Source organism: Paraburkholderia sp. GAS33 (genome assembly GCF_050436645.1).
In the GTDB taxonomy this organism is placed as follows: Bacteria; Pseudomonadota; Gammaproteobacteria; order Burkholderiales; family Burkholderiaceae; genus Paraburkholderia; species Paraburkholderia phenazinium_B.
The window spans coordinates 113,647-171,317 of the sequence record NZ_JBNDMP010000013.1; the positions used below are offsets into that span (position 1 = coordinate 113,647).

Annotated in this window: 47 protein-coding genes, 1 tRNA gene and 2 pseudogenes (2 of these 50 only partly in view); 19 read left to right on the forward strand and 31 right to left on the reverse strand. The window is 59.0% G+C overall.

Translation table 11 applies throughout. The features are described from left to right. Positions 1-451: the start of a KAP family P-loop NTPase fold protein gene (locus P3T24_RS31200; RefSeq protein ID WP_429440557.1), read on the reverse strand. The gene continues 1,733 nt to the left of window position 1, outside the view; the window shows 451 of its 2,184 coding nt (coding positions 1-451); its start codon is at positions 449-451; its stop codon lies off the left edge, out of view. A gap of 45 nt (positions 452-496) precedes the next feature. Beyond that, a complete protein-coding gene (locus P3T24_RS31205) occupies positions 497-715 on the reverse strand; it encodes a hypothetical protein (protein WP_429440559.1) in 219 nt (72 codons plus the stop codon). A gap of 718 nt (positions 716-1,433) precedes the next feature. Between P3T24_RS31205 and imuA the strand changes: the two genes are divergently transcribed. The 5 genes from imuA (at position 1,434) to P3T24_RS31230 (ending at position 7,605) form a co-directional block, all read left to right on the forward strand. After that, positions 1,434-2,141: a translesion DNA synthesis-associated protein ImuA gene (gene imuA / locus P3T24_RS31210; protein WP_429287630.1), complete on the forward strand. Its 708-nt coding sequence runs from the start codon at positions 1,434-1,436 to the stop codon at positions 2,139-2,141. 76 nt (positions 2,142-2,217) lie between these two features. Further along, positions 2,218-5,367 carry an error-prone DNA polymerase gene (locus tag P3T24_RS31215; protein ID WP_429287631.1) on the forward strand — a complete coding sequence of 1,050 codons (3,150 nt, stop codon included), beginning with the start codon at positions 2,218-2,220 and terminating at the stop codon, positions 5,365-5,367. Between the two features lie 179 nt (positions 5,368-5,546). Then, complete coding sequence (locus P3T24_RS31220) at positions 5,547-6,506, forward strand: SOS response-associated peptidase family protein (protein WP_429440561.1); 960 nt, start codon at positions 5,547-5,549, stop codon at positions 6,504-6,506. Between the two features lie 576 nt (positions 6,507-7,082). Beyond that, complete coding sequence (locus P3T24_RS31225; protein WP_429287633.1) at positions 7,083-7,271, forward strand: hypothetical protein; 189 nt, start codon at positions 7,083-7,085, stop codon at positions 7,269-7,271. A 154-nt stretch (positions 7,272-7,425) separates the two neighbouring features. Next, entirely contained in the window at positions 7,426-7,605 is a 180-nt protein-coding gene (locus P3T24_RS31230; protein ID WP_429287634.1) for a beta-lactoglobulin I, read from the forward strand. A gap of 22 nt (positions 7,606-7,627) precedes the next feature. Here P3T24_RS31230 and P3T24_RS31235 read toward each other — a convergent pair whose 3' ends face one another. Both P3T24_RS31235 and P3T24_RS31240 read right to left on the reverse strand, forming a co-directional pair. Next, positions 7,628-7,849: a hypothetical protein gene (locus tag P3T24_RS31235; protein WP_429440563.1), complete on the reverse strand. Its 222-nt coding sequence runs from the start codon at positions 7,847-7,849 to the stop codon at positions 7,628-7,630. A 128-nt stretch (positions 7,850-7,977) separates the two neighbouring features. After that, positions 7,978-8,325: a helix-turn-helix domain-containing protein gene (locus P3T24_RS31240; RefSeq protein ID WP_429440565.1), complete on the reverse strand. Its 348-nt coding sequence runs from the start codon at positions 8,323-8,325 to the stop codon at positions 7,978-7,980. Positions 8,326-8,628: 303 nt separating this feature from the next. Between P3T24_RS31240 and P3T24_RS31245 the strand changes: the two genes are divergently transcribed. Continuing rightward, entirely contained in the window at positions 8,629-10,530 is a 1,902-nt protein-coding gene (locus P3T24_RS31245; RefSeq protein ID WP_429440567.1) for a hypothetical protein, read from the forward strand. 356 nt (positions 10,531-10,886) lie between these two features. Here the strand turns inward: P3T24_RS31245 and P3T24_RS31250 are convergent, their stop codons facing one another. Further along, on the reverse strand, positions 10,887-11,132 hold the full coding sequence (locus P3T24_RS31250; protein WP_429440569.1) for a helix-turn-helix domain-containing protein: 246 nt from the start codon (positions 11,130-11,132) through the stop codon (positions 10,887-10,889). A gap of 304 nt (positions 11,133-11,436) precedes the next feature. Here P3T24_RS31250 and P3T24_RS31255 point away from each other — a divergent pair, with 304 nt between their 5' ends. Both P3T24_RS31255 and P3T24_RS31260 read left to right on the forward strand, forming a co-directional pair. Further along, the gene (locus P3T24_RS31255) at positions 11,437-12,759 is read left to right on the forward strand and encodes a hypothetical protein (protein ID WP_429440571.1); all 1,323 of its coding nucleotides are present in this window, start codon (positions 11,437-11,439) and stop codon (positions 12,757-12,759) included. Positions 12,760-12,965: 206 nt separating this feature from the next. Then, positions 12,966-13,502 (forward strand): hypothetical protein, encoded by a 537-nt coding sequence (locus tag P3T24_RS31260; protein ID WP_429440573.1) that lies wholly within the window; start codon positions 12,966-12,968, stop codon positions 13,500-13,502. 890 nt (positions 13,503-14,392) lie between these two features. On the opposite strand, the gene P3T24_RS31265 is transcribed toward P3T24_RS31260, so the two are convergent. From P3T24_RS31265 to P3T24_RS31320, 12 genes are all read right to left on the reverse strand, one after another. Then, on the reverse strand, positions 14,393-14,653 hold the full coding sequence (locus P3T24_RS31265; RefSeq protein WP_429440575.1) for a PAAR domain-containing protein: 261 nt from the start codon (positions 14,651-14,653) through the stop codon (positions 14,393-14,395). A 48-nt stretch (positions 14,654-14,701) separates the two neighbouring features. After that, positions 14,702-15,112, reverse strand: coding sequence for a hypothetical protein (locus tag P3T24_RS31270; protein WP_429440577.1), 411 nt, complete (start codon positions 15,110-15,112; stop codon positions 14,702-14,704). Between the two features lie 28 nt (positions 15,113-15,140). Continuing rightward, positions 15,141-16,703 carry a type VI lipase adapter Tla3 domain-containing protein gene (locus tag P3T24_RS31275; protein ID WP_429440715.1) on the reverse strand — a complete coding sequence of 521 codons (1,563 nt, stop codon included), beginning with the start codon at positions 16,701-16,703 and terminating at the stop codon, positions 15,141-15,143. A 66-nt stretch (positions 16,704-16,769) separates the two neighbouring features. After that, positions 16,770-18,926 (reverse strand): T6SS effector phospholipase Tle3 domain-containing protein, encoded by a 2,157-nt coding sequence (locus tag P3T24_RS31280; protein WP_429440579.1) that lies wholly within the window; start codon positions 18,924-18,926, stop codon positions 16,770-16,772. Positions 18,927-18,952: 26 nt separating this feature from the next. Further along, positions 18,953-21,736 (reverse strand): type VI secretion system Vgr family protein, encoded by a 2,784-nt coding sequence (locus P3T24_RS31285; protein WP_429440581.1) that lies wholly within the window; start codon positions 21,734-21,736, stop codon positions 18,953-18,955. Positions 21,737-22,975: 1,239 nt separating this feature from the next. Beyond that, positions 22,976-24,355, reverse strand: coding sequence for a YagK/YfjJ domain-containing protein (locus P3T24_RS31290; RefSeq protein ID WP_429440583.1), 1,380 nt, complete (start codon positions 24,353-24,355; stop codon positions 22,976-22,978). A 1,163-nt stretch (positions 24,356-25,518) separates the two neighbouring features. Next, positions 25,519-27,159 (reverse strand): AAA family ATPase, encoded by a 1,641-nt coding sequence (locus P3T24_RS31295; protein WP_429440585.1) that lies wholly within the window; start codon positions 27,157-27,159, stop codon positions 25,519-25,521. 144 nt (positions 27,160-27,303) lie between these two features. Continuing rightward, the gene (locus P3T24_RS31300; protein WP_429440586.1) at positions 27,304-27,585 is read right to left on the reverse strand and encodes a helix-turn-helix transcriptional regulator; all 282 of its coding nucleotides are present in this window, start codon (positions 27,583-27,585) and stop codon (positions 27,304-27,306) included. A gap of 292 nt (positions 27,586-27,877) precedes the next feature. Beyond that, a complete protein-coding gene (locus P3T24_RS31305) occupies positions 27,878-28,687 on the reverse strand; it encodes a hypothetical protein (RefSeq protein ID WP_429440588.1) in 810 nt (269 codons plus the stop codon). A gap of 248 nt (positions 28,688-28,935) precedes the next feature. Further along, a tRNA-Ser gene (locus P3T24_RS31310) sits at positions 28,936-29,025 on the reverse strand. Positions 29,026-29,179: 154 nt separating this feature from the next. Further along, positions 29,180-30,475 carry a serine--tRNA ligase gene (gene serS, locus P3T24_RS31315; RefSeq protein WP_074263640.1) on the reverse strand — a complete coding sequence of 432 codons (1,296 nt, stop codon included), beginning with the start codon at positions 30,473-30,475 and terminating at the stop codon, positions 29,180-29,182. Positions 30,476-30,550: 75 nt separating this feature from the next. Further along, positions 30,551-31,864, reverse strand: a complete 1,314-nt coding sequence (locus P3T24_RS31320) for a replication-associated recombination protein A (protein ID WP_074263639.1) — start codon at positions 31,862-31,864, stop codon at positions 30,551-30,553. Between the two features lie 208 nt (positions 31,865-32,072). Between P3T24_RS31320 and cytX the strand changes: the two genes are divergently transcribed. From cytX to P3T24_RS31335, 3 genes are all read left to right on the forward strand, one after another. Continuing rightward, the gene (gene cytX, locus P3T24_RS31325; RefSeq protein ID WP_429440590.1) at positions 32,073-33,389 is read left to right on the forward strand and encodes a putative hydroxymethylpyrimidine transporter CytX; all 1,317 of its coding nucleotides are present in this window, start codon (positions 32,073-32,075) and stop codon (positions 33,387-33,389) included. Between the two features lie 316 nt (positions 33,390-33,705). Further along, entirely contained in the window at positions 33,706-33,999 is a 294-nt protein-coding gene (locus P3T24_RS31330; protein ID WP_074265949.1) for a hypothetical protein, read from the forward strand. Between the two features lie 3 nt (positions 34,000-34,002). Continuing rightward, positions 34,003-34,527, forward strand: a complete 525-nt coding sequence (locus P3T24_RS31335; protein WP_429440592.1) for a helix-turn-helix transcriptional regulator — start codon at positions 34,003-34,005, stop codon at positions 34,525-34,527. Between the two features lie 125 nt (positions 34,528-34,652). On the opposite strand, the gene lolA is transcribed toward P3T24_RS31335, so the two are convergent. Both lolA and P3T24_RS31345 read right to left on the reverse strand, forming a co-directional pair. Then, the gene (gene lolA / locus P3T24_RS31340) at positions 34,653-35,369 is read right to left on the reverse strand and encodes an outer membrane lipoprotein chaperone LolA (protein ID WP_429440593.1); all 717 of its coding nucleotides are present in this window, start codon (positions 35,367-35,369) and stop codon (positions 34,653-34,655) included. Positions 35,370-35,510: 141 nt separating this feature from the next. Then, on the reverse strand, positions 35,511-37,826 hold the full coding sequence (locus P3T24_RS31345) for a DNA translocase FtsK (protein WP_074263635.1): 2,316 nt from the start codon (positions 37,824-37,826) through the stop codon (positions 35,511-35,513). A 327-nt stretch (positions 37,827-38,153) separates the two neighbouring features. Here P3T24_RS31345 and trxB point away from each other — a divergent pair, with 327 nt between their 5' ends. The 3 genes from trxB (at position 38,154) to P3T24_RS31360 (ending at position 40,802) form a co-directional block, all read left to right on the forward strand. Beyond that, positions 38,154-39,155, forward strand: coding sequence for a thioredoxin-disulfide reductase (gene trxB / locus P3T24_RS31350; RefSeq protein ID WP_074263634.1), 1,002 nt, complete (start codon positions 38,154-38,156; stop codon positions 39,153-39,155). A 254-nt stretch (positions 39,156-39,409) separates the two neighbouring features. Next, positions 39,410-40,168 (forward strand): Smr/MutS family protein, encoded by a 759-nt coding sequence (locus P3T24_RS31355; protein ID WP_429409212.1) that lies wholly within the window; start codon positions 39,410-39,412, stop codon positions 40,166-40,168. A gap of 13 nt (positions 40,169-40,181) precedes the next feature. Beyond that, a complete protein-coding gene (locus tag P3T24_RS31360; protein ID WP_074263633.1) occupies positions 40,182-40,802 on the forward strand; it encodes a trimeric intracellular cation channel family protein in 621 nt (206 codons plus the stop codon). A 32-nt stretch (positions 40,803-40,834) separates the two neighbouring features. Here P3T24_RS31360 and P3T24_RS31365 read toward each other — a convergent pair whose 3' ends face one another. Genes P3T24_RS31365 through P3T24_RS31385 form a run of 5 tightly spaced genes read right to left on the reverse strand, consistent with a single transcriptional unit; the run spans position 40,835 to position 44,689 of the window. Then, positions 40,835-41,596, reverse strand: a complete 762-nt coding sequence (locus tag P3T24_RS31365) for an IclR family transcriptional regulator (protein WP_429440595.1) — start codon at positions 41,594-41,596, stop codon at positions 40,835-40,837. 51 nt (positions 41,597-41,647) lie between these two features. Next, a complete protein-coding gene (locus P3T24_RS31370) occupies positions 41,648-42,418 on the reverse strand; it encodes an amino acid ABC transporter ATP-binding protein (protein WP_429440597.1) in 771 nt (256 codons plus the stop codon). Then, positions 42,415-43,065, reverse strand: coding sequence for an amino acid ABC transporter permease (locus tag P3T24_RS31375; protein ID WP_429440598.1), 651 nt, complete (start codon positions 43,063-43,065; stop codon positions 42,415-42,417). The genes P3T24_RS31370 and P3T24_RS31375 overlap by 4 nt, the downstream gene beginning before the upstream one ends. 22 nt (positions 43,066-43,087) lie before the next feature. After that, positions 43,088-43,804, reverse strand: coding sequence for an amino acid ABC transporter permease (locus P3T24_RS31380; RefSeq protein ID WP_074263630.1), 717 nt, complete (start codon positions 43,802-43,804; stop codon positions 43,088-43,090). A 51-nt stretch (positions 43,805-43,855) separates the two neighbouring features. After that, positions 43,856-44,689, reverse strand: a complete 834-nt coding sequence (locus P3T24_RS31385; RefSeq protein ID WP_074263629.1) for a transporter substrate-binding domain-containing protein — start codon at positions 44,687-44,689, stop codon at positions 43,856-43,858. A 399-nt stretch (positions 44,690-45,088) separates the two neighbouring features. Here P3T24_RS31385 and zwf (P3T24_RS31390) point away from each other — a divergent pair, with 399 nt between their 5' ends. Further along, the gene (gene zwf / locus P3T24_RS31390) at positions 45,089-46,552 is read left to right on the forward strand and encodes a glucose-6-phosphate dehydrogenase (RefSeq protein ID WP_217272799.1); all 1,464 of its coding nucleotides are present in this window, start codon (positions 45,089-45,091) and stop codon (positions 46,550-46,552) included. Positions 46,553-46,635: 83 nt separating this feature from the next. Here zwf (P3T24_RS31390) and P3T24_RS31395 read toward each other — a convergent pair whose 3' ends face one another. From P3T24_RS31395 to P3T24_RS31405, 3 genes and pseudogenes are all read right to left on the reverse strand, one after another. Then, the gene (locus P3T24_RS31395; RefSeq protein WP_074263627.1) at positions 46,636-46,986 is read right to left on the reverse strand and encodes a BON domain-containing protein; all 351 of its coding nucleotides are present in this window, start codon (positions 46,984-46,986) and stop codon (positions 46,636-46,638) included. Positions 46,987-47,050: 64 nt separating this feature from the next. Beyond that, positions 47,051-48,166 carry a porin gene (locus P3T24_RS31400; RefSeq protein WP_074263626.1) on the reverse strand — a complete coding sequence of 372 codons (1,116 nt, stop codon included), beginning with the start codon at positions 48,164-48,166 and terminating at the stop codon, positions 47,051-47,053. 1,033 nt (positions 48,167-49,199) lie between these two features. Then, positions 49,200-49,595, reverse strand: a pseudogene (locus P3T24_RS31405) (IS3 family transposase); the annotation flags it as partial. 44 nt (positions 49,596-49,639) lie between these two features. Between P3T24_RS31405 and P3T24_RS31410 the strand changes: the two are divergent. The 3 genes and pseudogenes from P3T24_RS31410 to P3T24_RS31420 all read left to right on the forward strand — a co-directional run. Beyond that, positions 49,640-49,879, forward strand: a pseudogene (locus tag P3T24_RS31410) (6-phosphogluconolactonase); the annotation flags it as partial. Continuing rightward, positions 49,857-51,833 (forward strand): bifunctional transcriptional regulator/glucokinase, encoded by a 1,977-nt coding sequence (locus P3T24_RS31415; protein ID WP_429440599.1) that lies wholly within the window; start codon positions 49,857-49,859, stop codon positions 51,831-51,833. The pseudogene P3T24_RS31410 and the gene P3T24_RS31415, both read left to right, overlap by 23 nt. Positions 51,834-52,111: 278 nt before the next feature. After that, a complete protein-coding gene (locus P3T24_RS31420; RefSeq protein WP_074263623.1) occupies positions 52,112-52,372 on the forward strand; it encodes a hypothetical protein in 261 nt (86 codons plus the stop codon). 209 nt (positions 52,373-52,581) lie between these two features. Here P3T24_RS31420 and P3T24_RS31425 read toward each other — a convergent pair whose 3' ends face one another. The 4 genes from P3T24_RS31425 to P3T24_RS31440 all read right to left on the reverse strand — a co-directional run bounded on the left by P3T24_RS31425 (position 52,582) and on the right by P3T24_RS31440 (position 57,012). Further along, entirely contained in the window at positions 52,582-53,700 is a 1,119-nt protein-coding gene (locus P3T24_RS31425) for an ABC transporter ATP-binding protein (RefSeq protein ID WP_429440601.1), read from the reverse strand. 116 nt (positions 53,701-53,816) lie between these two features. Further along, positions 53,817-54,674: a carbohydrate ABC transporter permease gene (locus tag P3T24_RS31430; RefSeq protein WP_143787468.1), complete on the reverse strand. Its 858-nt coding sequence runs from the start codon at positions 54,672-54,674 to the stop codon at positions 53,817-53,819. After that, on the reverse strand, positions 54,664-55,605 hold the full coding sequence (locus P3T24_RS31435) for a carbohydrate ABC transporter permease (RefSeq protein ID WP_429409217.1): 942 nt from the start codon (positions 55,603-55,605) through the stop codon (positions 54,664-54,666). The genes P3T24_RS31430 and P3T24_RS31435 overlap by 11 nt, the downstream gene beginning before the upstream one ends. Positions 55,606-55,764: 159 nt before the next feature. Next, positions 55,765-57,012 carry an ABC transporter substrate-binding protein gene (locus P3T24_RS31440; protein WP_074263619.1) on the reverse strand — a complete coding sequence of 416 codons (1,248 nt, stop codon included), beginning with the start codon at positions 57,010-57,012 and terminating at the stop codon, positions 55,765-55,767. 507 nt (positions 57,013-57,519) lie between these two features. Between P3T24_RS31440 and zwf (P3T24_RS31445) the strand changes: the two genes are divergently transcribed. Continuing rightward, positions 57,520-57,671 carry the 5' portion of a glucose-6-phosphate dehydrogenase gene (gene zwf, locus P3T24_RS31445; protein ID WP_074263618.1) on the forward strand. The gene runs 1,309 nt beyond the window's last position, so the window shows 152 of its 1,461 coding nt (coding positions 1-152); the start codon lies at positions 57,520-57,522; its stop codon lies off the right edge, out of view.

The following is a 57,671-nucleotide window of genomic DNA, read 5'->3' on the forward strand; positions in this document are numbered from 1 at the left end:
CAACCGTATCTGCAGCGACTCCAACGAGACTTACACCGGGCACATACTTGAGATATTTCAGGTGACGTAGTAATCCAGCGTATCCCAGTATTTTTCCTGCCGCCTCCAACGATTTTTTCGCACGCTTTTTGCCTGCGTCCATTCCAATGCCGGAGGCGAGTTCGGTCAGCAGGGCTTCGACCAGAGCATCCGCTCCAGCGAGCATCCATGGGTTGAACTCGACAACGATTGGAACGTCGTCAGTCGATGACTTAAGCGACTCGACGATATAGCGCACCACGGTTGTCTTGCCCGAGCCCCATGCCCCTTCGATACCTATGACCACTCCGGGGCTCTTTGGCGGTAGCACCAATAAGCGAGCGAGCTGCTCTGCAAACGGCTTTCGACTGTAGAGGTCATTTGCAATTTGCGGCTGGTCATGCTGGAACGCGGCAGATTGAGCAGAGGGCATTTGCGCAACTTCTGAGGAAAAGTTCCGTGTGAGGAAAGCACGATGCTAACCGTGAATGTCTATCCATGCACGCGCCCAGGCGAGTCCGGCCTGCTGCGCATCGTCCGCTGTATCGAAGTGACCCAGCACGCCGGATGCCTCAACAAGCTTGCCATTCTGAAAGATGGTCCCGCTTGCGGCATAGCGTTCCTGCATCAGGATGTCTTCCTGCTGCAGGATGGCATGTCCCCAGACCTTATAGCCGTTGTACCTCTCTGGCTCCATCAGCGCGTGACCTCAGCAGCCGTGTTGCGGGAATCAACCCGAAGCACATTTCCCTCGGGCGTTATCTGGCGCGGAATGTCAGAGAAGTGAGGCGCGCTGCCGGGCTTCATTGCGAGCTTTGGCGCCGGCGCCCGGTGAGCCCGCGCCTTCGCGATGTGTCGTACGCCACCTGAATGCTTCGCGGACCTGTGCGCGGTCGCCGGGTGCTCAAGCGAAGCGCCCCTTGCTTCCGGCGGATTCCAGATTTCCTTGTACTCCTGAGTTGCAAATGCAGAGGACGTGAAGCCGAGCAGCAACAAAACACATCCAGAAAATCTCACCGTTCCTTCTCCCTGTTGCCTCGCTTTAACCAGTCACTGCACCGGACGCCTAGACCGACGCATTCGCCGTCGCAACCATGACAGTAATGTCGGTCGCGAACAGCGTCATCGACCTGCCAGGCTTTGTCGCTCGCGGACATTGCTGTCCCAACGGCGTGGCCATTTTCGCATGCGAAAAAGACAGGCTCACCGTTTTTCCCACGCCTCACCGCGTCGTCAATGGCCTCGTCGCCGAAGGCTGAGCGTAGTTTTGCCACGAAGGCGGCCAGCTCGGGCATCGGATGGCCGGCCTGCCGAACGCGTGCATCCATGAGTCAGACCTCGATTAAAAGTGCCAGTTCGCTGCCGCAAGATTGCGTGTACGATACTGTATAAATATACAGGTTTTTTACCTCCCCATGTCCACCGCTACCGTTCCCGCCGAGGAGATTCACCCGTCCCTGTGGCGAGCGTCCCAGCTCGCGCGCGGGCGTGGGCGGTTTCTGGAAACCGGGTATCCCGCGCTGTCGGCGGAGCTGCCTGGCGGCGGATGGCCCGTAGGGGCGCTGGTCGACCTGCTGGTCCAGCAAGCCGGTACGGGTGAATTGCGGTTGCTGCAGCCAGGGCTCTGCAAGGCCGGTATCCGTCCGGTCGCATTTGTGCAGCCACCCCATGCCCTCAACGGACTGGGGCTGCGCCACATCGGCCTTCCTGTCGAGCGGGTGTTTCGCGTGGATGCGGCGAAGACGGGAGACGCGTTGTGGTCGGTTGAGCAGATTCTCCGCGCAGGCAGTTGCGCCGCGATGGTTTTCTGGACGGAGTACGCGAAAGCGTCGTCGCTCCGACGACTGCACTTGGCCGCGCAGTCGTCTGAAACGCTTTTCGTGATGGTCAGGCCGCTCGCCACCGCGCAGGATTCGTCGCCAGCGCTCCTGCGATTGACATTGAGACCATCAGCCGACGGCCTGAGCGTCGATATTGTGAAACGACGAGGGCCGACCAGCGCAGCGCCTCTATCGATTTCCCTTCAACCCAGTCCAGTTCTGTTTTCCTCACATGCGCGCCTTCCTCGCCGTTCACTTGCCGACGTTGCCTCTCGCGATATCGCGACCGATACGCTCGTGTGAACTGGCAGATGGCAGCGGTGTACGGGGGGAAGAGAAATGGAGCGGGTTCCTTCATGGCCTGTCGGGATGACACGCCATGGACGCAACCTTCACCGCTCTGCCGGCGTATGCCGAGCTGTTTTGCCTCTCCAATTTCTCATTCCTGCATGGTGCTTCGCATGCGGAGGAGCTGGCCCAGCGTGCAGCGCAACTGGGCTACTCGGGTCTGGCGATAACTGACGAGTGCTCGCTTGCGGGAATCGTGCGGGCGCATGTAGCGGCGAAGGAGGCGAACCTTCCCTTCGTCGTCGGCTCGTACTTCCGGCTCGTCAATGCCGACGGCTCGCCGGCGTTCGGTCTCATCCTCCTCGCCCAGAACCGTGAGGGATACGGAAACCTTTCCGAACTCATTACGCTTGCCCGCACGCGCGGACCGAAAGGCACGTACCGGCTCACACCTCATGACCTGTCGCGTCCAGACCCGGAGAGCAGCCACCTTCGCGGTGTGCCGGACTGTCTCGCGATACTGATACCGCATTTCCCGGCGAAGGAGGACGTGCTCGACGTCCAGCTCGAGTGGCTCGAACAGACATTTCCCGGTCGCGCATGGTGCGGCCTTGTGCTGCATCAACGCGCGATGGACGATATTCACCGGGGAGCGGTCGAATACATCGCCGACTGCCGTGGCATTCCGGTCGTCGCCCTCGGCCAGGTGGTGATGCACGTGCGCTCGCGCAAACCGTTACAGGACACGATGACCGCCATCCGTGTGGGCAGGCCGGTGCAGGAATGTGGCTACGACCTCTCTCCCAACGCGGAGCAGCACCTGCGTCCCCGCCTGCGTCTCGCGAACCTGTATCCGGAATACGCGCTCGCAGAGACGACGAACATCCTGTCGCGTTGCACGTTCTCACTCGACGAGCTGCGCTATGAGTACCCGGACGAACTCGTGCCCAAGGGCATCACGCCGACCGCCTACCTGCGGCAGGAGACCTACATTGGGGCCCGCCGCCGGTTTCCATCCGGCATCCCATACGACGTGCTGGAACAGATTGAACACGAGCTCGAACTCATCAGGGAGCTCGAATACGAGCCGTACTTCCTGACGGTCTATGACATCGTCCGCTTCGCCCGTAGCCAGCACATCCTGTGTCAGGGCCGGGGCTCGGCCGCGAACTCGGCGGTCTGTTACTGCCTGGGCGTGACAGAAGTCGACCCGGCGCGAGGCAACATGCTCTTCGAGCGTTTTATATCGAAGGAGCGGGGCGAACCGCCCGACATCGATGTCGACTTTGAACACCAGCGACGGGAAGAGGTGATTCAATACATCTACAGGAAATACGGCCGTGACCGCGCCGCGATAGCGGCAGCCGTGTCGACTTATCGTCCGCGTGGTGCCCTTCGCGAAACCGGCAAGGCGCTGGGCGTCGACCCGCAGATTGTCGATGCCGTGGCCAGGAGCCATCAATGGTTTGATGGCAAGGAGGACCTCCTCAACCGCTTTTCCGAGTCCGGTCTGAACCCGGAGACGCCACTGATTCAGCTGTGGGCATCGCTTGCGTCGCAACTGCTCGGTTTCCCTCGCCATCTGTCCCAACACTCTGGTGGCTTTGTTATCAGCCGTGGAAAGCTCACGCGCCTGGTGCCCGTTGAAAATGCTGCGATGGTCGACCGGAGTGTGATTCAGTGGGACAAGGATGACCTCGAGTCGCTGGGGTTGCTGAAAATCGACGTGCTTGCGCTCGGCATGCTCTCGGCAATCCGCCGAGCGCTCGACCTCGTATCGGACCAGCGGGGTGAACAATTCGAGATGCAGGACATACCGGCTGAAGACCCGGAAACGTACGAGATGATTTCGCGCGCCGACACCGTGGGCGTTTTCCAGATTGAATCGCGGGCGCAGATGAGCATGCTGCCGAGACTCCAGCCCCGTACGTTTTATGACCTCGTCATTGAGGTGGCGATTGTCCGCCCGGGTCCCATCCAGGGTGGCGCCGTTCACCCGTATCTTCAGCGTCGCCAGGGATTCGAACCTGTGAGCTACCCCAGCAAGGCACTTGAAACGGCACTTGGCCGCACGCTCGGTGTGCCGATTTTCCAGGAACAGGTGATGCAGGTGGCGATGCTGGCCGCGGGCTTCACTGCGGGCGAAGCGGACCAGTTGCGGCGTGCGATGGCGGCCTGGAAACGCAAGGGTGGTCTTGACAGATACTACGACCGAATCGTCAATGGGATGACCGAGCGCGGGTATGACAAGGCCTTCGCGGACGGCATCTTCCAGCAGATTCTCGGCTTCGGCGAGTACGGGTTTCCGGAGAGTCACGCGGCCAGCTTTGCACTGCTGGTGTACGCGAGCAGCTGGCTGAAACGCCACGAGCCGGAAGCCTTTCTTGCGGCGATGCTGAACAGCCAGCCAATGGGGTTTTATTCGCCGTCGCAACTCGTTCAGGATGCGACGCGGCATGGTGTTCAGGTATTCCCCGTCGATGTCACCATAAGTGGCTGGGACTCTTCCCTTGAGCCGATAGCCGGTGCCACGCGCCCAGCGGTCCGACTGGGCCTGTCCCTGCTCAAAGGGATGCGTGACGGTGCCGCAGAGCGTATCGAGAATTCACGCGCGATACGTCAGTTCACGACCGTATCTGACCTTGCCCGGCGTGCCCAACTGGACCGTCATGACCTGCAGGTGCTCGCCGCGGCGAACGCACTATCGTCGCTTGCTGGCAACCGGCGCGAGGCACTGTGGCAGTCGGTCGCCGCAGTGCCGGACAAGGACATGCTGGCGGTAGCAAAGGTCGAGGACGAAACGCCGGAACTCGGCGCGCCGTCAGAAGCCGACGATATTGTCGGTGACTATCAGTCGATGGGTCTTACGCTCGGACGACATCCTCTCGCGCTTCTGCGGCCCCAGTTGCTCGAAAACCGGTTGATGCCGGCGTCCACCCTCCATACCTACCGGAACGGCCGGCTCGCGCGCGGATGCGGCATCGTTACCGTGCGACAGCGGCCAGAGACGGCGAAAGGTGTCATCTTTATCACCCTCGAGGACGAGACCGGCAACGTCAACGTCATTATCTGGCCCAAGGTGCTGGAGCGGCAGCGCAAGGAGGTGCTAGGCGCATCGTTGCTCGGAGTGCTGGGTCTATGGCAGTGCGAAGGCGAAGTACGGCACCTTGTCGCGCAACACCTTATCGACATGTCGTACCTCCTTGGCGAGCTGCCGTCAGTGAGCCGTAATTTCCATTGATGACGTACTCCTGGACCGGCGACTGACATCTGGCTCGTGTCTTCGCTTCAACCGGTTCACCGCAACATACGAAACCATCCACGTTCGTCGGCTCACACTCAATGTGCTACCGCAGCAGGGCTTATTGGGCCGACTGCCCACGAGGGTGGATTATCATGGGACGAAAACGGGAGGGCCACATGTGTTATTCGGCACAGATTCTGGCTGACTATCGCAGGTTCGTACGGATGTTTGGCGCGACGATGAGCCTCAAGGAATTCGCACGGCTCTTCTTTGAGCGGGCGGAAGGCAGCAAAGCCAAGATTCCGAAAGCGATGGAAGATGCGTTTTCGGAGCCTCAGTCGGCTGACGAATTCGAGATTAAGGCTCTCATCGACAAATTCAACGCAGACCAGGTGACGAAGCTGGAGCAGGACCTGTTCAAGCAACGTGCACGACTCGTCGATGCAGAACGCGCACTTCAGACGAAGGTCACGAAGGCAGCAACTGAAAGCATGCGAATAGCCACCGACAAAATCGCGTGGACCAGAGGCAAGCTGGACGATATCCAGCGGACCGAACCCAAAGCGCGAGATTCTCGCATTTTCCCAGGGCACTATGCGCTAGTCATGGTTATGGAGAATGGCCAACGCGTCATTAAACCGATGCGCTATCAGTGCCGTGTCGCTGGCACACCCGCATCGTTCGATGTGAAATACCCTGGTACCTACAACGCACGCATCGATAACCTCGAAGGTTTCTGGAAACCACTTTTTGGGCACTCGCACGGAATCCTCGTAGCCAGCGTTTTCTACGAGAACGTAAGCAAGGCAAAAATGGACGGTCGCGAGCTTGCGGAGGGCGAGAAAGACGAAAACGTCGTCCTGGAGTTCAAGCCTAATCCGGCGCATGAAATGCTGGTCGCCTGCCTTTGGTCAAAGTGGACATCGCCAGGCCAGCCGGACCTGTTGTCATTCGCGGCGATCACAGACGACCCACCACCAGAAATTGCTGCAGTAGGGCATGACCGCTGCATCATTCCGATCAAGCATGAAAACATCGATGCGTGGCTCAACCCGAATCCGAAAGACCTGGCGTCGTCGCGTGCGATTCTTGACGACCGCGACCGGCCATACTACGAGCATCGTCTTGCTGCCTGAGCACCCTCAACTTTCGACTCGTGACGAATGGACCTCTGGATTCAACCTTGCGCGCGGTGTGCTGACCTCTATGGAGAGTCGGCGGCCGAACCTCCACATCAGGACCTCACCCTCAACGGCGCCGGCGCGGTGAAAGATGCCAGAGCGGAAGAGCACTACACCTGCGTTTGCTGCCAAGCGGTGTTTGCGCGGATTCTTGTTGGGCCGCCAACGCGTCAGATCTGGATGCTGTTGAACGCCGGCCAGCATTGACGGGTACTCTGCTGCATAGCTGTGTCAGCCGGAATGAACCAAAAGAGCTCCGAGTTCGACGGGCCGTTCTTTGAGTCAGGCAGCCGTTCGAATGGCCCCTTGACGACAAAGGCGAGGGCGGCTTCTGGCGGGTCTGAGTCTGCCAGCACCTTTCTTTTCCTGTTCGAAAACCCACCACCTTTCTACGTCGCCCGCTGTTATCTGTGGGCCTTTCTTCGGTCGTGCGTCTGCGTGAGCCGGCTATCCCTCAGTGGATTGTCTTTGTCTGTCCAGCTACATTGAACTCAGCGGCCATTTCCCCTCCGGTCGCACAAGGAGTCTCTCGTGGATCACGAAACGGAATTGATGAAAGCCCGGCTCAACGCGCTAGAGACGCTAGTGTCTGTTGGCGCGAAGAAAGATGCGTCCCTCCTCGCGGAAATCCGGGAGGTAATGACGCAGGAGTACCAGTTGGCGGTCAAGGAGTCCAACAGACGCGGACGAGCCTTCGTTCGCCCGACCCGTGATGATTGAATCGCGCGCACCTCGCAACCTGCTGGCCGAACGGGCCAGGGTGGAGGCATGGGACGCGCTTTGCCGGAAGTTCGGAGCACTCTCCTGACGCGATTTTCCCTCTTCAGCGTTGGTGAATCCGTGCCGATAAGATGGATAGACACTGGAGGTTGAAATGATCTATGCCATCTTGACGCCGAAGATTGATGAACCGCTCGGCTACTACTCGGCAACCGTCGCGCCGACGCCGGAGGACCTCGCTGACCACATGGCAAAAGCATCCGGCTTTGCGGATCGCGACGAATGGATGGCATCTGCGGGAGTCGACGTTATCGGATACGCGCCGGTGCACTGAAGGCCCTGGCCAGTCGAAAGGATCAGGTGAGGGCGTCGGTTTTGGCGCCGACGCTGACTTTCCACACCTGGTTCGCCCCGCTGCACTCAGTAATGCCACCAACCTGCGCGTTGACCCTGGCAGTAGTAACCTTCACATCTATGCCGTCAGGGATTGAGGCAGGAAGGTCGTTCAACTTGCGCAACTCATCTTTCACTTCCCCTACCCACTGCGTCTGGGCAGCCAGGCTAATGTCGGTGCCCAATTCGTCTCCGCTACGTTCGCGCCGCTAGCCCGCGCACCGGGCACGGGACTACAGTTATCTGGCTAACCAGGCCGCCCAGCAGTGCGCCCAGCTATTGGCCTGCCGCGGCTGTTAGCGTGACGACGACGTCAGCGTCGCGCAAACCTCGCCGTCAGCCGCTCCACGATCTCCACGATCATCTCCCGGTCTCTACTGGCCACCCCCGATAGTAACCGCACCAGGTGTTTCGCCTGATCGCTTGAGCGGCTGCTGACCTCCGTCAGCAGATCGGCAATATCGCAGTCAAAGATATCGGCCAGCTCCATGAGCCGCGCCACGTTCGGCATGACAAGTCCCCGCTCGATCCTCGAGACCGCCTCGTTTCCTATTCCCAGCTGTTCTGCGACCTGCTCCTGGGTGAGACCTGCCGCGACGCGGTTTCTCGCAATCGCCCGTCCCACCATCCCGGTCAACCGGTCCATGTCGGTATTCGCCATCCCCCCTCCTGTCCACCCGAATGGTTGGCGATCACCTCATCTATCTGAAGGGCCTTTTGGGTTGATATTCAACTTTTCAGGATGTTTGCCGTTATCTATTTTGTCCGCCGGTTTTCAGTCTGCTCCCACCGACCCGTGAGCACGATGGCCCGACGTATATGGCCGACCTATCCGCCATTTAGTAAAGCAGCCAGATAACCCGGTCCCTGACCGGCCGCAAGGGTGTCGGACGCCCCAGTCGTACAACCACTGACAAACCATAGAGAGGGTAAGAAATTGAAGACTTATGCGAATGCAGGACTTGTGAAACTGACACTGTGCGCGTCGGTATCCGTCGTGCTTGCCGCCTGCGGGGGCGGCGGTGGGGGATCTTCCGGACCAGCCAGCAGCCCGACGCCTGGGGCAACGACGCAGATCAGCGGCAAAGCGATCGACGGCTATCTGGCTGGCGCGACCGTCTGTCTCGACAACGGCTCGGGCGCGTGCGACACCTCGCAGCCGACCGCGACCACTGACGCCAGCGGCAACTACTCGCTGCAGGTTACCGGCAGCGTCACGGGCAAGACACTGGATGTCCTGGTTACCCCGACGACGACCGACACAACGAACGGTAATACCGCCTTCGCAAGCAGCTTCACGCTCTCGGCGGTGCTGCAAGGCGGCACGACCCAGAACGTCACCCCGCTTACCTCGATGGTGGCCGCGCAGATGCAGGCAGGGCTGAGCTTCCAGCAGGCCACCACCGCTGTGCAGGGTGTCATCGGCAGCAGCGTCGATCCCGGCGCCGACTATGTCGCCAATGCCGACAGCAAGACCGCGTCGCTTGCCTCCCAGGTGGTCAGTACCATAGTGGGTTACGCCGCCAGCGGTAAGCTGGCGCCGACCATGGCTCGCAACGTCCTGAATGCGATCGTTGCAACCGGCAGCCCGGCAGCGGTGACACCGGCGGCTGTTCTGGTGCAGGCAAATGCGCTGGCCACGCCGGTAGACGCCTCCACGGCACTGGCCAGCCCGCTGTATGTGACTGATGACTTTCTGGTGAATGTTTCCGCTTTCACGACGGGCCAGACCTCGACGAGTCCCACGGTCAATATCGCGCTGCGGGATGCCTACACGCTCTCCGGCTCCACGCTCACTATTGGGCAACAGCAGTTCGGCTACCCGAATGGAAGCTGGGCACCGGTCTCGCCAGTGGGCGTCTGGGATGAAGACCGGGACACCGGGCTCGGCGTCAGCCTGCTCGACGGCGCCACGGGTGTGTACGAGATGAAGGCGGACGGCACCTGGACCGGCTTCCTTTCCAATGCCCAGCTGTATCCCGCGATCAGTCTCAGTTCGACTGGCAGCAGCCTTGCTGGCACCGATCCGAACACGGGCATCGGCTATACGCTGCAATACCGTCAGACCGATGTGAGCGGCCAGCCGCTGGTGAGCGCCGTACCGTTCTATTACAGCTTCGCCGGCCAGAACCCGGCCGCTGCGCTGATGCAGGGGGTGTTCGCTTCGGGCACGACTGAATATCTTGGTAATGCTTCGTACTCGGACGATCAGGTGATCCTGCCGGTCGACGCCGATACGGTCCAGACGAGCATCTACGGCAGCGACACCACGGCCGACTTCGGCGAAGGCATCACGCTCAACGGCGTGGCGATTCCGGACCCCAACAACCTGGGCACGGTCGGCCAGACCTATACGTCCGTGCAGCAGGTGATCGGCATGCCGCTGACCGTGAGCAACAACCCGACGACCGGTGGCCCAGGCTGCACGCTGGTGCTCTCAGCCAATGGACAGTTCCAGATCACAGGCCTACCGGTTTATGTCACCTACCCACCCACCGTTGCCGCCGGTGCGGCACCAGCCACGACCAGCGTGAATGTCACCGGTACCTGGACGACCTATCCGCGCAACCCGAACGTGCTGGTCCTCAGTTTGCCGGCCACGTTCAGCCAGGCGATCTACGCACAGGACAACGTGACAGAAGCCATCCGCGACGGCGCGAAGTTCGTCATCGCGCTTCAGAACGGGCGGCTGAAGTCCGGCTTCCTGATTCCGGCCGGAACGGTGGCGATCACGCCGCAGTTCACCGGACCGATCGCCAGCCAGATTGCGACAGCGCTGCTGGCCACCGGCCCGCAAATCACCGCCCAGCCGTCGGCGGCCGCCGTCCAGCAGACATCCGCGCGCCAGATGAAAGCTGGGCGGTAAGCAGGAAACAACCCGCGTTGCGCTGTACGTGCCGCCATCGTGCGGCGCGAATCCCGGTGACTAACGTGACTTGAAAGGTCGGTGGGCTTTCACGTCAGCCGGCTTTTCATTCGTGCGCGCGCGGAACGCATACGCCTCGCCCACTCCACCTTTGGCCAACGAGAAAATGAAAACGTTCAGAAATTGCCTTCTGCTGGCAGGCATTGCCTGCTTCACGACATTCGGCCTCACGGGGTGCAACAGCATTGAGCTTCGTCGGCACTGATGCATTGCAGCTTTTGTCCCGCGGGCCGCTAGCGATTCAAGCACATTGGCAGCGCGTCGCCACATCAAAGCCAAGCAGACGAACGATTCGGCTAGAGCCCGGCGTCGACCAGCAGATCCGACGGCTTGCAGTCAATCGCCTCTGCAATGCGGACGATATTGAGGAAGGTGACGTTACGCTGGCCCCGTTCGATCTTACCCATATGCGAGCGGTCGATCTCTGCATAGTCTGCGAGTGCTTCCTGGGAAAGCTCCAAAGCCTTGCGCCGCGCGCGGACCGCCTCGCCCAGCCGGACGAGATATCGGTTTTTGTCCTGCTTGCCCGAGACGCGTTTCATGCCACATATGGTCGTGCCCGAGGGTTTTTTCGACCACGGTATTTACGACCCTATTTATGCGCACTGGTTTGCGTACCGAGGACCAGAAGCAGACTGTCTTTTTGCACCGGCAATGCTGCTAACGCAGATCTTCAGCAAAAGAACTGGGTTGTTTACGACCACGGTATTTAAGACTCTTTTTTAAATGCCGTTATACGGATGATCGGATGGCGGTAACCTCGCGACGACTAGCCAGTGTGCATAGCGTAGTGCCGGTTCCCCATCGCCATTCCAGTTCAACAATGCGGTTTAACCGAGCATCAACATGGATATCTATCAATACGCAATGCCCTTGAGGCGAACCCTTCTTCTGGCTGGCGCGACGTGCGCCGCCGCATTCGGCCTGAGCGCCTGCGGAAGCCGTACGCTGGACTTTCGCAACGCGGAAGTTGTCAACGGCAAGGTTTATTCGCAGGGGAGCGACAATTCATTCTCCGGGAAGCTGACCAATGCGCCATTGACCTCTATCGTTGGCGCCCAGCGAGGATTTGTGCAGGTTTCAAATACGATCAACGCTGCGGCACCCTACATCGACGCCCGTAATGTCTCGCTCACCTACATCGGCATACCGCTCGGTCTCGTTTGCGATGTCCAGATCGACGATGGGCTGCTGGACGGAAAATCGGTCTGTATGACGCCGCAATCCGATACTGTCCGGCTTGAGATGACGTTCAGCAAAGGCGCACTGGACGGCGCGCTGCGCTTCTACGGTGAGGATGGCAAGAAGACGGTATCAGATGCCGCTTTCACATCGGGCAGTCCTGACGGAACGCAGAAGGTCTACAGCCCTTTCTCCGGCAATCTGGTCCTCGAGGTTCCATGGACACATGGCGCCATGACCGGCACCGAGAACGGTTACAACGACGCCTCGGGAAAAAAGATTCTGGAGGCGCATCGGAACGACGCTGGAAGGCTCGATGGTGCGTTCATGGAATGGTCCGCCGATGGCACGCTCATTCACAAGCTGACCTACGTCGATGGCAAGAAGGAAGGCACCGAAGAGCTCTACTATCCTGAGACCGGCAAGACCCGAAGCCACTCGGAATGGAAGGACGGCAAGCAGGACGGCCTGACTGCAACATACAACGCCGCGGGAGACCTGGAGTCGTCGCAGCACTTCGCGGCAGGCGAGCGGGTATATACGCCTGAAGAGGCTCATACGATTGCAGATCAGCAGGCGCGGGACGCCTATGACCATTGCATCAAAAGTGCTGAAATGAATGGCGTGGGTGCGGGTCGTCCGTCGACTGAGGGCGTCACGCAGCAGCAGGAAGCTCAGTGCGGGCAAATCGCACAGCAGGTGAGCAGCGCCGCGCTCAACGATCCCGGTGCCAATGGGCGGGTGGTGAACATTCCCGCTACGGGCGACGGTGTAATGCAAGCTGTCGCTGCTGATAAACCAGCGCCCACAACGTCAACGTCCCCGGATTTGACGAACAGCGCGGCAGGCGACAGCAACGCCTGCGTCAATAGCTGGGTTGCCGACTATCAGAAGGGACGCGATGCAAATGGGCTTAGCGACGCTGTCTCAGATGACCAGTTCAATGAGTGGCAGGAATGGTGCAGACAGGGCAAACGGCCCGGGTAAATCCCAACCAGCTGACCAGCCCCTCCTCACTTGTCGTACGATCAGCGATACGAAAGGTATAGTAGAGCTGTGTCAGGTTCTGGCATGGCCCTCGGAATAGCCAGAATCATTAGCCGACCTTATGGGTCGGCTTTTTTTGTCGCAACTTACGTGGAATGCACGCTCCCGCCCCGCGAAGTTCTACGTGCCTCAGGGACAACTCGCCTATGAGCCTGCAACATATTTTCAAGTCTCGAACCGAACGTGCAGCACGCGTCCTGGATAGTTCAGACGTCGGACCCAAACAGATCAAATTCTTGTCAGCAGATCTCTCGGACGCCGATACCCTGGCCGAGCTTCACGAGCGGTTCCCACGTAAAAAGTCAGGGGGCTTCTATCTTTACCGTATGTCTCTCGATACCGAGGAAGCAGGCACCGTTGCACGGGCGAGAAGCGCCTTTCGAAGCGTCCGCATGACCGGTACCTGGAATATGAGCCGCGACAACCATGAACATCCGGATTCAAGTTCGCTCTACGTTGGAACATCCGAGAGCATGCACGATAGGTTTCGGTCCCATCTCGGCAAGGGCAACGGAAAGGCTACCTGGGGTCTCTATCTGGCAGCATGGGCTCGTCCGTTGAAAGCAGGCTTTGTGGTCGAATACTACGAACTGCAAGAAACGATTGCGGAGGATGTCGAACTGATTGAAGGCGTGCTCTGGGACTCGCTTCGACCACTTTTCGGAAAAAAGGGCGGCAGTTAGCGCAAGTTCGATTGTCTTCAGTCAAAGAACTGGGCCCGCTACCGTACATTATGCTTCCTCGCATCTGGATACCACTGCCGCCTGCAGTCCCGGCACCTGTATAAGATGCTTTGAATTCTTGCCTCGTTGATCTTCGAGATGTTCTGCCCGTTGCAGCGCGGGCAAGCAACGTCCGGCGGCACTGGCAACCGATGCCTGCGGCTCGCGAGCAGATAGGTCTGGTACCCACAGACAGGGCACTGAACGCCAGGGTTGTCGGCATCGGTGCGGTGGAAATACCTCAAGTCACGTGAGCTACAGCGCAGGCACTGGAGGCCCTGATCGGCTGGAGAAAATCCCAATCGAAACCGGGGCCGTGATACGGGTAGCGTTCCGGCTGCACGACACTGATCCAGCACTTCGAGAAACAGCGGCTCGAGTCGGCCACGATATCGTCTGAACAGGCCTGCGTCACTGGCTCCCGATATCGCCCATGCTTCAGTTGGCGTCCATGGTGCCCACAGCAACACGGCCGTCGCGTAGATGCGTGGATAGCTTTGGCGCTGAACGCGATAAAACGGAGTGTTCTTCGATCGGGAGAAATTCGAATCGCAGGCGTCGCAATGATAGAACGCCTGCTCCGGTTTCAACACTCTCACGAGCCTCCGGTTATCGCAATATGGGCATGCAACCGTCGCCAGATGTTCGGGTTGCGATGCCCACAGCATCTCAACCATCTCGCGCAACGCAAACTCGTCTCTCCAGATTTGCTCGAGCTCCCGATATGCGTCCAGAGTAACGTGAGCGAAAGCAGGCTTGAACCAGACCGGGACGCTTACTGGGGTACCCAGCACTGCCTGCCGCTCACGTTCGCTTGACCTGTTGCTCAACGGCTCCGCCATGTTCGCCGATTACCCCCCGGTGCTGGACTGGCTGGCGATCAACCTCGCTCCGCAGCCGAGTTGATCACCATCACACGCGGCTTGCTGCCCCGCAAAACTCGCGTTGCCCGACACTTTCGCAATATGCGTCTGACCGTGGATCTCGCAGATGGCCGGATCGTTTTGGCGCGCGATTGCCCGGCCCTTGATGCGGGAGTTCGGTGCACCCGACAGTACACGGCCGCCGTGGCTGTGGGTGTCGCCTTCAACGATGTATTTCTTCTCACTCATAGCGCTTACCTGTCATAGCCCAACTATTTCAAGGCTGGGAGATTGCCGCTAGTTTCTGAAAATCTGCGTCTCAGCGAGCCCATGAAATATCGCAGACATTAGGGTGCAGTCTATCGCGACTGCACCGACTATCGTCAACACGGCGACCCATGCCCATTCCGGCCGCTTGATCTTGAAAAGCCCGTAGATAACGAAGGGCGATATCAGAATCCACACGGGTGAAATCGCCGCGAGGAATAAGAACGCTTTATTTGATGCATCGCTCATATCCCCAGCGAACGCCTCATACAAGAGATCCACCGCGTAGATCACCGTCGCCAAATAGACGGCACCGACTATGGTCAATACTGCGACCGATACCCGGTTCGACCGCCCGGCCTTGACAAGCTTATTGATAACAAGAGGGGATGCAAGAACCCACGCCAGCGAAATCCACGCCTGCAAATCAACTTCGTTCATTGTTGTCCTGAAGATGCCTCCAAGAGCCCTAGAAATCCCAGCTAAATTTCTGCGGATGCGACCCGCGTGATGCTGCGTCGGGCGGCGTCACCATCACGATCGTTGCATGCAGCGGATCTCGCAGATTGATAAGCGCACTCGTCTTGCCGTCACCGTATCCCATCATCAGAGCGAGCGCCATTTGAACCCACGTCGAACTAGTGCCAGTATCACCGCCAATGCGACGCTGCATATCGAAAGCATCTTTAGGATCATCCAGGTCGATATGCTGCGCATTGTCATGCAACGCCTGCACGAGAAGGGGGAGATTGTTGGTTGATGCACCGGTGTCGAAGAACATCCGGTTAGGCTGATCACCTGCCGAGAGCGTGCCCAGCGCCTGCTGCCATCCCTCGCGAAGCTTGTCGAGACGTTCACCTTTTTTAAGTGGCTCGCCGTGACCATCGCCCAGATCGACCCGCACCGGACGATGCAGGTAGGCAAGCACGGGCGAATCGTCGTATTCCTTCAACTGCCAGGTTGTCCAGGGCACCGGCACCCACGGATCTGGCTTGAATCCTGTTGGTGCCTTCAGTGGTGTTGTCTTCCAGAATTCTGCCAGCTTACTTTGCCAGTAGTCCCAAGACATTTCCGAAACGCCGCGCGACGGGTTCGGATACGCATCCTGCTGTGCCCAAAAGTAATTCCACAGTTTGATCACGTCGTACTGTGTTTTGGTCTTGTCGATCGCTTCGGGTACGTCGACAACATACGGCCGTATGATGCGGTCGACCCTGTCCTTACGAGTCACCAGCAGAGCCACGAAACTGTCCGGTCGCTTCGGCACGAAGTAACCATCTACGTTCGATTGTTCCAGATAATTTTCCCCAGGGGTACGCATGTAAGTGCGCGTATTGAGGCCGTCCTCAACCAGCACGACTGCGGCGGGCAGGTCTGGATGTCTATCGAAAAATTCGAACAACCTAGCGACCACATCGTCGCCGTGTTCGGTATGAACCTCGTCGAGCCGGATGTACAGCGGATTCGTAATGCCTGCGCCGTTGTCGGCCTCTGAGATCTGCGCGGCCATTCGGCTAGCACTGGGGTTATTGACGTCTCGGGGCGGTCCCGCCACGATTACTGGAATCGGCCAGAAGTCTACCCAACGACGCAACGTATAACCGAATACGTTATTTTCGCGTTGAGACTCTGCTGAATCACGATCAGACGATGCCCACGGATATTCCTTCGGATTCTGTAAAAGCAGAGTGCCCTTGGGACCGGCCTCGTCGAGACGCAAGAGCATCGCACTTTGACGGAATCTGTCGACGGTCACGCCGAAGCGGCGTATCTCGAGCGTGAAACGTGGATCACGCGGTGTTGCGGCCACCGCAGATTCCTCACCTATAGCTGCGCTTTGCCTGGTAGATGAATCGGGCTGCGGTCGTGCATCGGCACGCGCCCACGCGCTATACCCCGCGTACGCGCCTCCTGCCAGCAGCAATGGTGGCAGGATCAACAGCAGCAGGCGTCGGACCATCGAGGCGTCTCCAAAGGGCGAATAACCGCCCATACTAAGCACTTTCAGCGCCACGATCCAGATCAACGCCAGAACCGGTAACGCGAACAGGAACAGTCGGACGCTCGAAGCGCGAGTTGAAGTCGTCGTCATGGCGCGTCAGAATGGCGATGGTTGGAACGGCGGATTTTGTTCGTACTTGATCTTGACTGTCTCGCTCACCACCGGCGCTGGCGGTGTCGTCGGTATCTTGTCTGAGGGAAACTTGCCATCCTTATAGTAAGTGCAGTTCGCATCGACAATTGCATAAGTCATCGCGTCGAGCTGTTGATGCCCCCCCCCGGCTTTTTCAATGGTCTTCATCGGTATGCGCCAATCCGCGATCGCGCGAAGCAGCTTCGCCCAGTCCGGGTTGTCGATTGCGCGAGCCTGCCCGATCGACACGTCGAAAGCGGTCGCGCAACGATGATTTAGCCGTCCGCTCATCACCCCCGAGTGATAAGAATCTATCGGGGTGAGCGAGTTCATTAATTGAACCTTCTGTTCGTTTGGGGTAAGGGTTCGATTCACCACGATGGTCTCTCCCTCACCGGGATCCGTCGCATCAATTACCGTGCATTGGTCATCGGGCGCCTTACCCTGGTTTAACCAGGTCTGGACTGCTTCGGGAGTGGGATAGCCTACGTTTTCGGCATAACCGGTGTTAGGGTTGTCAGGTGGCCACTGCATCACCTTCCGAGTCGTCGCAGTGGGCAATGCGCTGAGCGCTGTCTCCGCTTCGAGCTGATCAATCGACTGCGTCCCGGCCTCGAACTCATTTGGGGATTTCCCACCGAGCGGTACATTATTGCCAGGGCGCCTGTTCTTCTCCAACTCCGGATTGAACGGCGGTGGCAATTCCTCGCCGTTGATGTTGCGCATCGTGTTCTCCGCGATCGGCGCCCGCTTCAAGTCGTTCGACCCGTGCGAACTCTCGCCGTGCTCGCGCAAGTTGTATGGTCCAGGGGGCGTCCCCACCTGGACCGGCTTGCCGCCCCGCAACCGGCGGGTAAAAACCCGCTGCCGCAAGGTGTCCGACACCAGACCGGTGTCCTCCGCTTTCGCGTTGTTTTGTGCAGGACCCGTCTTTATCGAATTGGGCAACCCGATACTACCTATTCCATTCACTCCCCTGAGCCCCACTGTTGCATCCTCCGGACAGAAATACACATATGTCTTGCCGCGGTTGTCTCGCTCGGCGAACACTAAGGACGTCTTCCCCTGTGGTCCCTGCATCCGCGTCGCGTTATCTGAACGCCACACTGCCCCCGTGATTCCGTGATTGTCCGGGCCACCTTTGACATACTGCAGTTGCTCCAGCTTCGGCGTTCCGTGTTTGCCGCTCGCGACCAGACCCGTGAGGTTCGCCAGTGTTTTCACACGTGCCCAGATCGTCTGCTGGTCGTCGCCGCTCTGCAGAACTTGGTCCACGATAGATTCAGCGTATGAGTACGGCGAATCGATCAGGATCAGGGTATCGGCGGGTCGATTAGCGGGCAGGACCAGCTTCCCATCAACAAATAAACCGTCCACCAAAAGCGCCTGCGCGAGCAGCGAGATTAGCGTGCCTTGACTGTGCGCGATGATGTTCACCGTCCCGTCGGAGTCGATCAGCCGGATCTGGCGCACGAGCGCAGCCAGACGCAGGGCCGCCAGCACCATATAGTGCCGGCTTGGAGCTTCCAACAGCGGGTGTGTCGGATCGTTATTTGCGCGATTCAGCCTCTCCGTGTTCTTGCCGCCTTTGAAGTTCGTGTTGAACATGTCCGGGATGTTCGTCGTCGCATTCGCGAACATTCCACCGCCCTTCGCACGATGACTGTCCAGGCGATTGCCGAACTGATCGACGTACTGGCCATTCACGGTCTGTTGAGAGGGTTGTTTCGCAAGATCGTTGGCGTTCGCCTTGAACCCCCAGTAGAACGGAATCAACGGACTGAACGTGCCCTCCGGTTCCTGACGGCGATAGATCACGTCGTCAAGATTCTTCATCAGGTCGGCGGCCGTAACGGGGGTTGGGTCGTTCGCCATGCGCCCATGCGTGTACGTACCGGCCTTCAGATCCATGCGGCCAAGCCGGTCGTTCAGTCCCTCGCACAGTCCGCCCTCGACAGTTTCGAAGTCGGTGCCGAGATCATTCACGCCGTGAATCAGGATCGTCGTGCAGGGAAACCGGTTCGGCAGAGGCACCTGACGATGGGCATTGCTATCCCGGTTCGGTACGGTTGTGCCGGTGTGTTGCGCGATGGGCTTGCGCCCAGAATCCGTGTCGCTCATCGGAGTCACCCGTTATCTGTTCTGGATCAAATCTGGTCAAACACTTTAATATTGGTGATCCGCATCACATCGCTCTGTACAAGCTGGGTGAGCCCTTCTGCATCCGACGTTCCTTGGACCACCCGGCCGTCATCGAGCGTGATCTCATAAGGTTTGTTTGGCGCCGGATGAGGATTCTCTGAGGTTTCGGTGCCGGAGTAATGCAGACGGAACTTCTGATCGGTTCCATTTTTACCAAAGCTCGGCCGGTCAGCCTGATCGGTAGATGGGCCAACAAAATCGTGGCTCGCTGTATGTGCTTGGAATGCGCCATTCGAACCGACAGTGATCCCGCCACCGATCTTGATGTAGCTGCCGTCCTCGGCGATCAGACGGATCGTCTTGCCAGTGATCAGGACTTCGCCTGTCGAAGACGTGATCTGTGCGTTCTTCTGTGCGTTAACGACGACTTCGTCTGCCTGTGCCTGGAGCAGCAGTTTGCCCTGGTTTGCGATCGCCACAACGCCACCTTGCTGCGCAAACAAGGAGACCCCTTCGCCGGCCTGCACGTTGACGTGCTGGCCGCCTGTTAGCTGCAGATGCTTCTGCGCCACCTGGTCGATGTTCTCGCCTGCGTACGTCACGTGCGTTTTCGGCGTGATATTGACCGAGCCCGCTTGCGCACCGAACGCGATCAGCGCCTGCGAGCTACTGGCGCCCGCATTCGGGGCACTCCCGGACTTTGCTGTGCCGTCGCCTGGCGTCCAGCCCTTGAAGGCCGAGGCGACTGCTTGCTGGCCGGTCGCGTCCGTAGGCTGTCCACCGTGCTGGCCAGCGTAATCGCCTAGCGATTTGAACAGTTCCGCGCACTCACCGAGCAGTTGCACCAGTTCGTCGCGGTCAAGCTGCCCCCCGCTCGCCTGTGTACGTGCATAGGTCGTCAGCAGCATACCCTGTGCGGCTCGTAACGCTGCTGCGGCGTCGGTGCGCAATTCAACGCCTTCGCCACGATCAGCACCCTGGCCGTTGTCGCGCGGCTGCGTCAGATAACCCAGATTCAACTGCGAGTGCGCATGTTCACTGGCCAGTTGAGCGCTGATTTGCTGTGGCGTGTCATCAAGGCGTAACTGGTTATAACGCGCCCCCTTGATTTCCTTGGTCTTCACGCCCGACACGTAGCGATTGCCGGGAAGTGCACCGGTATGAGTGAAACTCGCGGGCGTGTTGGGGCCGTTCGCAAGTGCGCCGATTACGACCATCCTGTCTGGGTCACCGCCAATATGATCAATGAGTACCTCCATCCCAACGCGCGGCAAGGTGCTTTCCCCGAAGCTGGGACCGGCCAGCGCACAGGCGACCCGCACGGGCGCGCTGTCGGCCGGGGTGCCACTGGCGCCGGCGCCCTGGGCGTGTGCATGATCGTCGGGATCAAGCCCCTGGATCTGCACACGGATGCGCCCCATCTCATCGCAAAATACTTCCTCTCCGTCGGGCCCCACGACAGTAGCGGTCATGGGATGGACCGGCGGCAAATCTACACTCGGGTCGTAAGCAGGCGTTAGTTGCACACCCCGACGGATGCAGGAGAACGTATTTTCATAGCGAGTTTCGTCGTTGCTCGTCGAGCCCGACGAAGCTGCTGGCGATTCAAAGACCCAGCGGCTCGCTTCGAACAGTGCCTGGGCGCGGTCATTCAACTCTTTCGGCAGGCTGTTCTCTGCGCGGTGATGCAGGAATGTCGTGACGAATTGGCGCTGATTGGCTGGTCGTTGATCGACCTCGGGATGACCCGTCAGCGAGAACCAGTAGCCGACAGCCATGTCCCGTACCCCACTTGCGCCATCCACCGATTCGGCCTTCAGTTCGTGCGCGAGCATCCGGTCTTTGCCTAGCCGGTCATAGTCCGACCACGAGTCACCTGCGTGGGGTGCGTCGATCACCGAATCGGACAGTAACTGCGCGAGGTCGTTTCCCGCATCACCCTGGTCGACGACGGTAGGTTGCTGGGTTTGCGTCACGGTGCCCGACTTGTAGTCCGGCGTAGCGCGCTTTACTGATCCAGGTATCAACGACCGCGTGGTCGACCACAACGTTATCGAGTCACGCTCCTCGGTGGCGGCATCCCGATGAAAGCGGAGGTCGCCAGTCGCGGCCTGCGGCAACTTCATCGGATCGTCGAAAAACACCAGAGTATGTACAGGGGTGTTGTTGGTGGTGCTGTCAGTACCGCTACCCGCGCGCACGAACACATTGACACCGTCACGGCGCAGCAGTCGCCGTATAAACTGTGCATCGGTTTCGTTGACCTGTCGCGTCACCTCGCGAACCGGGTACCGGTCCCGGTTCAGACCAGACAGATCAAAATCGAACGCCCGCGCGAACGCTGGGCTTCGTTGCCGCCACTCCTGCATCACAACGCCGAGAATGTCCGGCAATGCCTTGGTGCGGAAGATGCGCGAGTTCGTGCGTCGCTCCATCACGGACAGGGCATCACGTATCGTCAACTGATAGCACGTGAGCGATCCGTCCGATTGCCCAGCACGGACATCGGTGATGATTCCGTTGATTGCGTGTAGTTGCCCCCGGTCAGTGACCATCTGGACAGACAAGGGCAACGCGAGAAAGCTCTTTTCCGGTAAGTCGGCTCGTGGGGACACGCATGTCAGGTGACCGTTGATGCCGGACATCAGGCCTTCTTTGATGTCGAGCCTCTGAAGCAAGAGCACCTGTTGCAATGTGCTCTGGGTACTGCCCCATTCAAGCCGGATTGGCCGGTTGTTCTGGTCGAGCGCACCGGATGCAATAGCGCGCAGTAAATCGGTAGGATTCACGCTGAAGCCCTTTGGTTCGTGTCAGTTTTTCTTTTTCAATTCACGCCACTAATGCAATAGCTGGATTATCCGCGGCCAAGTAGAACAGGATATCAAATGAACGATCAAGGGGAAATATTTTTACAGATATTTAAGGGTTTTTAACGCTTTTAGGAATGCAGAATGGATATTTAAAACATAACCAATCACCATCGACGCGGACTTAAGTGGGTCCGAATCGGGATTAACAAGCTCGATCTATCGAGCCGCGGTCCGTTATGCCATTTGGATGAAAGTCTGGGACCCACGAACTGCCCAATCACCAGCGTCCGGACGCTATGCAAGCTATCCATCTGGACCCCGTCGTCGGTCCGATAGCAACCGATTAGAAGAGCTACATGGTGCTGTAATTGCCTCTTGGACACCGCTGTACTACCGAACCATTTCAGGTACTGCGGATACTCGTCTTCTTGTGCCACCCGCTCCCTAGGCGAGCAAGCACCGCCCGCATGCGCTGTCGATGGATTCTGGTAATGCTCCCATTGCTCTCCAGCTTTGAAAGGACTTTGTTGAACCTTCAAAAGCAGGACGAGCAATTGGGCGGGTGTGATGAAACGCATATTCGCAATAAGCAATTCGTCTTCAGGTAATACAGCATTTTCGTCCGCTTCGTCAGCGACCGAGTTGCTCACAGCGATGTCCTCGACGTGGCAGTCTCTCTGCTCAGCGGGACTACCCAACCTTACGTCCGATACCGACATGATTAGTTCTGGATGCAATCCGGTTGTGCGTCGGCCGGATACGACTGCGGTGTGACCACTCGCGACCGGCCCGATTCCTGAAAGATACCAGTCGACGCAAGTCACGCCTTCCCGCACGACGGCGCACGCGCGACCCAGCTTTGTCCTGAGTCGCGAGTCAGTCGTACTGATCCGGTCGTTTCTCTGGTCGCGAACTGGCTCGGTACGACGCTACTCGCGGAGCGCTCTTGCGAGACTGACCTTGTTGCGAATCGAGTCTCCTCTAGTCTTGGAACGCTTCGTTTGCTTCGGAAGCAGCGCGACCAACTGGGCGCGCACTTCTCCTTTCGGATTTGAAGACCGCGACGATCTCTCTGGCCGACACGCGGCCGTCAATTCTGCACGACAGACACGAAACTGAAAGCGACCTGCGACAGGCATACAGACTCATGGCAGGCCTCCCGCACCCTCGTCTAGGGCAACGTAGCCACCAGTCTTTCGAAAAGCCTACAGAGCCAATTTAAGCAGCTTCGTCGTCGACGTCACCCCACTTGCCGAACGTGTCGTCCGCCTCCTTGATGTCGGACGGATTGAAGGGGCTCGACACCCACGAGATATCAGAGACGTTCGACGTTTCGCTCGTCTCGGGCGCATTTGCTGCCTCTGGCGGATCAGTGATGGCAGGCGTATTCAGTTGTTGCGGGTCGATTCGTGCATCCGTGGGCAACTCATCCCACACGCGCACCTTGTTACGCGGACGACCTGCGGCAGACTTCTGCTTGACGACACCGGTCTGAAAGACGCGATATTTGCTACCCGGCTTCACACGCACGTATTGCTCACGCTTGGCGAGGTAAGCTAATGCCTGATCGAGCTTCAGGCGTTTCTCAACGTCGTCGTAATCGACACGACCGATGCCCCAGTTGCGGTAGCGACGCGGATCGAGATTGCAGTTGTGCGCGAAGCCACGACCGTTCGTGATCGTGTTCTGCCAATACTCGCCAATCCGCTGGGCAATGTAAGCGCCCTTCTGTACCTTTGAGCCGTCGTAAAAGAACACGCAGTGAAAGTGATAACCGCTCCAGCGCGAGTATTCGAGCTTCCATATGTAGCCCACCATCGCATCGAAAATCGTGTTGCCACGCATGTTGCGCAGGAAGTGCGCCATGTCAGCTTTGGCCGTACGCACGTCGATGCGCGCCAGATTCTCGCGTACGGTCTTCTTGCCATTACGCAGGTCAGACTGGGACTTCATGCTGGCTGCAGCCAGACGCTCACCGGCGTTTAGAACGGTCTTATCGTCAAGGCATGCCTCGTGGTACAGCAGATCCACGCGCAGCACTTCCAGCCGTGCATAACGCTCGAACAACAGGTTTTCGTATTCGCGAATGCGAGCCAGATTCTTGTTGCCATTACGACGCCAGTCAGCCAGCTTCTTGCGCACATCCTGCGCCTCAGCTTCGCTACGCAGCAACTTCACGAAGTCATTGGCGATTTCAGCTTCCGTCGTGTCGCCATAACTGAAGCTCGGGTGATCCGTCCAGCAACCGCGAATCGGATGCTTCAACAAACAGTCGAAGAACAATGCGATATCCGGGCTATAGTCGAGATCCGTGGCGTAGAGTTCAAAGAAACTCTTGAACGCCATGAAGTGACGAGCCAGCGGAGAAGCCGCCGTGATCTTCTTCTTGCCGTTGATCACCGTCACCTTGTACGGTAGATCGTCCGTGTTGAGCACGGCTTCCATGAAGCTCACCAGCCACTGCAGGTTGTCGGTGTATTCACCTAGCAGATAGACCTTGCCATCACGACCGAAGGCGCTATTGAGTTCTTCATCAAGTGCACGACCACAGATGTCGCCTACAGCGACTTTCGGTGATTTGAATTTCTTGTTCATCATTTTTCCATCGTCAAAGTGCTTCAACGTGAAGACTGAAGCGTTGCTTCGTTAGGTATGACGAGACGTATTAGCGTCTCGCGTTATTCAGGGATGAGTAAGTCCACTGCCGATCCTTGCCGGGATCGTCAGCGTGTTCAGCCCTACCTTCACGCAGGCTTTGTCAGCCTGCTTACTGCTCTTTCTTTGTTTACATTTATCCGTACTCCTTATCTACCGATCAATGAGACTGGCAAAGATGGTTACTATCCCTTCACTACCTACAATCGCTCACAGCTCGATCAAGCTCACGCTTGTCATGCTGACACTGCTTGTCTTCCTAGCGTGATCGTTCTGGTTTCATGATCCTGATAGCAAATACCGTTTGTTACGGTATTTGCTTCACTGTCTGATCGTGATCACCAGACTGATCATTGAACTTTGTTGCTACCTTCGATCCTCGTATGAGACTGTCGTCTCTCTATCTTTCTTTATCATCTCCTCTGTGCCATATCTCCACCCCCTTCTATTCCACTACTTCTTCACTTCCATGCCTCTATAGTTCTTTATTTCTATACTTCTTGATTGAAAAACATAATCTCATTAATAACCTGAATTACCCATCCAAATATCACCACTTTCTGCTGTATTGGTAAGATCCATTCCCTGCAGAATGCGACGATTCCTCCCTATGACGGGATATGCAAAGTTATGCCGTCCTTAGGCACATGAATACGGCACTGAGACTGCTCGACACGTCAAGGTTGAACGTATCTGCAAATGGTCGATAACTGTGTGCTGCTTACCCTCCCTGACCGTCACCAAGACGATACGTTGCAGCATTGAGAACCGAACGATCCTGCGAATACCCGCCGATCACGCACGAAGTAACCAACTTCCAGAAAAGGAACTTACTTTCCGATGCACCTCCATCATCTTCTGGCGCGACCGTCAGCGCTCGGTCAAACCGACGAAGCCAGTATTCACCGTGAGCGCTCAATTCGAAAACTATAGGTTCGTCAAACCACGGTCAAGCACCATGAAAAAGCATTGGATAACTAAATACATCCATTTTCATCCAACGCAATCCAGATCAATCCAGCTATTCGATTTCCACTTTGCGGAAATACAACAGTCGATATACAGCGGCGTTAAGCATGCCGCGGCGTGCTGCGAGAGCGCGATTGTCAACCGAATCGGCAATGCTGCTTAAGCAGCCGTCTTAATTCGTCGATTATTTGCCGGTCGTATTCGGTCTCGTCGATCGATCCCGTCAAGGCTTCTGTGATGACCCGATCGACAAAGGCTGGTTCGCTCTCGCCCTGGTTTCGGTTCAGCCCGCGATACGCAGCCTGTGCCCTCGCTGCATGCCAGTTGTACGTTGGCGAGTCAAGAAGCTGTAACCACTCTTCAACTTGCTCAACTTGCTCAACTTGCTCAACTTGTGCAACCTGTTCAACTTGCTCATGACGACTCGGGAAAGACTGAGGCGCGACGAATCCACCCGTCTGATTCGCAAAATGCTGTCCGTTGCTGCCAGGTGTTGCGGCAGGGTTGCTCGAGAAACTCTGATCCGGCGAAGCGTTACCCGCGAATCGCGAAAACGGTGCGAGCGTTGCTGGCGCGTTCGGAGTGCTGTTCGGCCAATCGTGGTAAGGCGGCAGACTGAAAGGCTGTGCGAAAGTTTGCGGATCGGCGGAAACCCCTTCACGCGCAGGCCCACCCCAAGCCGCGCCAGGCTGCTGCGCCAATGCCCAAATACTTGACGCGACGCCGTTAAAGCCGGTTGCTTTTTGCGTCTCTACGCCCAGCTTCTCGCGCGCTCGCCGCAAAGTCGCCGGAGCAATGCCGGCTTCTTTGGCTTGCGCTTCAATGTCGGCACGCGGACGCGGGCCACCGGCGAGCTGATGCTTCACGAATTCAATCGCGATTTCCAGCTTGCCGACCTTCGGCTCGGTTGCATGACCCACAGCCGCCCGCAAAATATCTTTGGCGGTACCGCGCAGCGGCGTCGAATTCCACGCGATTGCCGACGAATCGGCGGTACTCATGCCGGCAGACACTGCGACCGGACAAATCTGGTATTCGAAGCCACCATCACTGGGTCCGAGATTGGATTTCGCCCGGACCAGTACGCCGTGCGATGCGGAGTCGTCGTCTGCCTCGGCCTTGCCCGTCAACATCACAATGCGCGCGACAGCGGCAAACGCGAGACTTCCCGTCACGCGATCGACCGGATCTTTGCCACCCGATCCTTTACTTACGTGGGTCAGACCGAGGATCGCGAAACCGTACTGCGCGGCCATCTCGGTCAACGGCTCCAGATTGCGGCGCACCTCGCTGTTCCGGTTCGAGTCGCCCGCCACAGCCTGAACGATCGAATCGATGATCACGAGTTTGATATTGCCGATCGCGGCAATCTCTTCACGCAGGCGTGGCATGTCACGCGTGAAGTCGAACGCACGCGAGCGCCCGCCCTCACGCGTGCCGCGAAGCACGAAAACATGCTGGCGATTGGCACCGGCGGCAACGAGACGCGGAACGATGGTGTCCGCAATGTCGTCTTCACCGCTCCAGATCAGGACGCGACCGAACGGCGCGAATGTGCCGTCAGGCCAGCGGCCCTGATCCGTTCCGCCATTAGACAATGCTGCGGCAAACGCTAACGCCAGCATTGTCTTACCGGTACCGGGCGGACCGGCGAGAATGTGCAGCTTACCCGCCGCCAGCCAGTTCTGCCAGAGCCAATGAATCGGCAGAATCGGTATCTCGCTGGCGGCGACAATATCGACGCCGTTCGCCTGCGCCGCAAACTGATTCGAGAACATGAGACGCGTCCGGCCGCTCGCGAATATCAGCCAGCGGCATAAAGCCAGCTCGGCATCAACGTCGAGCTGGTACGGTTAAATTGGCGGTGGAACAGTCCGGCGACAAAACCAGCCCAGCTTCGACGCTGAACTGGCTCGCTTAAATTAGCGGAGGAAAGGCGAGACAGTTTGAGCAGGCGATTCCGCAACCATGGTCGAAACCGTTGCACTGCGGCTCTGGATTTGCGCCTCCAGCCACGCGTCGACTTCCGATTCCAGCCAGCCCACCGAACTAGCTCCGAGACGAACCGGCTTCGGAAAGGTCGGGTCATAGTACTTGCTGCGCGGATTGGTCTTGTTGTAGACGCTGCTCCCCGAGATGCCCGTCTTCAGCTTGAGTGCTTTCAGACGCAGGATTTTGTGCAGGGATTGTCCGTTGGTCGTCATCGAAGAACTCCTTGTGGTTGATTGTTTTCGATGACTGCAGTTTAAAAACGGCGATCTCGCGGCGAAAGCACCTTTGCCGGTAAAAGGGGGACAAAATTTGGGGTTCGGGGGCGTCGTTTCTGCCCCATCGTCGCATGCGGCGGCAATTGGAAGAGCGATGGTGGCTGACTATGGAATTGGGATCGGCGGACATGCCGATCCGGGGGGGCACTGCTACTAAAACTGACAGAACACAAAGGTCGCAGCTCAGCTGAAAATCCGCCGCGCCTTAGGACCGTGACGCGATGTTGACTTACGGAGAATCCGAACTTCTTGCATCGAAGCTGATTTCCAACGACTCCGCAGCCAATTCAAATGCCGGCCTACGTCCGTCGTAGAGACTAACCAATTCATCTCTGGGGTGCTTGCTAGCTGGCTTCTTCTTAGAGGCTTTGTTCCTTTTAGACGGCGGAAACAGGTCCCCTGCATCAGGCATTTTACTCAGCCATTCTTCGAGTTTCTTTTGCGCATTGCTCTCACTCAGCGTCACAGCTTTTCTGTCTTTCAATTTGTTAGCCGCTGAGAAATCGAGCACCGGCTGTCGGATGGTGTTAACCGCATGGGCCTTTGATTGCCATCCTTTTATCGGCGGACGCATGTCCCTCACAAGTTTATAAGCGTGCTGCCGGATCGGCTCGTAAGCCTTGCCCTTGCCCGCCCCGCCTGCTGCCCCCTTCTCTCTATGGGTCTGTATGATCGTACGCTCCCGGGCCTCGTCGATACCCTTACTCGATATAGCAACTCCACACCAGTAACGTGCGTCGGCCATGTAAGACCATCCCAATCCGACATCCTGCCCCCGTATTGCGCTCAGCGCTCGAACGCAATACGCACAAGAGACAATCAGCGGTCCATACGGCGATTTGGCAATCCAGTCTGGGCCCTTTGCCTTATCTTGTTCCGAAGCGAACTGCATTACGATCTCGATTGGCTCCTCGATACCGGGATGATCCTTGATGGCGATTACATTAAGGATTTCATAGACAAAGTCCTCTACTCCCGCGCCCGGCTTGGCATGGCTATAACAATTTGAGAGGTTCATCAAGGTCAAGTTGGCGAACATTCTAAGATCCAGTTCGCGACGGAGCGGTCGGCGGGACGTATCCATGCTGGCTTTTTGAGAAATTGGCGAAATGGTGAGCTTACACAAATTCGACAAAGGCGCACCGACCAATAAGAGAGACGCAGCGGACGTAAGCACGTCACTAGAAGATCAACGAACGCTACCCGGAGCTTGCTGATGGGCCGAGCGATAGGCCATAAACAAAAATCCCCGCAAGTCGTTGAACTTGCAGGGATTTTTTTGAATTCTGGCGGAGAGGGTGGGATTCGAACCCACGGTACGGGAAACCGTACGCCTGATTTCGAGTCAGGTACATTCGACCACTCTGCCACCTCTCCGGCATCGGCGACGGCTTGCTAAACTACGCTCCACCACCTAAACCAAGCGGGTCGTTGCTTGGCGAAGCGAAGATTATAGAACACTTGAAACAGGTTTCCAAGCCCCTTTTCACAGAATCTGTGAAGCTATGGCCTGGAAACCTTCGGTCCAGTTTCAGGCAGCCGAAACTTCTAGCCGCTCCATGCCACCGACGTACGGACGCAGCGCCGTCGGCACCGTTACCGAACCATCGGCGTTCTGGAAGTTCTCCAGCACGGCGACCAACGTCCTGCCCACGGCGAGCCCCGAACCGTTCAGCGTATGCACCAGTTCAGGCTTGCCCTGCGCGTTGCGATAACGCGCCTGCATGCGGCGCGCCTGGAACGTCTCGGTATTCGAGCAGCTCGAGATTTCGCGATACGTGTTCTGCGCCGGCAACCAGACTTCGAGGTCATAGGTCTTCGTTGCAGAAAAACCCATGTCGCCGGTGCACAGCGTAATCACGCGATACGGCAGCTCGAGCTTCTGCAGAATCGTCTCTGCATGGCCCACCATTTGCTCGAGTGCGTCATACGACGTTTCCGGCGCGACAATCTGCACCATCTCAACCTTGTCGAACTGATGCTGACGAATCATTCCGCGCGTATCGCGGCCGTACGAACCCGCTTCCGAGCGGAAGCATGGCGAGTGCGCCGTCAGTTTGATCGGCAACGCGTCCGCTTCGACAATGCTCTCGCGCACCGTGTTGGTCAGCGAAATTTCCGAAGTCGAAATCAGATATTGCGTCACCGTATTTTCAGCGCCGCCCTTCTCGACGCGGAACATGTCGTCGGCGAATTTCGGCAACTGGCTCGTGCCGTACAGAATCTCCGGATTGACGATGTATGGCGTATAGATTTCGGTATAGCCGTGGTGTAGCGTATGCGTGTCGATCATGAACTGCGCGAGTCCGCGATGCAGACGCGCAATCTGTCCGCGCAGCATCGTAAAACGCGCGCCGGAGAGCTTCGCACCCGTCTCGGCATCGAGACCGAGCGGCGTGCCGACATCCACGTGGTCCTTCACCTCGAAGTCGAACTGACGCGGCGCGCCCCAGCGGCGCACTTCGACGTTGCCGGCCTCGTCCTTGCCCACCGGCACGCTTTCGTGCGCCAGGTTCGGCATGCCGAGCATCAGGTCGGACACGCGTTTCTGGATGTCTTCGAGTTGCAGCGCCGACGCCTTCATTTCGTCGCCAATGCCACCCACTTCCGCCATCACCGCCGAGGTGTCCTCGCCCCGCCCTTTCATCCCGCCAATCTGCTTCGACAGGCTGTTGCGGCGAGCCTGCAGCTCTTCGGTACGGGTTTGCACGGCGCGGCGTTCCGCTTCGAGTGCGGTGAAAGCCGCCACGTCGAGGGTATAGCCGCGGTCGGCGAGGCGTTTCGCCACGCCGTCGAGGTCTTTGCGCAGCAACTGGATGTCAAGCATGGGGTGGGAGCGGAAGTTCGTTGTATGAGTCTGGGATTTTAGCGCACCGGCGCGGGCTGCCGACGGATCGGCGGTTCAGTTCTTTTTCGGCTTGTTCTCGCTGCGCCACTGTGCATCGAGTTCGGACAGACGCGCCAGCTTCTCACCGATCTTGCCTTCGAGACCGCGCGGCGTCGGTTCGTACCAATGCGGCTCACGCATGCCGTCGGGCAGATAGGTCTCTCCGGCCGCGTATGCGTCGGGTTCGTCGTGAGCGTAACGGTATTCGTGGCCGTAGCCGAGTTCCTTCATCAACTTGGTCGGGGCGTTGCGCAGATGCACCGGCACGCCGCGCGACTGGTCCTTGCTGACAAAACGCCGTGCCTCGTTATATGCCATGTAACCGGCGTTCGATTTGGGCGCCACCGCCAGATAGATGAGCGCCTGGGCCAGCGCGAGTTCGCCTTCGGGTGTGCCTAGGCGTTCATAGGTTTCGGCGGCGTCGAGCGCGATACGGGCGGCGCGCGGATCGGCGAGGCCGATGTCTTCCCACGCCATGCGCACGATGCGCCGAGCGAGGTAGCGTGCGTCGGCGCCGCCATCGAGCATCCGGCAGAACCAGTACAGCGCACCGTCAGGATTGCTGCCGCGCACTGACTTATGCAGCGCGCTAATCTGATCGTAGAAGGCGTCGCCGCCCTTGTCGAAGCGGCGCAGGTTCTCAGCGAGCGCGCTGCCGAGCAACGCACCGTCGATCTCCGTAGTCTTCTGCTGCGCCGCGGCCCGCGCGACGATTTCGAGGTTGTTGAGCAGCTTGCGGCCATCGCCGTCGGCCGAGCCGACCAGCGCATCGCGGGCTTCGTCCGTGAACGTCAGCCCGCCGAGTTCTTTCTGCGCGCGATCGAGCAGCTCACGCTGCTCGTCGTCATCGAGACTCTTCAACACATAGACCGCCGCCCGCGACAGCAACGCGCTGTTCACCTCGAATGACGGATTCTCGGTGGTCGCCCCCACGAATACGAACAGCCCCGACTCGACGTGCGGAAGGAACGCATCCTGCTGGCTCTTGTTGAAGCGATGCACTTCGTCGACGAACACCAGCGTCTGATGTCCATGTGCACGATGCACTTGCGCGGTCTCGACAGCTTCGCGGATATCCTTGACGCCCGAGAGCACGGCCGATAACGCGATGAACTCGGCGTGGAATGCATCGGCCATCAGCCGCGCGAGCGTGGTCTTGCCGACGCCGGGCGGTCCCCAGAGGATCATCGAATGGGCTTCGCCGGACTCGAAAGCGACCCGCAACGGCTTGTTCGGACCGAGCAGATGTTTCTGGCCGATCACCTCATCGATATTGCGGGGGCGCAGACGCTCAGCGAGCGGGACGTTGGCACGGGTTTCTTCAAACATGGCGTTTTGTGGATAATCTCGGCTTTCCGGGCTTGGTTCGGCAATATGACGCAAACCCAGCACGACGCGCGCCCGGCCAGCGAAACAGCCGGCGCGCGATCTGCGGCACGGTCCTGCATTATGACAGTCAGTGCGCCGCGACGAGCCTGAAGCGTGTGCAAGCACAAAATTCACGACCAAACATAGACAACGACAGGGATATCACCTGATGGCACAAGATCCACTCGCCGGCGACGCCGGTTCCACCTACGCACCGCTCACGCCGGTGCCCGACGCGCGTCGCGCGTTCCGCACCGGCGATGCGTTCGCGTTGTGGTTCTCGCTCGGCATCGGCCTGCTGGTCGCGCAGGCGGGCGCGCTGCTGGTGCCGGGGCTGTCGCTGCCGTATGCGCTGGCGGCCATCGGCATCGGCAGCGTGATCGGTGTCGTGCTGCTGGCGCTTGCCGGCGTGATCGGCACGGATACGGGCCTCGCGGCCATGTCCTCGCTGCGACCGACGCTCGGCGTACGCGGCGCCTCCGTGCCCGCGGTGCTCAATGCCGTGCAACTGGTCGGCTGGGGCTCATTCGAAGTGATCGTGATGCGCGATTCCGCCGACGCCCTCGCCAAGCAGGCGTTCGGTCTCTCGATACCGCTCATCTGGACGATCGTCTTCGGCCTGCTTGCGACAATGCTCGCGATTAGCGGCCCGCTGTCGTTCGTACGGCGCTTTTTGCGGACCTGGGGAATCTGGCTGCTGCTGGCAGGCGCCGTGTGGCTCTCGTGGAATCTGCTTGCCAGGCACGATCTGGCCGCGCTGATGCGCCGTCCGGGCACCGGCGATATGTCGTTCGGCGGCGCGATCGATCTGGTCGTCGCGATGCCGCTGTCGTGGCTGCCGCTGATCGCCGATTACACGCGCTTTGGTCGCCGCGCCGGCGAGTCGTTCCGCGGCACGCTGCTCGGCTACGGCATCGCCAACATCTGGTTCTATGCGCTCGGGGCAATCTATGGGCTCGCCGCGGGTGGCGGCGACGCGCTGCTGACCGGTGCGCTCGCGCAAGCGGGCGGCGGCTTCGCGTTGCTGCTAATCCTGATTGATGAAGTCGACAACGCATTTGCCGATATCCACTCGGCCGCCGTCTCGACCGGCACGTTCTGGACGCGCGCAACGGTGCCGCTGCTGTCCGCGGCGTTCGGTGCGCTCTGCACGGCGATCGCACTGCTCGTGCCGATGGCGAAGTATCAAAACTTCCTGCTGCTGATCGGCTCGGTGTTTGCACCGCTGTTCGGTGTGGTGCTGGTGGACCATTTCATCGTGCGCAAACGCCGAATCGAGGCCGCCGCGCTCGCCGATCTGCAGGGACGTTACGGTTTCTCGGGTGGCTGGCATCTGAGCGCCTTCATCTCGTGGGCAATCGGGATCGCCGCGTATCAGGCCATCAATCAATGGCTGCCAAATCTCGGCGCGACCTTGCCTGCATTGGCAATCGGCGCCCTCTGCTATTTCGTCATGGTGTCGACACGTAAAACGGAATACGCGTAAGCAGAAGCCATTCGACGATTCGACGGCCCGTGCAAGGCGGGCCGTTTTCGCGTCTTCCCACCCTCCGTCTGTGCCTCCACTCGCAACCTCTCCCTCGACTTTTACGTTCGTCCTATGGCTTCCGGCGGAGGGGCATTTCTATTGCGAAATCCACGCCTGGATGATGTAGTTACTATCTGGCATGCATATTTTCGAGATAGATTTCCTCACCACTTAACACTTCCGAAAACGAATCGCCGACATATCTCGAGCATGCCTACATCCATTTGGTTGTCACTTGACAACCAAATTCAACGAACTTATGATGAGGCTATTGATGATTCGAGGGACACACGCGAAGAAGGAAGTTGAAGACGCACTGGCCTATGCCGAAGCATCCGGCTGGCGCATCAGCAGCGGTGGCAAAGGGCACGCCTGGGGAAAAATGTACTGTCCGTACAACGACTCGGAATGCCGGTGCGGAGAGTTCTGCATCACCAGTGTCTGGAGTACGCCTAAGAATCCAGGGAATCACGCTCGGCTTCTCAAAAGGGTAGTCGACAATTGCACGACACACCGGCAAAAGCGCGTGCCTCAAAGCACGAACAAGAACGCCGAAAAGCAGGAGTAACAGATGGAATACGACTTCACCTTGAAATACCAGCTCGCAGCAGACGACAGTGACCACGACGAGATCGTGGAACGTCTGGCGGAAGCAGGATGCGATGATGCAACGATCGGTGTCGGGCAGCCGGGGCGCATCGCCCTTGTCTTCGCTCGCGAGGGTACCAGTGCGCTTGGCGCGTTGATGAGCGCGCTCGCGGACGTGAAGCGGGCCGTGCCGTCGGCCCGCCTTGTCGAAGCCGCGCCGGACTTCGTCGGCCTGACGGACGTGGCCGACGCAGCGGGTGTCTCGCGCCAGAACATGCGCAAACTCATGCTGAGCCATGCCGCCGATTTCCCCATCCCGGTCCACGAGGGCAATCCGTCGGTCTGGCATTTGTGGGACGTTCTCGCATGGTTGAATACGCGAGGAGGTTATGACATCAAGCCGGACGTGCTCGAAGTGGCGAAGTCAGCCAAGCAGGTCAACCTCGCGAAAGAAGCGCGAGAACTCGAGCCTCTGGTCAATCGACAACTCGAGGACCTGGTTGCGTAAGGCCTCGGCCATCCTAAGTGTTTGACAGGCCGATATCCCGCGCCAAATGGCAGATACCCAACAAAAAAGGCCGCGCAAACCTGCGCGGCCCCGGGCAATAACAGACCAACAGTTGCGATGCGCGCTTAGCCGTTGATCACATCCGCGCCCTTCGGCACGGTGAACTTGAACGCATCCGCGGGCAGCGGCGGATTTTTCTGGATGTTCGAGAAGGTCAGCAAGGTTACGTTGCCGAACACGTCGTGTAACTCCATGGCTTGCAGATTGCCGTCGCGAAAACCGATACCCACGCTTTGAAACTGCGTGTCTTTGGCCTTCGGAATCAGCTCGAGCCAATCGATCCCAGCCTTCACACCCGCGTCGCGCAGCGTGAAATTCTTGTCCAGGTCGTTGCTGCCGAACAGGATCGCGGCAGGGCTAGCGCCCAAGGCACCCCCAAGCGGGCGCACCGTAACCTGATTCAGATCCTTGTCGTATACGTAGAGCTTGTCGCCGTCTGCCTGCAGAATCTGTTGATAGGGTTTCTCGTACGACCAGATGAACTTGCCTGGTCGCGCGAACACAAACGTGCCGCTGGACGTGCTGTTTTTCGGCATGACCTGCACAGCGTCGCTCGCGCTTTGTGCCTTGCTCGGCGCGCGCACTTCCTGCTGCACGAAATCGCCGCGCGCCGAATGCACCTGTGAAACAAACGCCTTCAACTGCTCGGTTCCGCTCGCGAATGCGTGTTGCGCGACCAGCAGCGACGCACCGATCGCGACGCGGCCAATCCCGCGCACGAGCGTTCGAACCAGATGTCCGAGACGGTCAGGGTGGGCGCGGTGCCCAGCGTTTTGCTGCATATCATTCTCCGTGAATTGAATCGGACCGGCGACGGGGTGGCGACGCGCAAGGTCAGCGTCGCCGGCCGTCTATGTTGGGGCGTGGGCCACTTGAATGTTCATCTAAGATGTTCCCTAAGCGGACCACGCGGGTGAGGCCGCCTACTCGGCTTCGCGCGCCGGGGTGAGAATCTCGCGATTGCCGTTCGACGACATCGCGGACACGAGCCCGGATTGCTCCATCTGCTCGAGCAGGCGCGCTGCGCGGTTATAGCCGATACGCAAATGCCGCTGCACCAGCGAAATCGACGCACGGCGATTCTTGATAACGACTTCCACCGCCTGATCGTACAGAGGGTCCGACTCGCCGCCGCCCGCGCCAGTTCCCTCGGCGCCTGCAGATCCTTCGTCGCCGTCGCTGGTCACTCCACCTTCGAGAATGCCCTCGATATAGTTCGGCTCGCCCTGTTCCCGGAGTTTCTCGACGACGCGGTGCACTTCCTCATCGGACACAAACGCGCCGTGCACGCGCACCGGCAGGCCGCTGCCAGGCGGCAGGTAGAGCATGTCGCCCATGCCGAGCAGCGATTCGGCGCCCTGCTGATCGAGAATCGTCCGGGAGTCGATCTTCGACGACACCTGGAAGGCCATCCGCGTCGGCACGTTGGCCTTGATCAGGCCGGTGATGACGTCGACCGAAGGCCGCTGCGTCGCCAGAATCAGGTGGATGCCGGCCGCCCGCGCCTTCTGCGCGATCCGCGCGATCAGTTCCTCGACCTTCTTGCCGACCACCATCATCAGGTCGGCCAGTTCGTCGATCACGACAACGATATTCGGCAGGCGCGTGAGCGGTTCGGGTTCGTCCGGCGTCAGGCTGAACGGATTCGGCAGCTTTTCTTCGCGCTTGGCCGCTTCGTCGATCTTGTTGTTGTAGCCGGCGAGATTACGCACGCCAAGCTTGCTCATCAGCTTGTAGCGGCGCTCCATTTCCGCAACGGCCCAGTTCAGCGCATGACCGGCCTGACGCATGTCCGTAACTACCGGACACAGCAGATGCGGAATGCCTTCGTAGACGCTCATTTCCAGCATCTTCGGGTCGATCAGGATCATCCGGACCTGCTCGGCGCTCGCCTTGTAGAGCAGCGAGAGGATCATCGCGTTGATGCCGACGGACTTGCCCGAGCCGGTTGTGCCCGCCACCAGCAAGTGAGGCATCTTGGCAAGATCGGCGCACACCGGCTTGCCGCCGATGTCCTTGCCGAGGCCCATGGTGAGCGGCGAAGCAGCGTCCGCGTACACAGCCGAGCCGAGAATCTCGGAGAGGCTGACGGTCTGCCGGCGCTGGTTCGGCAACTCCAGCGCCATAAAATTCTTGCCGGGAATCGTTTCGACCACACGGATCGACACCAGCGACAGCGACCGCGCCAGGTCCTTCGCCAGATTGACGATCTGGCTGCCCTTCACACCAGTGGCCGGCTCGATTTCGTAGCGCGTAACAACCGGGCCTGGATAAGCCGCCACCACACTCACTTCGACGCCGAAATCCTTCAGCTTCTTCTCGATCAGACGCGAGGTGAACTCGAGCGTATCGGGCGAAATGGTTTCCTGTGCGGCCGGCGCGGGGTCGAGCAGCGAGATGGGCGGCAGTGTCGAGTCGCCTGGCAGATCGGTAAACAGCGGCACCTGACGTTCTTTCTCGACGCGCTCGGACTTGGCCGGCGTGACCACCGGCGGCACGATCATGACCGGCTCGTGCTCTTCGATGCGCACGCGACCCTGCTCCACCTTGCCCTCACGCTTCACGGCGGCGGCCTCGCCCAGCTTGCGGTCGCGGCCAGCCTCGCGGCGCAGACGGGCAAACGTGACGGCAGAGATGATCGATTCGCCGACCCGTTCAGCCACGGAAAGCCACGAAAAACGAAAATACAGCGATAAACCGATGGCCAGCGCCACGATCAGCGCCAGCGTGCCGCCCGTGAAGCCGAGCGCGTGCGAAACGCCCCGAGCCACCGCCTCACCAATCACGCCGCCCGGCGCGCGAGGCAACTGCACCTTGAGGGACCACATACGCAGCGCTTCGATGCCGTCGCTAGCGAGCAGGACCAGAACGAAAGCGAATACCTCGGCGAGCCAGCTCGCATCACGTGGCTTGTCCTCGTTGAGTTCTTCGTGACGGGTGATGCGCCGGTAGTTGGCCGAGATGCTGCGGCCGAGCAGCACCACCCACCAGTAGGCGGACAGGCCGAACAGCAGGAGAAGAATATCGGAGGTCCAGGCGCCGACCCGGCCGGCCCAGTTGGCTATACGGTCGACCTGGGCAGCATGCGTCCAGCTCGGGTCGTGCCGGCTGTAGCTGACGAGCGCCATCAGCAGGAAAACGCCAAGCGCGACCTGCAGGATCCAGCGGATTTCGGTGAAGAGGCGCGACATGCGGTGGGGCAATGCCTGCGCGCTCGCGGAATAAGGAGCTTTTGCCATTGATCCTGTTGCGGGTGCGGCCCAAATGCGCGCCCCCAGGCGGTGCTGGGCGCCCGGTCGTGGCCGCCGGGTCGTTCGATCCGGGCTATTGTAAACGTAGTGTCGCGCACAAGGCTGTAAATGACGGTAACTGCTGCCGGGCAGCGTGGTTTTCGGGCCAAAACTGCCGCAACAGGCTATCGGAACGATCAGGAAGCTTCATGAAGCAGCCCTGCGGCCCGCCCTTTATAATGCTGGTCTGATACCCATCTACAGTTTCAGCTCACGTTCAGCTGTAGTCGCGCGGCCTCGCATGGGCGAGCCGGGCGCTTTTAACGGATTCCGATCATGCCCGCATCCACCACGAAACACGCCAAAGTCCTGATTCTCGGTTCCGGCCCCGCAGGCTACACGGCCGCCGTCTATGCGGCGCGCGCGAACCTGAATCCGGTCCTCGTCACGGGTCTGGCCCAAGGCGGCCAACTGATGACCACGACGGACGTCGAAAACTGGCCCGCAGACGCAAACGGCGTGCAGGGCCCGGAACTGATGACGCGTTTCCTGGAGCACGCCGAGCGCTTCAACACCGAAATCATCTTCGACCACATCCACACGGCGAAGCTCGACGAGAAGCCGATCCGCCTGATTGGCGACTCGGCTGAATACACCTGTGACTCGCTGATCATCGCGACCGGCGCGTCGGCGCAGTACCTTGGCCTGCCGTCGGAAGAGGCGTTCATGGGCAAAGGCGTGTCGGCCTGCGCAACCTGCGACGGCTTCTTCTACAAGCAGCAGCATGTAGCGGTGATCGGCGGCGGCAATACCGCGGTCGAGGAAGCCCTCTACCTCTCCGGCATCGCTAAAAAGGTGACGGTGATCCATCGCCGCGACAAGTTCCGCGCCGAGCCGATCCTGATCGACCGTCTGCTGGCCAAGCAGAAGGAAGGCCTCGTCGACATCAAATGGAACCACGTGCTGGACGAAGTGACTGGCGATCAGTCGGGCGTGACCGGTCTGCGCATCAAGGATACAAAGACCGGCGAAGCGACGGATCTCGCGCTGCAAGGCCTGTTTGTCGCGATCGGTCACAAGCCGAATACCGATATCTTCGAAGGTCAACTGGAGATGAAGAACGGCTACATCATCACCAATGGCGGATTGTCGGGCAACGCGACGGGCACCAGCGTGCCGGGCGTGTTTGCCGCCGGCGACGTGCAGGACCACGTGTACCGCCAGGCGATTACCAGCGCCGGTACGGGTTGTATGGCTGCACTGGACGCCCAGCGTTACCTCGAGACCATTGATGAAATGGCCGGCGAGCACGCAATGAGCGCCGAAGCAGAGCGTTAAACGGGGCGATGGCGATCAAGCCGGGCAAGCACGCCGGCTTGATGAAGCGGCAAAGGTAAAATGGCAGCAGGCCTCGGGCCTGAACGCTTACCGGATACCGCTGGCAGCATACGAAGGGCCGCGGCTGGCAAGCTGGCGGCCCTTTTGCTTTTGCGCCGTGTCGCGGCCGTGCGGTCGGTTGCTTCGAGCATCAGATGCACTGCGAGACGCGCGATGGCCTCACGCGACGATCGACTTTCCACCGTGTCACCGTTATGGCAAAGAATCTGCCCCACCCTAGCGAACCTAAACGCCCACGCGCGGCCGCTGTTGAGCCGACGCCTGCGCCAGTTGCGCCGTCCAAACCGGTGATCGAGCCGGCGGCTGGGCTTGCCGGTTTGGGCGCCTTGCGTGCCGCGCTGAAAGGCGATGCCGAGCGGCGTGAACGCGAGCGCGCGGCGGCGGCGCAAGCTCAGCGGGAGGCGTCGGCGGATGCCGATCTGTTCCGGCGGGAAGTGGGCGCCGTGGCACCCTTGGTGGTGCCGGCCAGGGTGCCACCGACACGCACGCCTCCATCGCCGATGCCGGTGCAGACAAAGCTGGATGAAGAGGCCGTGCTGCACGAAGCGATTTCGGATGAGTTCGATCCTGAGGTCTTGCTCGAGACCGATGAGACGCTTTCCTATTGCCGACCTGGAGTGAGTCAGGAGGTCGTGCGCAAACTAAGGCGCGGGGCGTGGATCGTGCAAGCTCAACTGGATCTGCATGGAATGCGTCGCGACGAGGCACGTGAGGCGCTGGCTGAGTTTATTCGTGAGTCGGTCAAACGCGGACTGCGTTGCCTGCGCGTGATTCATGGGAAGGGGCTTGGGTCTATCGGCAAGGAGCCGGTGTTGAAGGGCAAAGTGCGGGCGTGGCTGGTACAAAAAGAAGAAGTCATCGCGTTCTGCCAGGCAAGGGCGCATGACGGCGGCGCAGGCGCCGTGCTCGTGCTGCTGCAACCGGGCGCGCAGGCCGCTCACTCCAAACCGTGACAGGGCTTTATCAATGCATCCGAGGCTGACCCTCGCGCTTGGCATCATGGAGGCGCTGGCGATTTTCGCCTATGCCATCTCCGGTTTTATTGAGGCACGGACGCGACGGCTCGATGCCGTCGGAACATTTCTTGTGGCGATGGCAACTGCATTTGGCGGCGGGACCGTACGCGATGTGCTGCTGGAGCGCAGGCCGTTCTACTGGGTCGAGCATCAGCCGTACGTGATAGCGATCTTCGTGATGTCGCTGTTCGCGCCGACGTTGTTGAAGATGACGTCGAAGCTGCTGTCCGAGCGCGTGCTACTGGTGGCGGATGCAATCGGGCTTGGCCTTTTTAGCATCTCCGGCACATCGTTGGCGCTCGATGCGCAGATGCCCTGGTTCACATCGGTGATGCTGGGTGTCCTGACGGGCGTGTTCGGCGGCGTGATCCGCGACGTGGTCTGCAACGAAGTGCCGCTGATTCTGCGCGATTCAAGACCCTATGCGACCTGCGCGTTTCTTGGATGCTGGCTGTATCTACTGCTCGATTACTTCAACTTCGATACGGTCTACAGCGTACTGATCGCCACCGCGTTCATCCTGCTCACGAGACTCGCCACGTTTAAGTTCAACGTACGGTTGCCGCACTGAGCCAAGTCATGCGAGAGTAACTTCACTCGCATCTACATACGAACATAAGGCTGCGAGAGCGCTTTCGACGATCGGATCAGATCTTCCAGCATCGTGGTGCGTTTTTCCGGCGCCGTATCGCGGCTCGTCATGAAGCAAAGCGCAGCGACCGGCAGACCGGTCCGGTCGCGTATCGGCGCTGCCATGCAGTATCGAAAGGTGTGCGACAGTCCTTCGGTACAACAGTAGCCCTGTTCGGCGGCCTTTTCGACGTCCCGCAGGAAATCCCCGAATTCAACCCGGCTGCCGTTGTCGAGGACAAAGTCCTCGTCCGGAATCAGCGCGCGAATCTCGTCCGGACGCAGATGTCCGACCAGCAATCGACCCGTCGCGGTCCACGGAATCGGAACCTTCACGCCGATGTCCGAGCTGATGTTGAACGGCCGCGAGCTATTCTCCGACAGCACCACGGTGTACTTGTTGCCCTCGAGCATGCACAACTGCGCGGTCTCGTCGTGGTTCCTGACGAGCGCGAGGATCGTCTGATGAGCACGGCTGATCAGATCGTTATGCACCGCGTAGTCGGCGCCGTAGTAATGCATCTCGCGACCGAAAAATACGCTACCGTCGGCCGCTATCTCGAGCCACCCCGCTTCCGTGAGAATCGTGACCAGTTCGTAAATGCTCGAGCGCGGCGCGCCAGTCGCTTCGATCAGTTCGCGCATCGTCATCGGACGGCGCGCGATATGCAATTGCTTGAGAATACCGACGACGCGGTCAACGCCTCGCGCTCTCGATGACTCTGGTGCTGACATTCCTTCAACTCCGTCGGCGATAGGGTTCGCAGTTTAGCGCACGGTGAATGGTCAATGGTCGAGCACGCGATGCAGGAACTGCCGGGTGCGATCATTCTGCGGGTTCACGAAGATATCCTCAGGCGCGCCCTGCTCCGCTATCACTCCTTTGTCCATGAACACGACGCGGTCGGCGGTTTTGCGCGCAAAGCCCATCTCGTGCGTGACGACGACCATCGTCATACCGTCGCGCGCCAAGCCGCGCATGACCTCCGTCACCTCGCCGACCAGTTCCGGGTCGAGTGCGGAAGTGGCTTCGTCGAAGAACATGATGCCCGGCTCGACCGCCAGCGCCCGGGCGATCGCCACCCGCTGCTGCTGGCCGCCGGAGAGCTGGCTCGGATAGTGATCGGCGCGATCGGCGAGGCCCACACGATCGAGGGCATCGATCGCGCGTTTGCGCGCATCCGTCTGGCTCATCTTGCGCGCCTTGATCAGCGCAAGCGTAACGTTGCCGAGCGCAGTCTTGTGGGGAAACAGGTTGAATTGCTGAAACACCATACCCACGTGCCCGCGGATTTCCTTGGCGCGACGCGCGTCGTGCAGCGGCACTTCGTTGACCCAGACTTCGCCGGCGTCGGCCGTTTCCAGACCACTCATGATGCGCAGCACCGTGCTCTTTCCGGACCCTGATGCGCCGATCAGCACGAGCACCTCACCCGGCCGCACATCCAGGTTGATCTCCTTGAGCACCTGCGTGGCACCAAAGGACTTGCTGACGCCAGTCAGATTGATGATCGGCCTGGACGCAGCAGAAGCGGTGGTAGAGATAGTAGCGGTCATGACAACAGGCTCCTTCTTCGATCATGGTGGCGCACCCACTGCGACAGTGGGAAGCACACAACGAAATAAAGCACGGCAACGAGTCCATAGATTTCAACCGGTTTGCCAACCCGATCGACAATAGCCTGACCCGCATGCATCAACTCCGACATGCCGATCATGCTGACGATCGACGTGTCCTTGATAAGCGATAGATACTGACCAATGAGCGGCGGCATCACGATCTTTCCGGTCTGCGGCAGAACCACCGAAAAGAACGCCTGCGTCTTGCTGAGCCCGAGGATCTGCGAGACTTCCCACTGTCCTTTGGGCACGGCTTCGATGCCGGAGCGGAATATCTCGGCAATGTAGGCACCTTGATAGACGCTCAGGCCCACCACGCCTGCTGCAAAGACATCGATCGCATAGCCGAAATACGACACGCCGAAATAGATAAACATCAGCGTGATCAGCACAGGTGTACCGCGAAACAGTTCGGTATAGAGCCTGGCAACGCGCGGCGTCCCCCACGGTCCGAATGACCGCAGTACGGCTGCGAGCAGTCCAATCAGTGTTCCGCCAATAATCGACGCCACAGATAGCAGCAATGTTGCCACCAGCCCCTGAATCAGGATCGCGAGGCTCGTGGTTAGCAATTCGCTTGACATGTCCGGTCTCCTGGTTGCGCGCTCAAGTGCGATCGCTTTGCCGCGCCATAAAGAATGGGCGACGCGAGCGTTTCGTCATGACCAGCGGAGGATGGAAAACACGCGTGCCGATCTGGCCTGCGATCCACGACAGCACGCCGCTCAACACCAGATAGGCGATCAACGTGATCGTGAAGGTCTGGAGATAGAGCAGCGTGCGTGCGTTGATCACCGTCGCCGTCCCGCTCAACTCCGGCAACGCAATCGCCGACAGAAGCGACGTGCCGAGCAGCAGTTGAATCAGGTTATTGACGATCGCCGGAAAAACGGCACGCGCGGCCTGCGGCAAAATCACTTCTACAAAGATCTGCGAGCGCCCCAAGCCGAGAATCGACGCAGCTTCCAGTTGACCGCGCGGCACCGACTGAATGCCCGCACGAAACACCTCGGCGAGGTATGCGCCGACGTTCACGCCCAACGCAATAACGCCCGCCGTATAGGCATTCAGCGTAACCCCGAGCGATGGCAACCCAAAGAACACGATGAATATCTGTAGCAGTACTGGCGTATTGCGGATCGCTTCGATATAGACACTTGCGATCGCGCGCAACAGTCCGACGCGCGATGCGCTCGCCAGCGCGGTCAGCAAGCCGAGCAGCATCGCGAGGATGAAGGCCAGCAGCGTGATCTGAAGCGTCAACCACGCCGCTCGAACAAAATCGTTCCAGTAACCCGCAAGGGTCAGCCATTCATAGCTCATGGTTCCTCCGTCCTTGAGACGACGTTGAGCCGACGTGGAGCACGCGCGGATTCAATACTGCGGATTCAGCGGGAAGCGCGGATCTGTGCCGAACCACTTCTTGTAAAGCTGCGCGTTCAGCTTGGAGGCGTTGGTGTTGAACAGGAACAGGTTCAGATAATCGAGCCAGACCTGATCTCCCTGCTTGACGCCGAACGCGTTGTATTCGAGCGGCACCAATGCTTCGTTGGTCACGGTCAGATCCGGATCGAGCGTTGCCTGATACGCGAGGAAGTTGTTGTCCTCGATCATGGCGTCGGCCTGGCCTTGCTTGACCGCCAGGATCGCGGCCTCCGAGCTGTCGAACTCCTGAATCTTGACCTGCATGTTCAACGAGCGCACTTCATCACCGTTCGTCGAGCCTTTGACGGTGGCAATCGTGCGATTCGACATATCGGCAATGGACTTGATGCCGCTGCTTTTCTTCACCAGCAGCGCTTCGCTCGCCACCACATACGGGTTCGTAAAGGAGATTTCCTTGGCGCGCTCGAGGTTGCGGGTGAAGTTGCAGAACACCACGTCGACCTTGCTCGTTTGCAGATTCGGAATGCGATTGGCACTCGTCGTATTCACGACTTCGAGCTTGACGCCCATCTGCTTGGCCAGTTCTTTCGCGAGGTCAACGTCGTAACCGTCGGGCTGGCCGTCCTTGTTGTAGAAGCCGAATGGTGCAAAGGTCAAACAGTCGCCTACGCGCAGGGTGCCGCGCTGCAGAACCTGCTTGAGCGCCGAATCGGCCGCGCCGCCCTGATCTGACTGGGCGATTTTCGTGCAGCCGGCGAACACCATCAGACCGGCCACTGCGAGCAAACACGCGACTCTTGCGCTTTCCCTGACGATTCTCATTTTTCAATCCCGATCTGAAGTGAGAAGTCCACGCATGGACGGAAACGGCGATCAGCCTCGCCTTCGCGGCGCGCCCCAATCGAGGAGCTCAAAGGCAATCGCACGCCAGAATTCATTTGTCTGGTATATCGGATAACAGTCCGACACAGCAGATGGACAGAAGTGTTTCACGGGAAAAAAATCGTTGCAATGGGGTATACGCCAGCCTGACTTCACTGTGCCTCGCGGCTACGGAATGCTCGAAGCGCGAAAGCCTCGCGCGTTTTTGGCGAATCCGCCCGTGCCCGGGCGGCTCTTTTAACTTTTCGCCGCGTAGAATTGCTTGCTGAAATCCAGCGGGGCTTCGCCCTGGCGCATCGCCCTTCCGTTTGACGTCGCTAACCAACAAGGATCAGCACGATGGCGAAGATCTCCCCAGGAGTGGGTCCGCGGTTTCCCCAAGTAGTCGTCCTCTTCGGCGCCACCGGCGATCTGGCGCGACGCAAGCTCTTGCCCGGTTTGTTCCATCTGGCGAGTGCGGGCTTCATTCCCGGCTGCCGGGTGATTGCGGTCGCGCTCGATGACATCACGCTGGATGACTTTCGCCGTATTGCACGGGAAGCGCTCGAAGAGTTTTCCAGTCGCCCGATCGTCGAGGCGGAATGGGAGACCTTTTCCGCGCATCTCGACTATCTGTCGCTGGCCGCAGGTGCCGAGGCGCTCAAGGTCGCGGTTGAACGCGCCGAACAAAGCCTCGAAGCTCAATGCCAGCGGCTGCACTATCTGAGCGTGCCGCCAAACGCGGCTTTGTCCGCAGTGGGGATGCTCAAGGACGCGGGACTGGTCGAGCGTTCCCGGATCATTATGGAAAAGCCGTTTGGGACCGATCTGGCAAGCTCGGTGTCGTTGAATGCCAGGCTGCACGAAGTGTTCGAAGAAGAGCAGATCTTCCGCATCGACCACTTCCTGGGGAAAGAGCCGGCGCAAAACATCCTCGCGTTCCGCTTTGCGAATGGGCTATTCGAACCTATCTGGAATCGCAACTTTATCGACCACGTGCAGATCGACGTGCCCGAGACGCTCGGGCTCGGCAAGCGCGCAGGGTTCTATGAGCAGACCGGGGCGTTTCGCGACATGGTGGTCACGCATCTGTTCCAGATCCTCGCGTTCATGGCGATGGAGCCTCCGACCTCGCTCGAACCAGCGCCGATCAGCGAGGAAAAGAACAAGGTGTTTCGCAGTATGTTGCCGATTCAACCCTCCGATGTCGTGCGAGGGCAATACACCGGGTATCGGGCCGAGGAAGGTGTTAGTCCTGAGTCGGAGACGGAGACATTCATTGCGTTGAAGTGCTCTATCGACAATTGGCGTTGGGCCGGTGTGCCGTTCTATCTCCGTACCGGGAAGCGGCTTGCTGAAGGACAACGAATCATTTCCATCGCATTTCGCGAACCGCCCAAGAGCATGTTTCCCGCCGGGTCTGGTGTCGGTTCCCAGGGACCGGATCATTTGACGTTCGACCTGGCGGATGCGTCGAAGATGTCGCTGTCGTTCTATGGCAAGCGGCCGGGTCCCGGGATGCGGCTGGACAAGCTGAGCCTGCAGTTTGCCATGCGTGACACGGGGATGATTGGCGACGTGCTTGAGGCGTACGAGCGGCTGATTCTTGATGCCATGCGAGGCGACCGTACGCTGTTCACAACCGCTGAGGGCATCGAGCGCTTGTGGCAAGTGTCGACCGCGTTGCTGGAATCTCCACCGCCTGTCCGGTTCTATTCACCGGGGTCGTGGGGGCCGAACGCTATTCATCAGCTCGTCGCGCCGCGGGCGTGGCGACTACCGTTCGAACGGGCCTGGCGGGATCCGAACAAGTTGGGGAGTTGAAGCGAACGCAGTCTTTGCACACGTCCGAATTGAAACGGGCACAACCCTCTGGCATGCAGGGTTGTGCCCGGTTTCAGGCAGGCTTACTGTTCGCGGACCTGCAGTGCGTTGGTCACCGACGTCACGCCCGCCACGCCTTGAGCGGTTTGCGTAGCAATGTCGCTTTGCCCTTGATCGGACACCCGACCTTCTAACGTCACGACACCGCCGCGTGCACGGACCGTGATGTTTTCAGCGGTCAAGCCCTTCGCCTTGGCCAGTGCCTTAAGCACCTTGCGTTGCAGAGCCCGGTTGGAAGCCCTGGTCGCCTTGGCGCTCGGGGCAGCTGACATGGCGGGCGCCGCCGTCGCATCGCTGCTTTGCGCATAGGCGTTGAGCGAGGCCATTACGATGAGCGCGCCGCTGATGGCCTTGATCACCTGGAATGCTTTCATTTAGCTTCTCCTTTTATCATGATTCGTCGTGATTCCTCTCGGGTCTTATATTGACACGGGTCAATCAGAATGAGTGTTCAATACCGGCGTACACGCCGCTCTGGCTGTGACCTGGGAGCGGGTTATCCGAATTGCCCGGGAGGTTGGCTTCAAGGCTGAAGTCAGCGTTGTTGCTGTTACGCACGGTAGCCACCTGGACGTCAAGCAACGTGCGCTTCGAGAGGTTGTACGAACCGCCGATGGTGTACATCGTGGCATTGCCCGCGCCGTTGTTCGCATTGACGTGGTACACGGCTGCAATCAGCTGTGCGGCCGGCGTAGCATGCCATGTCACACCGCCGTATTCCTGGTTTGCTGTCGTCGGAATGCCAGTCGGGGCGCCGCTCACCCCCGAGCTACGCAGGCCGTCATACATCGCGTTCAGCGTGAATGGTCCCAGGATCACGTTGCCGCCAGCCATATATTCGCGCGAAGAGCCCCACACGCCGTTGGTTGTGTCGCCAAGGCCGCCGTTCACATTGCGAACTTCGTCATACACAGCGCGGAGCTGGAGAAGACTGTTGTTGTACTTGAGCTCCACAGCGTCTGAACGGCCTTCATTGTTCAGTTGACCGCCGTTGCCCGTAGCGCCATCGTTAAAGTTCGTTGTGTTACCCAGTGAGTACTGGACGCGCGCAGCGAAGCCGCCGAAGGTTTGCGAGTCAAAATTGATGTTGTTGCTCGAAGCCTGCCAGTTGCGGCCACGCACAAGCGATGCCGACGACCACGACGACTGGGCGAACGGGTCATATGCCCACAGGTCCTCGCCATCGAGGGTCAGCTCGCGACCCAAGGTCAGGGTACCGACCTGGTTGTCCTGGATCCCAACCAATGCATAACGATTGAAGAGGTTGTTAGGGCCGCCGAGGGCGCCCGTCGCTGTGCTGAAAGAACCTTCCAGGTGGAACACCGCCGACAAGCCGCCACCCAGGTCTTCCACGCCCTTCATACCCCAGAGGCTGGTACCCCAGTCACCGCTTTCCAGTTTGACGCGAGACGTGGAACCCGTGCCAGTCGCACTAGGTATGCCGCTCATGTATTCAACGCCCGCATCAAGGCGGCCGAACAGCGTCACGCTGCTTTGAGCGTGGGCAATGACGCCAGCCGACATCAACGCAGCGGCGAGTAAAGCTTTTTTCATCGTCTCCTCCATACCTTATCAAAAAGAAAAAACAGGAAGTACTACTAATGGTGCTCGGGCACCGGAGGCGCCGAACAGACATCTCATACGAGGGAGACAGTCAGACGATCCTGGTGTGTTGTCCTGACCATAGCCTTGGGGGCCATCTTTGCGTCACGTGGATCTTGCGTCGACCGGTCTCCCCCCGGCGCGGCGTAGTCAAACTACTTTCAAATTACTTTCTTTTCGTACTTTGCCTACTGATTTGTCAAGAATACCTGAGACTCGGATAAAAAAATCGACGTCGGCCAGACTGGTGTGGCGAAATTGCCATATTGATCCGTGTAAGCGGATCGTCGAAAAGTGCCAGAACCTCATATAACAAGGGAATTAAAGTTCTCAGGGGCTAGCGACAAGGATTGTCACTATTGACACTCAAAATCGATGAGAGTAACGCTCACTCAGCAAGAGATTAATGCAGATAATGAAATTTCGATGGGAAATTTATTCAAACAATGGCAATAATGCACAGCTCAGTAAAATAACGTAACAAACAGGTAATATAAGTAATGCTCCACCCCACCAATCCTCATATCAGGGCTTCGCTATGCCGCGAAACACCTTTCGGGTCGCCATTTAATACGACTCGGCGAGTCCCGCGGGACGTCAATCGGGCTGGAGGCCTTATGCGTAAAGGACTTGATATTTTTCGGAGAAAGGCAGATGTAGTTCGCAAAACACGACGCTGTCGATTATTATCATTATAGATAAAAGTCTTTTGCTCAATATCATGATATTGACCATTTTCTGCAAAAATTCACATGACGATGAGCGGTTACGAGCGAACAAGTAAAACCATGCAACAGACCGCCAATATAAGCAGCGGTCAATTTGCTGTAGCATGCCCATTGATGCGCGTTATACGAACCTCAAATCACACCTCATCTTTGTGTGCCGCTCGTTCATGAACAGGGCAAAAGCAACACCCACATGCGCAAATTGAAATACAGAATTTCAGTTTAACCACGCCCGGTAATGGTGGAGGCTGATAGGTTTAAGTCGATATCGGTCCAGCGGAAAGATTGCCGAGTTGCAGGTCAGTAGTGTTTGCTTCAGCTTCTGCAGACGAGATATAGCCGAGCGGCTCCATCAGCCGAGGGTGGTCGAGCAAGGCCAACTATCCCGGCATCGCCAGTCCAACAGACTCACGTGTTTTTCACGGCGCACGACGATGAATCAGTTCCGCCTTCTACAGGCCGTTGATCGTTTCAGTCAGCGTGTTGTCGTAGCCGCCTTCCCGGCTGTCGACCGACAGCTCGATGCCTGCGTGGGCCGGCCGTTCGCTGTAGCTAATGTCGATGTACCAGGAACCGCTGTCGGAGCGATAGATCAGCGCTCCATCATTGCCCGCCCGGCGAGCGTGCCGCGCCGGTTCAGCTACATCCAGAACGATTTGCTCGACCTTTTCATTGCCCCATTTGCTGAGGAGTCCAAGCCTCCACCAAACTCGAGCGGTTCAGTTTCGTAGTTGCACGTCCCGGGTCAATGCCGCATGCGCGTGTAAGACAGTCGATGTCCGCGCTGAGGCAAATGGGTCGTCTATTTCTGTTGATTGCGGGACCGCGCAAGCTCGGCGTGCTGAAAACCGCCGCCGCTGCGCCATAAAAAAATGCCATCTCAATGCTGGCAAACGACAACGGAGTGAGACTCGATGCCTACTGGTGTGAGAAGTAATGCTGCCCCGGGTGCGGGCCAGCACGCTGACGGACCGAGGCTGCTAGCCGACATCGGCGGCACCGACGCGCGCTTTGCGCTGGAGACAGGGCCGGGAGAGATTTGTCAGGTGCGGATCTACCCCTGTGCCGACTATCGGGGCGTCGCCGAAGTCATCAGGAAATACCTCAAAGACTTGAGGATTGGCCGCGTAAGCCACGCGGCGATCGCGATTGCGAATCCCGTCGACGGCGACCATGTCAGCATGACCAATCACGAATGGACCTTTTCGATTGAAGCGACACGGCGCGAGCTGGGCTTCGACACCATGCTGGTGGTCAACGACTTCGCGGCGCTGGCGATGGCATTGCCAGGCCTGACCGACACGCAACGCGTGCAGGTGGGCGGCGGCGCACGCCGCCCGAACAGCGTGATCGGACTGCTGACCCCCGGCACGGATCTCGGCGTCTGTGGCCTGATTCCCACTGCCGACCGCTGGATAGCACTCGGCAGCGAAGGCGGCCACACCACCTTCGCACCGGTTGATGAGCGCGAAGATCTGGTGCTGCAATATGCGCGCATGCAGTGGTCACATGTGTCGTTTGAGCGCGTGTCGGCGGGGCCCGGCATCGAAGTCATTTACAGGGCGCTGGCAGCACGCGACAAGAAAGGCGTGCCCGCCAACTTCGACACCGCCAACGTGGTCAAGCTTGCGCTCGAGGGCGAACCGCTGGCGGCGGAATCGGTTAATGTGTTCTGCGGCATCCTCGGCACCTTCGCCGGCAACATGGCGGTGACGCTGGGCGCGCTGGGCGGCATCTACATTGGCGGCGGCGTGGTGCCGCGGCTGGGCAAATTCTTTGCGCGTTCGTCGTTCCGTGAGCGTTTCGAGGCGAAGGGCCGCTTCGAGGCGTATCTGCAGGACGTGCCGACTTACGTGATCACCGCTGAGTATTCGGCGTTCCTCGGAGTCTCGGCGATTCTGGCGGAACAGTTGTCGAATCGCCCGGGCGGAAATTCGACGGCGGTGTTCGAACGCATCCGCCAGATGCGGGACGCGTTGACGTCCGCAGAGCGGCGCGTGGCGGATCTGGCGTTGAATCATCCACGTTCGATCATCAACGACCCGATCGTCGACATCGCACGCAAGGCCGACGTGGGCCCGTCGACGGTAATCCGTTTCTGCCGCTCGCTAGGCTGGCCGAGATTGTCCGATTTCAAGCTGAAGCTGGCGACCGGAGTGACCGCAACGATTCCTGTGAGTCACAGCCAGGTGCATCTGGGCGACACCGTGACGGACTTTGGCGCGAAGGTACTGGACAACACGATCTCGTCGATTCTGCAGTTGCGTGAGCATTTGAACTTCGAGCATGTCGAGCGGGCAATCGAACTGTTGAGCGGTGCGCGCCGGATCGAGTTCTACGGGCTCGGCAACTCGAACATCATCGCGCAGGATGCGCACTACAAGTTCTTCCGGTTTGGCATTCCTACGATTGCTTATGGCGATCCGTACATGCAGGCGGCGTCCGCGGCGCTGCTTGGGAAGGACGACGTGATTGTTGCCGTGTCGAAGTCAGGGCGTGAGCCAGAGTTGCTACGAGTGCTGGAGGCCGCGATGCAGGCCGGAGCGCAGGTGATTGCCATTACGTCAAGCAATACGCCGTTGGCCAGGCGCGCTACCGTGGCGCTGGAGAAGGATCATATTGAGGTTCGTGAGTCGCAGCTCTCCATGGTTTCGCGAATCTTGCATCTCGTGATGATTGATATTCTTGCGGTTGGGGTGGCTATCCGGCGCGCTGTACCTGGCGAGGATGTGGCCGAGACGTTCTCCAAGGTGCGCGGTAGCGCGGATGATGATGCCATTGCAGCGCTCGATTGGCTCAGTCATGGAGCGGCTGTTTGCGCCAAGGATTCCCGCATGAAGTCGGTCCGGCAGAATGGCGTGAAGCCAGACGTGCGGCTGGAACGGGCGTGAATTAGGGAGCGCTGGGCGAACCCCATGAAGAACTGATCAAGACTCTTTCACTTTACGGCATACATTGGTGTGCCCTGCGAAGGACCGATTGCGCCCCATTGAAACGCCCGTCCGCGAACGCTCCCAAGATTGTTGTCCCTCGAAGAATAGTAAATTCGGGTTATCAACATAAAATTCCAATAGTACGGGTATACACTCCGTTCGACTGTGCTGCGACGCGAAGTTCTGGTTCCTTCCGCAGCTTCTCCCGAACGCCGAAAATCTATTGGAGGTATCTCATGAACACCAAACTTATCGCCGCTGTCCTGATCGCGGCTTCGACCGCCATCGCCGCCCCTGCTTTCGCGGGCGGCACCGGCCCTGCCGGCCCGGTTGGTTACGACTGGGGCGCTACGCCGCAAGGTCAGCAGGTACAAAAAGCCTGGGCTCAACGGGCTGAGCGTCAAGCCGCCCAGCGCAATGCGAACGCGGCTTACGGCGGCAGCGACAGCACGGGATCGCAATCGGGCGCACCGTCGTCCGCTGGCGAAGCTCACTGATCGCAAGCGGAGTCCCTGCCTTGCACCTGTTGGCCAAATCCGGCTGCGGCGTGTGATTGCGGTGGAGAATCCCAACTGCCTCATGTGAGTGGATCAGCGTCGATCGCATCTTTCGAAAGCGGACACTCGCAGCAGTCGCAAAAAGGCCCCATACGTCTTCCGACGCATGGGGCCTTTCTCTTCTTCGCTAAACCTACCGCGAAAAACCCTTACGCAATCCGCTCTTCATTAGCCGGATCAAACAGCACTGCCTTGGAAACATCAAACAGCAGCGTCATGTTGCTAAGCGGTTGCGGATTCGAAGCCGGATGCACGCGGCTCACCACGCGCTTACCGTTGACCTGAGCAAACACCAAAGTGTCGGGCCCGGTAGGCTCGATCACATCGACCTTGACCTCGATCGGCTGCAACTGCGCATCTTCGACATTATGCGCACTGCGAGCATCCGTAATCCGCTCAGGCCGCAGACCCAGGATAACTTCCTTGCCGACGTGCGCCTTAACCTTGGCCGACGTGAACGGCAGATTCAGCACGCTACGCTTGATGCCGGTATCAATCTCAACGCCCACGCCCGATCCTTGCTCAACCAGCTTGCCCTGGATGAAGTTCATCGGCGGCGCGCCAATAAACCCGGCTACGAAGAGGTTGGAAGGCGAATCGTAGATGTCCTGCGGTGCGCCAAACTGCTGCACCACCCCGTCTTTCATGACCGCGATCCGATCGCCCAGCGTCATAGCTTCGATCTGATCGTGCGTCACATAAACGATGGTCGTCCCAAGACGCTGATGCAGCAGCTTGATTTCCGAGCGCATCTCAATCCGCAGCTTGGCATCCAGATTGGACAGCGGCTCATCGAACAGGAACATCACCGGGTCGCGCGCCAGCGCACGTCCCATCGCCACACGCTGCCGCTGACCACCGGAGAGTTGCCCCGGCTTCCGGTCCAGCAAATGCTGAATCTGCAGCATGCTGGAAACCCGATCGACAATCTGCGCCTGCTCCGTCTTGGGCACCTTGCGGATACCCAGGCCGAACGAAATATTTTCACGCACCGTCATCGACGGATACAGTGCATACGACTGAAACACCATCGCGATGTCGCGATCCTTCGGCGACAGGTTGTTCACCGTCTTGCCGTCGATCTGAATATCGCCCTTCGTCACGGTCTCGAGACCGGCGATCATGTTGAGCAGCGTCGACTTACCGCAGCCCGAGCCGCCCACCAGGATCAGGAACTGGCCATCTTCGATGTCGATGTTGACACCCTTCAGGACCGGCACCCCATTCGGGTAGGTCTTGTACACGTCACGGATGGAAAGACTTGCCATGCTGTGAATCCTCTTGTCTCTGGTACAGCTTCAGCTGCGTCACACTCAGGCGGCGCAGGCCGGATGCCGGTTCGCACCGCAGCCGCCAGGTAGCGCGCTGCGGCAATCGTTTTGGGTTAGCCCTTCACTGCGCCTGCCGTCAGGCCACGCACGAAGTATCGGCCGGCGATGATGTAGACGAGCAACGTAGGCAGTGCGGCAATAATGGCGCCTGCCATGTCGACGTTGTATTCCTTCACACCGGTCGACGTATTGACGAGATTGTTCAGCGCCACCGTGATCGGCATCGAATCGACACCCGAGAACACGATACCGAACAGGAAGTCATTCCAGATCTGCGTGAATTGCCAGATCAGGCAGACCATGAAAATCGGCAACGAAACCGGCAGCAGAATCTTCGAGAAGATCAGGAAGAAGCCTGCCCCGTCGATACGCGCCGCTTTCACGAGTTCCGCCGGAATGCTGACGTAGAAGTTGCGGAAGAACATCGTCGTGAACGCAATCCCGTACACCACGTGCACCAGCACCAGTCCGCCCACCGTGTTCGACAGGCCCATGAAGCCTTCGAAACGCGCCATCGGCAACAGGATGGCCTGGAACGGAATGAAGCAGCCCACCAGCAGCATCGTGAACAGGATGTCCGCGCCACGGAAGCGCCAGTGCGTCAGCACGTAACCGTTGAAGGCACCGATGATCGACGAAATCAGCACGGCCGGAATCACCATGCGCACCGAGTTCATGAAGAACGGTTCCATACCGTCGCAACGCACACCGGTACATGCCTGGCTCCACGCCTTGATCCACGGCGCGAAAGTCGGATGCGACGGCGGCGTCAGCAGGTTGCCGGTGCGCAGCTGATCGATGTCCTTGAACGACGTGGACAGCATCACGTAAAGCGGAAACAGGAAGTACAACGCAAACAGAATCAGCGCCGCATAAATGACGGCACGGCTGATCGTCATCTTAGGCTGCATTACGCGTGCTCCTCGATTCCATATACATCAGCGGCACGAGCACGGCCACGACGGTCGCGAGCATCATCATCGACGATGCAGCGCCGACGCCCAGTTGCCCGCGGTTAAACGAAAACGTGTACATGAACATCGCCGGCAGCGACGACGAGGTACCCGGGCCACCCGCCGTCAATGCGACGACGAGGTCGAAGGTCTTGATCGTGATGTGGCAGAGAATCAGCAGCACCGAGAAAAACACCGGGCGCATGCTCGGAATCACGATCTTGCGGTAGATGGTGGGCAGCGTCGCGCCATCCACCTGTGCGGCCTTGAAAATTTCCGCATCCACGCCGCGCAGGCCGGCGAGGAACAGCGCCATCACGAAGCCGGTGGACTGCCAGACGGCCGCGATCACGATACAGAAAATCGCGCGGTCCGGATTGTCGAGCCAGTCGAACTGGAAGCTCGTCCAACCCCAGTCGTGAAACACCTTTTGCATGCCAAGATTGGGGTTGAGAATCCATTGCCATGCCGTGCCGGTCACGATGAACGACAGCGCCATCGGATACAGGAACACGGCGCGCAATGCACCTTCGTTACGGATGCGCTGATCCAGCAGGATCGCAAGGAACAGCCCGAGCGCAACGCAGATCGCAATGAACGGAATGCCGAACCAGCCGAGGTTAGCGGCCGAAGTCCACCAGACGTCGTTATCGAACAACTCGCGATAACGGTCGAGGCCGACGAATTCGTAGCGCGGCATCAATCGCGAATTCGACAGCGACAGATAGCCGGTAATAAAAATGAAGCCGTAAACGAAGACCAGACTGATCACGATGCTGGGAGAAAGCACCAGCTTCGGAATCCAGCGGTCGGCGAGCGCCGCCATTGGCGACGTGCGGCGGGTCGCGGTGGCCGTGGCCTTTCCGTTTCCGCTAAGAGAAGCAGTCACTACTCGACTCCTGAAACTGTGCCGCCGGGAGCAGCGCGGCGAGCGCGCGACACTGGGCTGGCATAGGCTGTGACTCTGGGTACATCTTCATGCCCGGTGATGCCTGAAGCGAACGCCCGGTTGCGCGTGGAGTCGCAACCGGGCGCCCTGCTACGTTGCTTACTTCGTCTTCGCAGCCTTCGCGAGCGCTTCAACTGCGCTCTTCGAATCCTGGTCCGAGTTCATGAACTTCGTCACGACGTCGGTGATCGCGCCAGCCGTTGCATCCGGCTGAGCCATACCGTGCGCGAGCGACGGAACATAACCGCCGGCCTTGATCGCCGTTTGTTCATCCGCGTACGACTGCTTGCCGCAAGCGTCGAACTTGTCCATGTTCACGCCCAGACGGACCGGAATCGAACCCTTGTACAGGCTGAACTGCTCCTGGAATTCCGGGCTCATGATCGTCTTGGCGAGTGCCAGCTGACCAGCGGTTGCATCCTTCGCGCCCTTCTGTGCGAAGAACACGAACGAGTCGACGTTAAACGTGTAGCCCTTCGACGTGCCCGGCACCGGTGCGCAGATATAGTCCGTACCCGGCTGCTTGTTCGCGTTCGCGAACTCGCCCTTCGCCCAGTCGCCCATGAACTGCATGCCGGCCTTGCCGTTGATGACCATGGCCGTTGCGAGGTTCCAGTCACGGCCCGTACGGCCCGTGTCCATGTACGACTCGATCTTGCGGACCGTGTCGAACACGCCAACCATCTGCTGCGACGTCAGGGTCTTCTGGTCGAGGTCGACAATCGCCTTCTTGTAGAAGTCAGCGCCTTGCGACAGCACGACGTCTTCCCACAGCGTCAGGTCTTGCCACGGTTGACCGCCGGCAGCAACCGGCTGGATGCCGGCGGCCTTCAGCTTGTCAGCGAGGGCGAAGAATTCCGGCCACGTGGTAGGCGGCTTGGCGCCGACCTTGTCGAGTGCAGCCTTGTTGATCCAGATCCAGTTCACGCGGTGCACCGAGAACGGCGCTGCCACGTAGTGACCGTCTGCGTGCATGATCTTGTCGATCTGCGGCGGCAGGTTCTTCTTCCAGTCACCCGCGACCGAGTCGATCGGCACCAGCACGCCCTGCTCCGCCCATTCCTGGATCAGCGGACCCTTGATCTGCGCAGCGCTCGGCGCGTTGCCCGAGATCACCTGCGTCTTCAGTGCCGTCATGGCCGCCGCACCTGCGCCGCCCGCAACCGCGAAGTCCTTCCAGGTGTAGCCCTGCTTCTGCATGTCGTCTTTCAGCACGCCGACGGCTTTCGATTCGCCGCCTGACGTCCACCAGTGCAGCACTTCGATCGACTCGGCAGCTTGCGCTGCGGATACACCACACATCAGACCTGCGGCGCACAAAGCGCCCATGATCGCGCGAAATTTCATTGCTTATCTCCTCCAGACACCTGAACAAAAAACGAATGGCCCCTGACTCTCCAGGGCGCTGTGGTTGGTTCAAACAGGCAAAACACTGGGCGGCGATCGAGCCTCGGGCAGACGCATGCGCATGCATGTGCCGGCAAGCCGACGTTCGGCCGCTGGAAGCTCAGAAGATGAGTGGTTCGGGATGCAACTGACTGTCTCCTCTTTTGATTTTTGCCTGCCCGCGTCGCGCGCGGCAGACTCGAGGCACCTCACACGTTAACCCTGACACCCGCATGGCTGTTTGCCGCCCCGCGGCAGCCAACACATGCGAAAAGGCAATGTCCGTTAACATGCAGGGGACGCCAGCCGACTCGGGAAACGCGCATCTCGTCTGACCATGCCCGCTTTTTTCATCGATTTAGCGCTACCTCTTGATTTGGATTGTAGTTAAACTACAATTCAGTGTCAAAAAAAATTTTATCGGACTACGGTCGCTGCGGGCGGCCTTCAGGACATCGACGGAGACTCATGTTTACCGATTCAAGTTTCACCTTCGTGCTCTTCGGCGGAACCGGCGATCTGTCGATGCGCAAGATCCTTCCTGCACTGTATGAAGCACACCGTGCGGGAATGCTGGCGGAAAGCGGCAAGATCGTTGGGGTGACGCGTCATGTCGAAGA

Coding starts and splice junctions, on each gene's coding strand:
- P3T24_RS31440 (WP_074263619.1), bottom strand. CDS start 57,012: ATGAAATTTCGCGCGATCATGGGCGCTTTGTGCGCCGCAGGTCTGATG.
- P3T24_RS31260 (WP_429440573.1), top strand. CDS start 12,966: ATGAGCCTGCAACATATTTTCAAGTCTCGAACCGAACGTGCAGCACGC.
- P3T24_RS31220 (WP_429440561.1), top strand. CDS start 5,547: ATGTGTTATTCGGCACAGATTCTGGCTGACTATCGCAGGTTCGTACGG.
- P3T24_RS31335 (WP_429440592.1), top strand. CDS start 34,003: ATGGAATACGACTTCACCTTGAAATACCAGCTCGCAGCAGACGACAGT.
- P3T24_RS31365 (WP_429440595.1), bottom strand. CDS start 41,596: ATGTCAGCACCAGAGTCATCGAGAGCGCGAGGCGTTGACCGCGTCGTC.
- P3T24_RS31330 (WP_074265949.1), top strand. CDS start 33,706: ATGATTCGAGGGACACACGCGAAGAAGGAAGTTGAAGACGCACTGGCC.
- P3T24_RS31360 (WP_074263633.1), top strand. CDS start 40,182: ATGCATCCGAGGCTGACCCTCGCGCTTGGCATCATGGAGGCGCTGGCG.
- P3T24_RS31385 (WP_074263629.1), bottom strand. CDS start 44,689: ATGAGAATCGTCAGGGAAAGCGCAAGAGTCGCGTGTTTGCTCGCAGTG.
- trxB (WP_074263634.1), top strand. CDS start 38,154: ATGCCCGCATCCACCACGAAACACGCCAAAGTCCTGATTCTCGGTTCC.
- serS (WP_074263640.1), bottom strand. CDS start 30,475: ATGCTTGACATCCAGTTGCTGCGCAAAGACCTCGACGGCGTGGCGAAA.
- P3T24_RS31205 (WP_429440559.1), bottom strand. CDS start 715: ATGGAGCCAGAGAGGTACAACGGCTATAAGGTCTGGGGACATGCCATC.
- P3T24_RS31430 (WP_143787468.1), bottom strand. CDS start 54,674: ATGCAGCCTAAGATGACGATCAGCCGTGCCGTCATTTATGCGGCGCTG.
- P3T24_RS31370 (WP_429440597.1), bottom strand. CDS start 42,418: ATGACCGCTACTATCTCTACCACCGCTTCTGCTGCGTCCAGGCCGATC.
- P3T24_RS31270 (WP_429440577.1), bottom strand. CDS start 15,112: ATGAACGAAGTTGATTTGCAGGCGTGGATTTCGCTGGCGTGGGTTCTT.
- P3T24_RS31400 (WP_074263626.1), bottom strand. CDS start 48,166: ATGAAAAAAGCTTTACTCGCCGCTGCGTTGATGTCGGCTGGCGTCATT.
- P3T24_RS31395 (WP_074263627.1), bottom strand. CDS start 46,986: ATGAAAGCATTCCAGGTGATCAAGGCCATCAGCGGCGCGCTCATCGTA.
- cytX (WP_429440590.1), top strand. CDS start 32,073: ATGGCACAAGATCCACTCGCCGGCGACGCCGGTTCCACCTACGCACCG.
- P3T24_RS31375 (WP_429440598.1), bottom strand. CDS start 43,065: ATGTCAAGCGAATTGCTAACCACGAGCCTCGCGATCCTGATTCAGGGG.
- P3T24_RS31425 (WP_429440601.1), bottom strand. CDS start 53,700: ATGGCAAGTCTTTCCATCCGTGACGTGTACAAGACCTACCCGAATGGG.
- P3T24_RS31415 (WP_429440599.1), top strand. CDS start 49,857: ATGCCTACTGGTGTGAGAAGTAATGCTGCCCCGGGTGCGGGCCAGCAC.
- P3T24_RS31290 (WP_429440583.1), bottom strand. CDS start 24,355: ATGATGAACAAGAAATTCAAATCACCGAAAGTCGCTGTAGGCGACATC.
- P3T24_RS31265 (WP_429440575.1), bottom strand. CDS start 14,653: ATGAGTGAGAAGAAATACATCGTTGAAGGCGACACCCACAGCCACGGC.
- P3T24_RS31215 (WP_429287631.1), top strand. CDS start 2,218: ATGGACGCAACCTTCACCGCTCTGCCGGCGTATGCCGAGCTGTTTTGC.
- lolA (WP_429440593.1), bottom strand. CDS start 35,369: ATGCAGCAAAACGCTGGGCACCGCGCCCACCCTGACCGTCTCGGACAT.
- P3T24_RS31355 (WP_429409212.1), top strand. CDS start 39,410: ATGGCAAAGAATCTGCCCCACCCTAGCGAACCTAAACGCCCACGCGCG.
- P3T24_RS31295 (WP_429440585.1), bottom strand. CDS start 27,159: ATGTTCTCGAATCAGTTTGCGGCGCAGGCGAACGGCGTCGATATTGTC.
- P3T24_RS31240 (WP_429440565.1), bottom strand. CDS start 8,325: ATGGCGAATACCGACATGGACCGGTTGACCGGGATGGTGGGACGGGCG.
- P3T24_RS31300 (WP_429440586.1), bottom strand. CDS start 27,585: ATGACGACCAACGGACAATCCCTGCACAAAATCCTGCGTCTGAAAGCA.
- P3T24_RS31320 (WP_074263639.1), bottom strand. CDS start 31,864: ATGTTTGAAGAAACCCGTGCCAACGTCCCGCTCGCTGAGCGTCTGCGC.
- zwf (WP_217272799.1), top strand. CDS start 45,089: ATGGCGAAGATCTCCCCAGGAGTGGGTCCGCGGTTTCCCCAAGTAGTC.
- P3T24_RS31250 (WP_429440569.1), bottom strand. CDS start 11,132: ATGAAACGCGTCTCGGGCAAGCAGGACAAAAACCGATATCTCGTCCGG.
- P3T24_RS31230 (WP_429287634.1), top strand. CDS start 7,426: ATGATCTATGCCATCTTGACGCCGAAGATTGATGAACCGCTCGGCTAC.
- P3T24_RS31255 (WP_429440571.1), top strand. CDS start 11,437: ATGGATATCTATCAATACGCAATGCCCTTGAGGCGAACCCTTCTTCTG.
- P3T24_RS31305 (WP_429440588.1), bottom strand. CDS start 28,687: ATGTTCGCCAACTTGACCTTGATGAACCTCTCAAATTGTTATAGCCAT.
- P3T24_RS31280 (WP_429440579.1), bottom strand. CDS start 18,926: ATGAGCGACACGGATTCTGGGCGCAAGCCCATCGCGCAACACACCGGC.
- imuA (WP_429287630.1), top strand. CDS start 1,434: ATGTCCACCGCTACCGTTCCCGCCGAGGAGATTCACCCGTCCCTGTGG.
- P3T24_RS31380 (WP_074263630.1), bottom strand. CDS start 43,804: ATGAGCTATGAATGGCTGACCCTTGCGGGTTACTGGAACGATTTTGTT.
- P3T24_RS31345 (WP_074263635.1), bottom strand. CDS start 37,826: ATGGCAAAAGCTCCTTATTCCGCGAGCGCGCAGGCATTGCCCCACCGC.
- P3T24_RS31420 (WP_074263623.1), top strand. CDS start 52,112: ATGAACACCAAACTTATCGCCGCTGTCCTGATCGCGGCTTCGACCGCC.